The sequence below is a fragment of the Nocardioides sp. DN36 genome (assembly GCF_055380375.1).
In genome coordinates this window covers 393,949-447,226 of sequence record NZ_AP043823.1, presented here as the reverse complement: position 1 = coordinate 447,226, position 53,278 = coordinate 393,949, and the positions used below count along the sequence as shown (strand labels likewise).

The 53,278-nt window shown below is 72.5% G+C and carries 57 protein-coding genes (2 of these 57 running past the window's edge); 26 read left to right on the top strand and 31 right to left on the bottom strand.

Annotated elements, in window-relative coordinates; all coding sequences use genetic code 11:
• The 9 genes from ACZ43H_RS03075 to ACZ43H_RS03035 form a co-directional block, all read right to left on the bottom strand.
• Positions 1 to 288 carry the 5' portion of a hydrogenase maturation protease gene (locus ACZ43H_RS03075; RefSeq protein WP_464587659.1) on the bottom strand. It extends 171 nt beyond the left edge of the window, so only the first 288 of its 459 coding nucleotides appear in the window; the start codon lies at positions 286 to 288; its stop codon lies beyond the left edge, outside the window.
• Positions 285 to 1,607 (bottom strand): Ni/Fe hydrogenase subunit alpha, encoded by a 1,323-nt coding sequence (locus tag ACZ43H_RS03070; protein WP_464587658.1) that lies wholly within the window; start codon positions 1,605 to 1,607, stop codon positions 285 to 287. Before ACZ43H_RS03070 ends, ACZ43H_RS03075 begins: the two co-directional genes overlap by 4 nt.
• Positions 1,604 to 2,407: an NADH-quinone oxidoreductase subunit B family protein gene (locus ACZ43H_RS03065; protein ID WP_464587656.1), complete on the bottom strand. Its 804-nt coding sequence runs from the start codon at positions 2,405 to 2,407 to the stop codon at positions 1,604 to 1,606. The genes ACZ43H_RS03070 and ACZ43H_RS03065 overlap by 4 nt, the downstream gene beginning before the upstream one ends.
• Positions 2,407 to 3,255, bottom strand: a complete 849-nt coding sequence (locus tag ACZ43H_RS03060; RefSeq protein WP_464587655.1) for an FAD/NAD(P)-binding protein — start codon at positions 3,253 to 3,255, stop codon at positions 2,407 to 2,409. The genes ACZ43H_RS03065 and ACZ43H_RS03060 overlap by 1 nt, the downstream gene beginning before the upstream one ends.
• Positions 3,245 to 3,712: a cyclic nucleotide-binding domain-containing protein gene (locus tag ACZ43H_RS03055; RefSeq protein ID WP_464587654.1), complete on the bottom strand. Its 468-nt coding sequence runs from the start codon at positions 3,710 to 3,712 to the stop codon at positions 3,245 to 3,247. Before ACZ43H_RS03055 ends, ACZ43H_RS03060 begins: the two co-directional genes overlap by 11 nt.
• Before the next feature lies 1 nt (position 3,713).
• The gene (locus ACZ43H_RS03050; RefSeq protein ID WP_464587652.1) at positions 3,714 to 4,892 is read right to left on the bottom strand and encodes a 4Fe-4S dicluster domain-containing protein; all 1,179 of its coding nucleotides are present in this window, start codon (positions 4,890 to 4,892) and stop codon (positions 3,714 to 3,716) included.
• A gap of 79 nt (positions 4,893 to 4,971) precedes the next feature.
• The gene (locus tag ACZ43H_RS03045) at positions 4,972 to 5,307 is read right to left on the bottom strand and encodes a TraR/DksA family transcriptional regulator (RefSeq protein ID WP_464587651.1); all 336 of its coding nucleotides are present in this window, start codon (positions 5,305 to 5,307) and stop codon (positions 4,972 to 4,974) included.
• Positions 5,308 to 5,393: 86 nt separating this feature from the next.
• Positions 5,394 to 5,951: a GNAT family N-acetyltransferase gene (locus tag ACZ43H_RS03040; protein WP_464587649.1), complete on the bottom strand. Its 558-nt coding sequence runs from the start codon at positions 5,949 to 5,951 to the stop codon at positions 5,394 to 5,396.
• 21 nt (positions 5,952 to 5,972) lie between these two features.
• Entirely contained in the window at positions 5,973 to 6,509 is a 537-nt protein-coding gene (locus tag ACZ43H_RS03035; protein WP_464587647.1) for an RNase H family protein, read from the bottom strand.
• Positions 6,510 to 6,697: 188 nt separating this feature from the next.
• Here ACZ43H_RS03035 and ACZ43H_RS03030 point away from each other — a divergent pair, with 188 nt between their 5' ends.
• Positions 6,698 to 8,401 carry an alpha/beta hydrolase gene (locus ACZ43H_RS03030; protein WP_464587645.1) on the top strand — a complete coding sequence of 568 codons (1,704 nt, stop codon included), beginning with the start codon at positions 6,698 to 6,700 and terminating at the stop codon, positions 8,399 to 8,401.
• 2 nt (positions 8,402 to 8,403) lie between these two features.
• Here the strand turns inward: ACZ43H_RS03030 and ACZ43H_RS03025 are convergent, their stop codons facing one another.
• On the bottom strand, positions 8,404 to 9,942 hold the full coding sequence (locus ACZ43H_RS03025) for a WS/DGAT domain-containing protein (RefSeq protein ID WP_464587643.1): 1,539 nt from the start codon (positions 9,940 to 9,942) through the stop codon (positions 8,404 to 8,406).
• 71 nt (positions 9,943 to 10,013) lie between these two features.
• Positions 10,014 to 11,858 (bottom strand): phosphoenolpyruvate carboxykinase (GTP), encoded by a 1,845-nt coding sequence (locus tag ACZ43H_RS03020; protein WP_464587642.1) that lies wholly within the window; start codon positions 11,856 to 11,858, stop codon positions 10,014 to 10,016.
• Between the two features lie 139 nt (positions 11,859 to 11,997).
• Here ACZ43H_RS03020 and ACZ43H_RS03015 point away from each other — a divergent pair, with 139 nt between their 5' ends.
• The 3 genes from ACZ43H_RS03015 (at position 11,998) to ACZ43H_RS03005 (ending at position 14,398) form a co-directional block, all read left to right on the top strand.
• Positions 11,998 to 12,333 (top strand): ArsR/SmtB family transcription factor, encoded by a 336-nt coding sequence (locus ACZ43H_RS03015; protein ID WP_464587640.1) that lies wholly within the window; start codon positions 11,998 to 12,000, stop codon positions 12,331 to 12,333.
• Between the two features lie 245 nt (positions 12,334 to 12,578).
• Positions 12,579 to 13,754, top strand: coding sequence for a globin domain-containing protein (locus tag ACZ43H_RS03010; RefSeq protein WP_464587639.1), 1,176 nt, complete (start codon positions 12,579 to 12,581; stop codon positions 13,752 to 13,754).
• Entirely contained in the window at positions 13,751 to 14,398 is a 648-nt protein-coding gene (locus ACZ43H_RS03005) for a DivIVA domain-containing protein (protein WP_464587637.1), read from the top strand. The genes ACZ43H_RS03010 and ACZ43H_RS03005 overlap by 4 nt, the downstream gene beginning before the upstream one ends.
• A gap of 13 nt (positions 14,399 to 14,411) precedes the next feature.
• On the opposite strand, the gene ACZ43H_RS03000 is transcribed toward ACZ43H_RS03005, so the two are convergent.
• From ACZ43H_RS03000 to ACZ43H_RS02970, 7 genes are all read right to left on the bottom strand, one after another.
• Entirely contained in the window at positions 14,412 to 15,539 is a 1,128-nt protein-coding gene (locus ACZ43H_RS03000) for a hypothetical protein (RefSeq protein ID WP_464587635.1), read from the bottom strand.
• Position 15,540: 1 nt separating this feature from the next.
• Positions 15,541 to 16,059 carry a SigE family RNA polymerase sigma factor gene (locus ACZ43H_RS02995; protein ID WP_464587633.1) on the bottom strand — a complete coding sequence of 173 codons (519 nt, stop codon included), beginning with the start codon at positions 16,057 to 16,059 and terminating at the stop codon, positions 15,541 to 15,543.
• Between the two features lie 75 nt (positions 16,060 to 16,134).
• Positions 16,135 to 17,598, bottom strand: coding sequence for a hypothetical protein (locus tag ACZ43H_RS02990; RefSeq protein WP_464587632.1), 1,464 nt, complete (start codon positions 17,596 to 17,598; stop codon positions 16,135 to 16,137).
• Between the two features lie 55 nt (positions 17,599 to 17,653).
• Complete coding sequence (locus ACZ43H_RS02985) at positions 17,654 to 20,857, bottom strand: AfsR/SARP family transcriptional regulator (RefSeq protein ID WP_464587630.1); 3,204 nt, start codon at positions 20,855 to 20,857, stop codon at positions 17,654 to 17,656.
• A gap of 118 nt (positions 20,858 to 20,975) precedes the next feature.
• Positions 20,976 to 21,185 carry a hypothetical protein gene (locus ACZ43H_RS02980; protein WP_464587628.1) on the bottom strand — a complete coding sequence of 70 codons (210 nt, stop codon included), beginning with the start codon at positions 21,183 to 21,185 and terminating at the stop codon, positions 20,976 to 20,978.
• Positions 21,186 to 21,262: 77 nt separating this feature from the next.
• Positions 21,263 to 22,714: an MFS transporter gene (locus ACZ43H_RS02975; protein ID WP_464587626.1), complete on the bottom strand. Its 1,452-nt coding sequence runs from the start codon at positions 22,712 to 22,714 to the stop codon at positions 21,263 to 21,265.
• Between the two features lie 106 nt (positions 22,715 to 22,820).
• The gene (locus ACZ43H_RS02970) at positions 22,821 to 23,051 is read right to left on the bottom strand and encodes a heavy-metal-associated domain-containing protein (protein ID WP_464587624.1); all 231 of its coding nucleotides are present in this window, start codon (positions 23,049 to 23,051) and stop codon (positions 22,821 to 22,823) included.
• Positions 23,052 to 23,213: 162 nt separating this feature from the next.
• Here ACZ43H_RS02970 and ACZ43H_RS02965 point away from each other — a divergent pair, with 162 nt between their 5' ends.
• Together ACZ43H_RS02965 and ACZ43H_RS02960 are read left to right on the top strand one after the other, a co-directional pair.
• On the top strand, positions 23,214 to 23,366 hold the full coding sequence (locus ACZ43H_RS02965) for a hypothetical protein (protein WP_464587623.1): 153 nt from the start codon (positions 23,214 to 23,216) through the stop codon (positions 23,364 to 23,366).
• A gap of 34 nt (positions 23,367 to 23,400) precedes the next feature.
• Positions 23,401 to 23,829 (top strand): VOC family protein, encoded by a 429-nt coding sequence (locus ACZ43H_RS02960; RefSeq protein ID WP_464587621.1) that lies wholly within the window; start codon positions 23,401 to 23,403, stop codon positions 23,827 to 23,829.
• Here the strand turns inward: ACZ43H_RS02960 and ACZ43H_RS02955 are convergent.
• Entirely contained in the window at positions 23,784 to 24,035 is a 252-nt protein-coding gene (locus ACZ43H_RS02955) for an SHOCT domain-containing protein (RefSeq protein WP_464587620.1), read from the bottom strand. The two genes, ACZ43H_RS02960 and ACZ43H_RS02955, sit on opposite strands and share 46 nt — an antisense overlap.
• Positions 24,036 to 24,136: 101 nt before the next feature.
• Between ACZ43H_RS02955 and ACZ43H_RS02950 the strand changes: the two genes are divergently transcribed.
• The gene (locus ACZ43H_RS02950) at positions 24,137 to 24,745 is read left to right on the top strand and encodes a hypothetical protein (protein ID WP_464587618.1); all 609 of its coding nucleotides are present in this window, start codon (positions 24,137 to 24,139) and stop codon (positions 24,743 to 24,745) included.
• Between the two features lie 107 nt (positions 24,746 to 24,852).
• On the opposite strand, the gene ACZ43H_RS02945 is transcribed toward ACZ43H_RS02950, so the two are convergent.
• Together ACZ43H_RS02945 and ACZ43H_RS02940 are read right to left on the bottom strand one after the other, a co-directional pair.
• Entirely contained in the window at positions 24,853 to 25,110 is a 258-nt protein-coding gene (locus ACZ43H_RS02945) for a putative antibiotic biosynthesis monooxygenase (protein WP_464587616.1), read from the bottom strand.
• 59 nt (positions 25,111 to 25,169) lie between these two features.
• A complete protein-coding gene (locus tag ACZ43H_RS02940; protein WP_464587614.1) occupies positions 25,170 to 26,123 on the bottom strand; it encodes an NAD(P)/FAD-dependent oxidoreductase in 954 nt (317 codons plus the stop codon).
• A 77-nt stretch (positions 26,124 to 26,200) separates the two neighbouring features.
• Between ACZ43H_RS02940 and ACZ43H_RS02935 the strand changes: the two genes are divergently transcribed.
• Positions 26,201 to 26,770: a helix-turn-helix domain-containing protein gene (locus ACZ43H_RS02935; RefSeq protein WP_464587612.1), complete on the top strand. Its 570-nt coding sequence runs from the start codon at positions 26,201 to 26,203 to the stop codon at positions 26,768 to 26,770.
• Positions 26,771 to 26,822: 52 nt separating this feature from the next.
• On the opposite strand, the gene ACZ43H_RS02930 is transcribed toward ACZ43H_RS02935, so the two are convergent.
• Positions 26,823 to 29,051: an MMPL family transporter gene (locus ACZ43H_RS02930; protein ID WP_464587610.1), complete on the bottom strand. Its 2,229-nt coding sequence runs from the start codon at positions 29,049 to 29,051 to the stop codon at positions 26,823 to 26,825.
• A gap of 149 nt (positions 29,052 to 29,200) precedes the next feature.
• Here ACZ43H_RS02930 and ACZ43H_RS02925 point away from each other — a divergent pair, with 149 nt between their 5' ends.
• From ACZ43H_RS02925 to ACZ43H_RS02905, 5 genes are all read left to right on the top strand, one after another.
• Complete coding sequence (locus ACZ43H_RS02925; RefSeq protein WP_464587609.1) at positions 29,201 to 31,915, top strand: LuxR C-terminal-related transcriptional regulator; 2,715 nt, start codon at positions 29,201 to 29,203, stop codon at positions 31,913 to 31,915.
• 82 nt (positions 31,916 to 31,997) lie between these two features.
• Positions 31,998 to 32,243 (top strand): hypothetical protein, encoded by a 246-nt coding sequence (locus ACZ43H_RS02920; protein ID WP_464587607.1) that lies wholly within the window; start codon positions 31,998 to 32,000, stop codon positions 32,241 to 32,243.
• Positions 32,240 to 32,794 carry a GNAT family N-acetyltransferase gene (locus tag ACZ43H_RS02915; RefSeq protein WP_464587606.1) on the top strand — a complete coding sequence of 185 codons (555 nt, stop codon included), beginning with the start codon at positions 32,240 to 32,242 and terminating at the stop codon, positions 32,792 to 32,794. The genes ACZ43H_RS02920 and ACZ43H_RS02915 overlap by 4 nt, the downstream gene beginning before the upstream one ends.
• Before the next feature lie 134 nt (positions 32,795 to 32,928).
• Positions 32,929 to 33,789 carry a polyphosphate kinase 2 gene (ppk2, locus tag ACZ43H_RS02910; RefSeq protein WP_464587604.1) on the top strand — a complete coding sequence of 287 codons (861 nt, stop codon included), beginning with the start codon at positions 32,929 to 32,931 and terminating at the stop codon, positions 33,787 to 33,789.
• 64 nt (positions 33,790 to 33,853) lie between these two features.
• Positions 33,854 to 36,637 carry a cation-translocating P-type ATPase gene (locus ACZ43H_RS02905; protein WP_464587602.1) on the top strand — a complete coding sequence of 928 codons (2,784 nt, stop codon included), beginning with the start codon at positions 33,854 to 33,856 and terminating at the stop codon, positions 36,635 to 36,637.
• Between the two features lie 50 nt (positions 36,638 to 36,687).
• On the opposite strand, the gene ACZ43H_RS02900 is transcribed toward ACZ43H_RS02905, so the two are convergent.
• Positions 36,688 to 38,826, bottom strand: a complete 2,139-nt coding sequence (locus ACZ43H_RS02900; RefSeq protein ID WP_464587600.1) for an MMPL family transporter — start codon at positions 38,824 to 38,826, stop codon at positions 36,688 to 36,690.
• A gap of 90 nt (positions 38,827 to 38,916) precedes the next feature.
• Positions 38,917 to 39,297, bottom strand: a complete 381-nt coding sequence (locus ACZ43H_RS02895) for a VOC family protein (RefSeq protein ID WP_464587598.1) — start codon at positions 39,295 to 39,297, stop codon at positions 38,917 to 38,919.
• Between the two features lie 132 nt (positions 39,298 to 39,429).
• Between ACZ43H_RS02895 and ACZ43H_RS02890 the strand changes: the two genes are divergently transcribed.
• Both ACZ43H_RS02890 and ACZ43H_RS02885 read left to right on the top strand, forming a co-directional pair.
• Positions 39,430 to 40,035: a TetR/AcrR family transcriptional regulator gene (locus ACZ43H_RS02890; protein WP_464587596.1), complete on the top strand. Its 606-nt coding sequence runs from the start codon at positions 39,430 to 39,432 to the stop codon at positions 40,033 to 40,035.
• A gap of 38 nt (positions 40,036 to 40,073) precedes the next feature.
• On the top strand, positions 40,074 to 40,565 hold the full coding sequence (locus ACZ43H_RS02885) for a nitroreductase/quinone reductase family protein (RefSeq protein ID WP_464587594.1): 492 nt from the start codon (positions 40,074 to 40,076) through the stop codon (positions 40,563 to 40,565).
• A 19-nt stretch (positions 40,566 to 40,584) separates the two neighbouring features.
• On the opposite strand, the gene ACZ43H_RS02880 is transcribed toward ACZ43H_RS02885, so the two are convergent.
• Positions 40,585 to 40,860 (bottom strand): hypothetical protein, encoded by a 276-nt coding sequence (locus ACZ43H_RS02880; protein ID WP_464587593.1) that lies wholly within the window; start codon positions 40,858 to 40,860, stop codon positions 40,585 to 40,587.
• Positions 40,861 to 40,899: 39 nt separating this feature from the next.
• Here ACZ43H_RS02880 and ACZ43H_RS02875 point away from each other — a divergent pair, with 39 nt between their 5' ends.
• Entirely contained in the window at positions 40,900 to 41,241 is a 342-nt protein-coding gene (locus ACZ43H_RS02875; RefSeq protein ID WP_464587592.1) for a DUF1801 domain-containing protein, read from the top strand.
• Between the two features lie 320 nt (positions 41,242 to 41,561).
• Positions 41,562 to 42,011, top strand: coding sequence for a hypothetical protein (locus ACZ43H_RS02870; protein WP_464587590.1), 450 nt, complete (start codon positions 41,562 to 41,564; stop codon positions 42,009 to 42,011).
• Here the strand turns inward: ACZ43H_RS02870 and ACZ43H_RS02865 are convergent.
• Entirely contained in the window at positions 41,999 to 42,241 is a 243-nt protein-coding gene (locus ACZ43H_RS02865) for a hypothetical protein (RefSeq protein WP_464587589.1), read from the bottom strand. The genes ACZ43H_RS02870 and ACZ43H_RS02865 overlap by 13 nt on opposite strands.
• A 7-nt stretch (positions 42,242 to 42,248) precedes the next feature.
• Between ACZ43H_RS02865 and ACZ43H_RS02860 the strand changes: the two genes are divergently transcribed.
• Positions 42,249 to 42,800, top strand: coding sequence for an STAS domain-containing protein (locus tag ACZ43H_RS02860; protein ID WP_464587587.1), 552 nt, complete (start codon positions 42,249 to 42,251; stop codon positions 42,798 to 42,800).
• 33 nt (positions 42,801 to 42,833) lie between these two features.
• On the opposite strand, the gene ACZ43H_RS02855 is transcribed toward ACZ43H_RS02860, so the two are convergent.
• The 4 genes from ACZ43H_RS02855 to ACZ43H_RS02840 all read right to left on the bottom strand — a co-directional run bounded on the left by ACZ43H_RS02855 (position 42,834) and on the right by ACZ43H_RS02840 (position 45,673).
• Positions 42,834 to 43,187 (bottom strand): MmcQ/YjbR family DNA-binding protein, encoded by a 354-nt coding sequence (locus ACZ43H_RS02855; RefSeq protein WP_464587585.1) that lies wholly within the window; start codon positions 43,185 to 43,187, stop codon positions 42,834 to 42,836.
• A gap of 97 nt (positions 43,188 to 43,284) precedes the next feature.
• Positions 43,285 to 44,325 (bottom strand): NAD(P)-dependent alcohol dehydrogenase, encoded by a 1,041-nt coding sequence (locus ACZ43H_RS02850; RefSeq protein WP_464587583.1) that lies wholly within the window; start codon positions 44,323 to 44,325, stop codon positions 43,285 to 43,287.
• A gap of 51 nt (positions 44,326 to 44,376) precedes the next feature.
• Entirely contained in the window at positions 44,377 to 44,787 is a 411-nt protein-coding gene (locus tag ACZ43H_RS02845) for a (R)-mandelonitrile lyase (RefSeq protein ID WP_464587582.1), read from the bottom strand.
• Entirely contained in the window at positions 44,771 to 45,673 is a 903-nt protein-coding gene (locus ACZ43H_RS02840) for a helix-turn-helix transcriptional regulator (protein WP_464587580.1), read from the bottom strand. Before ACZ43H_RS02840 ends, ACZ43H_RS02845 begins: the two co-directional genes overlap by 17 nt.
• Positions 45,674 to 45,837: 164 nt before the next feature.
• Here ACZ43H_RS02840 and ACZ43H_RS02835 point away from each other — a divergent pair, with 164 nt between their 5' ends.
• Complete coding sequence (locus ACZ43H_RS02835; RefSeq protein ID WP_464587579.1) at positions 45,838 to 47,085, top strand: multidrug effflux MFS transporter; 1,248 nt, start codon at positions 45,838 to 45,840, stop codon at positions 47,083 to 47,085.
• Here the strand turns inward: ACZ43H_RS02835 and ACZ43H_RS02830 are convergent.
• Entirely contained in the window at positions 47,050 to 47,961 is a 912-nt protein-coding gene (locus ACZ43H_RS02830) for a cupin domain-containing protein (RefSeq protein ID WP_464587577.1), read from the bottom strand. The two genes, ACZ43H_RS02835 and ACZ43H_RS02830, sit on opposite strands and share 36 nt — an antisense overlap.
• A gap of 73 nt (positions 47,962 to 48,034) precedes the next feature.
• Between ACZ43H_RS02830 and ACZ43H_RS02825 the strand changes: the two genes are divergently transcribed.
• The 7 genes from ACZ43H_RS02825 to ACZ43H_RS02795 form a co-directional block, all read left to right on the top strand.
• Positions 48,035 to 48,850, top strand: a complete 816-nt coding sequence (locus ACZ43H_RS02825; protein WP_464587576.1) for a Rossmann-fold NAD(P)-binding domain-containing protein — start codon at positions 48,035 to 48,037, stop codon at positions 48,848 to 48,850.
• The gene (locus ACZ43H_RS02820; protein ID WP_464587575.1) at positions 48,843 to 49,262 is read left to right on the top strand and encodes an anthrone oxygenase family protein; all 420 of its coding nucleotides are present in this window, start codon (positions 48,843 to 48,845) and stop codon (positions 49,260 to 49,262) included. Before ACZ43H_RS02825 ends, ACZ43H_RS02820 begins: the two co-directional genes overlap by 8 nt.
• A gap of 104 nt (positions 49,263 to 49,366) precedes the next feature.
• Positions 49,367 to 50,233, top strand: a complete 867-nt coding sequence (locus ACZ43H_RS02815) for a MurR/RpiR family transcriptional regulator (RefSeq protein ID WP_464587573.1) — start codon at positions 49,367 to 49,369, stop codon at positions 50,231 to 50,233.
• Between the two features lie 102 nt (positions 50,234 to 50,335).
• Positions 50,336 to 51,331, top strand: a complete 996-nt coding sequence (locus ACZ43H_RS02810; protein WP_464587571.1) for a transporter substrate-binding domain-containing protein — start codon at positions 50,336 to 50,338, stop codon at positions 51,329 to 51,331.
• Between the two features lie 26 nt (positions 51,332 to 51,357).
• A complete protein-coding gene (locus tag ACZ43H_RS02805; protein WP_464587570.1) occupies positions 51,358 to 52,287 on the top strand; it encodes an amino acid ABC transporter permease in 930 nt (309 codons plus the stop codon).
• Complete coding sequence (locus ACZ43H_RS02800) at positions 52,287 to 53,093, top strand: amino acid ABC transporter ATP-binding protein (protein WP_464587568.1); 807 nt, start codon at positions 52,287 to 52,289, stop codon at positions 53,091 to 53,093. The genes ACZ43H_RS02805 and ACZ43H_RS02800 overlap by 1 nt, the downstream gene beginning before the upstream one ends.
• Positions 53,093 to 53,278 carry the beginning of a M20 family metallopeptidase gene (locus ACZ43H_RS02795; RefSeq protein WP_464587567.1) on the top strand. The gene runs 987 nt beyond the window's last position, so the window shows 186 of its 1,173 coding nt (coding positions 1-186); the start codon lies at positions 53,093 to 53,095; the stop codon falls past the right edge of the window. Before ACZ43H_RS02800 ends, ACZ43H_RS02795 begins: the two co-directional genes overlap by 1 nt.

Sequence of the window (53,278 nt, the reverse complement as noted above, 5' to 3'; positions counted from 1 at the left end):
GACGACCCCGAGCCCGTGGGAGCTCGAGACCCGGGCGCGGTCGGCCACGGGGGCGGACCCGACGCGGACGACGTGCAGCGCGCCCGGCACCCCGTCCCGGCTGCGCGCCGCGTCCACGACCACCACGTCGTCGTGACCGTCGAGGAGCTCGACCAGGGCGAGCGGCTCGTCGTGCACGACCACCTCGACGCCCGGCAGCCGGAGCTGCGCCACCCGGTCGGCCACCAGCGGCCCGATCCCGTCGTCGCCGCACGACGCGTTGCCGATGCCGACGACCAGCGGGCTCACCTCCCCTCCAGGGTGAGGTCGAGGAAGTGCGTGGCGCACGAGATGCACGGGTCGTAGTTGCGGATCGCCTGCTCGCACTGCCGGGTCAGCTCCTCGGTGTCGAGGTGGAGCCGGTCCTGCACGAAGCCGCGCAGGTCGGACTCGATGCTCACCTGGTTCTGCGACGTGGGCGGCACGATCTGCGCGTCGAGCACCGTGCCGTCGGCGGCCAGCTCGTAGCGGTGGTAGAGCGTGCCGCGGGGCGCCTCGGTGGCGCCGTGGCCCACCCCGGCTCGCGCCGGCACGGGCACCGAGGCGGCGGCCCGGTCGTCGGGGCCCGGGTCGGACCAGCCGTCGATGATCCGCAGCGCCTCCTCGCAGGCCACCACGATCTCCACGGCCCGCACCACGATCGACCGGAACGGGTTGCGGCAGGTCACCCCGAGGCCCGCCTCGTCGGCCGCCCGTCGCGCCACCGGTGGGAGCCGGTCGTGGTTGAGGGAGTAGCGCGCCAGCGGGCCGACGACGTACGGGCCGCTGCCGCGCAGGTGTGCGTGCAAGGCGTTGGAGTGCGCCACGTGCTCCTCGCTGACCCAGTCGCCGAACTCGGCGACCGCGAAGGCCCGCCCGCTGCTGGTGACGAACGAGCCGGCCTCGATCGGGTAGTCGCGGTCGGTGCGCAGGGAGACGTAGTCGTGGTCCTGCTCGAAGTCCGGGAAGTCGAAGCCGGCCGCCATGGTGACGGTGGCCAGGGCGTCCTCGAGCGCACCCTCGAGCTGGGGGCGGAGGGCCAGGAGGTCGGCGCGGATGGGGAACCGGTAGAAGCCACCGACCCGGACGTTGACCGGGTGCACGGCGCGGCCGCCGACCAGGGTCATCAGCGCGTTGCCGGCCTTCTTCAGCCGCAGCCCGCGCTCGACGACGTCGCGGTGGTCGGCGGCCATCTCGATGGCGCCCGGGTAGCCGAGGAAGTCAGGGGCGTGCAGCAGGTAGACGTGCAGGGTGTGGCTCTCGATCCACTCGCCGCAGTAGAGCAGCCGCCGCATCAGCGCGATGTCCTCGGTGACGGTGACGCCGCACGCGTCCTCGATCGCCAGGCACGCGCTCATCTCGTAGGCGACCGGGCAGATGCCGCAGATCCGGGAGGTGATGTCCGGCGGCTCGGTGTGCCCGCGCCCGCGCAGCATCGCCTCGAAGAACCGCGGCGGCTCGTAGATCTGGAGCTGGACGTCGGTGACCCGCCCCTCCCGGACGACCACGTGCATGGCGCCCTCGCCCTCGACGCGGGCCAGCGTCTCGGCGGTGATCTCGCCGTCCTCACCCGTCCCCTTGTGCGTCACGGCGCCACTCCCCCTTCGGTCCCCTGGTCGTCGTGCCGCGCGCTCTCCTCGGCGAAGGCGGGCGCTGTGGCGTTGAAGGTCCGGAAGACCCGGTGCAGGTCCCGGCCGGGCATCCCGAGCTCGACCAGCCGCCCGCTCAGCGAGCCGGTGTTCGTGGTGTCCGCCGGCCCGAAGCAGCCGTAGCAGCCGCGGTCGTACGACGGGCACAGCGCGCCGCACCCGGCGTGGGTGACCGGGCCCAGGCACGGGGTCCCGTGGGCCACCGTGACGCACACGTTGCCCCGGCGCTTGCACTCGACGCAGACGCTCTCCGCGGTGACCCGCGGCCGGCGGTGCTGGAGGAACGCGGTCACCACCTCGAGCAGCTGGCCGCGGTCGATCGGGCAGCCGTGCAGCTCGAGGTCGACCGGGACGTGGGCGGAGATCGGCGTGGAGGTGGCCAGGGTGTCGACGTACTCCGGCTGGGCGTAGACGACGGCGCGGAACTCGTCCACGTCGGCGAAGTTGCGCAGCGCCTGGATGCCGCCGGCGGTGGCGCACGCCCCGATGGTGACGAGCGTCCGCGAGGCCTGCCGCACCTGCAGGATCCGCTCCGCGTCACCGGGCGTGGTCACCGACCCCTCGACCAGGGAGAGGTCGTAGGGCCCCTCGACGACCGCGCGCGTCGCCTCGGGGAAGTAGGCGACCTCGACCGCACCGGCGAGGTCGAGCAGCTCGTCCTCGCAGTTGAGCACGGTGAGCTGGCAGCCGTCGCAGCTGGCGAACTTCCATACGGCCAGCGTCGGCCGGGGCGCGGCCATCACAGCTCCCGGACCGTGAGGTGCGGCAGCACCCGGTCGAGGGAGAGGACCGGCCCGTCCACGCAGAGCAGGTGCTCGCGCAGCTGGCAGTGGCCGCACAGGCCGACACCGCAGCGCATGTTGCGCTCCAGGGAGAGCCGGACCCGGTCGGCAGGCACGCCGCGCGCGGTGAGCTCCGCGGCGACGTACCGCATCATCACCTCAGGGCCGCACACCAGTGCCAGCGTCCGGCCCGCGTCGAACTCGGCGTCCCGGACCAGCTCGGTGACCAGGCCGACGCGACCGGTCCAGGTGGTCGCCGCCCGGTCGACGATCACGTCGACGTCGACCGCGGCCGCCCACGCCTCGAGGTCGTCGGGGAACAGCACGTCCTCCTCGGTCCGCGCGCCGAGGAGCACGTGGATCCTGCCGAACCGGGGCCGACCCGCGAGCGCCTCCAGCACCGCCGGCCGCAACGGCGCCAGCCCGATCCCACCCGCCACGACCACCAGGTCGCCGTCGGCGCCGTCGACCACTCCCCAGCCCCGGCCGAAGGGGCCGCGCACGCCCAGCACGTCGCCCTCGCGCGCCTCGCAGAGCGCCCGGGTGACCCCGCCGACGTCGCGGATGGTGTGCACGAGGCGGTCCGGCCGGCCGGGGTCGCCGCTGATCGAGATGGGCACCTCGCCGGAGCCGAGCACCTGCAGCATCGTGAACTGGCCGGCGGCGAAGGGCAGGCCGTCCGTGCCGGGCGGCTCGAGCTCGAGCGTCACCGTGTCCCCGGTGTCGCGCCGGCTCGCGACGACGCGGAACGGCCGCGGGAGCAGGGCGTCCGGCGCGGCGACGGGGGCGGGGGCCTCAACCGGCACGACCGGCCCCGTAGAGGTCGAGCAGCCGCACGCGCGCCGACTGGAGCCGGTGGTACATCACGCCGGCGACCCGCTGCATCAGCGCGTAGCCGACGGCCGGGTCCTCCTCGCACTTCGCGCGCAGGCACGCGGCGTCCATCGCGACCGCGGAGACCTCCTGCACCGCCCGGGCGTCGAAGAACCACCGGTACGGCGGGACCAGCCACGACCAGCCGACCACGCCGCCCTCGTCCACGGTGTCGACCACGCGCCCGGGCTGGCCGGGTGCGTGGACGTCGAGGGCAACCCGGCCGCGGCGTACGACGAAGAGCCGGTCGGCCGGCTCGCCCTCGTGGAAGAGGTGCTCGCCCGCCCGGAAGTGGACGTTGGTGGCGCACCCGACCAGCAGGCCCAGCGTGTCGTCGTCGAGCCCCTCGAAGAAGGGGTGCTCGGACAGGAGGTCCTGGATCGATCGCACGTCAGCTGCTCCCTTCGGGATCGCTGGTCTGGTCGGTCGTCTGGGGGGCGGTCGTCTGGGGGGCGGCGCGGATCGCGGCCACCTCCTCGGTGATGTCGATGCCGACGGGGCACCAGGTCAGGCAGCGGCCGCAGCCGACGCAGCCGGACGTCCCGAACTGGTCGATCCACGAGGCGAGCTTGTGGGTCATCCACTGCCGGTAGCGCGACCTCGGGGTGGCGCGGACGCTGCCGCCGTGGAGGTAGGAGAAGTCGGAGGTGAAGCAGGAGTCCCAGATCCGCCAGTGCTCGGTGGTGTCGCCCGCCAGCGAGGTGTGCTCCTCGGCCGACGTGCAGAAGCAGGTGGGGCAGACCATCGTGCAGTTCCCGCACGACAGGCACCGGTCGGCGACGTCGTCCCAGCGCGGATGGTCGGCGTTGTCGTAGAGCAAGGACTTGATGTCGGTGGTGTCCATCGTCCGGCCCATCCGCTGCACCGCCTGCTCGACGACCTCGTCGGCGGCCCGCACCTCGGCCTCGTCGGCGGCCCGCGACCGCAGCCGGGCCAGGACCTCGGCGCCGCGGTCGGTGCCGGCGCGAGCGACGAACGTGTGCTGCTCGCCCAGCAGCTCGGTGAGGGCGAGGTCGTAGCCCGCGTCCGCGCGCGGTCCGGTGCCCATGGAGACGCAGAAGCAGGTCCCGCTGGGGTCGCCGCACGACACCGTGACCAGGAAGGCACCCGCGCGACGGGCCGCGTAGCGCGGGTCGGCGTGGTCGCGCTCGCGCAGCACCCGGTCGTGGACGGCGATCGCGTGCAGGTCGCAGGCCCGGATGCCGAGGACGGCGTACGGCGGGTCGCCCAGCCGCCCGGGTCCGTCGCCGGGCGCGATGGAGAACCCGTCCGCCGTGCGGCTGCCCGACCACATCAGCTCGCGGGCGGGGAAGAGCACCGACTTCCAGCTGACCGCGTCCGCGGCGTACCCGAAGAGCGCGTCGTCGTCGCGTGCCCGCAGCCGGTAGGCGCCGGGCTCCTGGGCGTCGCCCCAGCCGCGGGGCAGGTCGTCGAGCGTGCCGATCCGGCCCGGCACCACGGCGCCCTGGCGCACGGTCGGGCCGAGGACGGTGAAGCCCTCCTCGCCCAGCAGGTCGACGAGGCCCTGCAGGGCGCTCAGGTCGAGGGTGACGGGCTCCGTGTCAACCATGCCCCGCTCCCCTCTCGCGCCTCCTCGCCAGTCTCGGGAGGCGTCGGGGTGATGACAAGGGACCTCTGGCCGGAGCCGGTCAGTGCGATCGGCTCTCCTCCACGGTGAGCTCCGCGGCCGGGTCGGCCTCCAGACGCTCGTCGGGGATCGGCTGGCCGCTGCGCACCGACCGGCCGTAGGTGCCCTCCTCGATCCGGCGCTCGGCCCGGTCGAGGGCCTCGAGCCGGGACTGCAGCGAGGCCGTCACGGCGTTCTCCACGCCCTCGGCGGCCAGGGGCTCGGCCACGTCCGCGGTGTCCCCGCCCTCGCGCTCGGCCGCGCGGTCCAGCCTGCCGGCAGACACGCTCTGCGCCAGCAGGCTCTCCACCCGCTCGCGCTCCGCGCGGACGAGGGCCCTCGCGCGTTCTTCGTCCATGGTCACTCCCGTGCTCGTCGTGCCCGAGGTCTCGGGTTCGAGTATGCGCCGCGCGAGCGCCGGCGGCAGGGACCGGACGACTCTGGTCAGGGACCGCTGGTCGCTGTCTCGGCGATGTCGGTCCTGAGGCAGCCGAACATGAGCCGGTCCCGGTGTCGACCGCGGACGAAGTACAGACCACGGAGGAGTCCCTCGCGTCGGAGGCCCGCCTTCTCCAGGACCCGCACGGACGCCGCATTGGCCGGGTCGCACGTGGCAGACAATCGCCCGAGGTCCAGGTGGGCGAACCCGAGCTCGACGAGGAGCCGCGCCACTTCCGTCGCGAAGCCCTGGCCCCAACAGTCCTGTCGGATCGTGTATCCCAGCTCGCCCACCCGGTGGACAGGACTCGTCGTCCAGACCGATGCGGACCCGATGACCTCGTCTCCGCGCACGACCGCGAGGTCGTACCTGTCGTTGCTGCGCCGGACCGCGTCGGTGAGGAAGGCGCGCGTCTCGTCGAGCGTGTTCGGGCCCCATCCCGTGAAGCGACACACCACGGGGTCCGAAGCGAACGCGTGCACGGCATCGATGTCGCTCTCGCGGAACCTGGCGAGGGCCACTCGCGATCCGCGGATCACGACTTCGCGTGGGATGTCGGACATGGGACGGGAGGTCGCCGTGGATCAGAGACCGCTGAACAGGTCCGCGTCGTCGTACGCGGGGGCGGCGGGCCGCTCCTCGGGGTGGCTGGTGACCGCGCCGGCGAAGCCGGGTCCGGGCTCAGGCGCGACGCGCCCCTTCCAGGACGCGGCCGCGCCGTTGGCCAGCCGGTCCGCCGCCTCGTTGAGCGGGTGGCCGGAGTGGCCCTTGACCCAGGCGAACCGGACCTGGCGGCCGGCCATCGCCTCGTCGAGGGCCATCATGATCTCGACGTTGAGGACGGGCTTGCCGTCGCCCTTCTTCCACCCGCGCCGCTTCCAGCCGGCCATCCACTTGGTGACCGAGTTGATGACGTAGGTGCTGTCGCAGTAGACCAGCAGGTCCTCGGCGAGGTGGGCGGTCTGCTGCAGCAGGTCGAGGACGGCGGTCAGCTCGGCCTTGTTGTTCGTGCCGTGGGCCCAGCCGCCGGCCGCCCAGCACGAGTCGTCGACGTACCACGCCCAGCCCGCCGGCCCGGGGTTGCCGAGTGCTGAACCGTCCGCTGCCGCAATGATCGTCACGGCCCGCATCCTGCCACCGGGTCGCGCCTGAGGTGGAGGCGGGACGGGATGCGGTCCCGCCCCGGAGCCGTGCGCAGGACGACCCGCGCCACCTCCCACATGTTGGGGGAAAAGGAGCCCGCCGGACGCCCGACGGGCCGCTCCGACCTACGGTCGCAGGGACCGTGCGCTTCTTGGGAGGTCTCCTCATGACCGTCAACGGTTCTCCCGCCAGCCGGGTGCGAGCGTTCGCGGCGGCCGGGCTCATCGTCCCGGTGATCGCGGTCGCCGGCGCCACCGCGGAAGCCGCGTCCACGCACCCGCCGGGCGCGGTCGCGCCGACGACGGCGGATCACTCCAGCGCCTCGCAGCGGTCGGCCCAAGCGATGCGGACGGGTCCGCACTGGGTCTCGTGCGGGGCAGGGCACCGGGGCTACGACTGCGCGACGGTGACGGTCCCCCTCGACTACGACCGGCCGGGGCGGGGCATCACGCACCTCGCGCTCGCCCGGCGCCCCGCCGCAGACCGGCAGCATCGGATCGGCACCGTCTTCGTCAACCCCGGTGGTCCCGGGGGCTCCGGGGTGGGCATGGTGCTGAGCGGGTTCGGCAAGTTCCTCGGGAACCGGCTCGACAACAGGTTCGACGTCGTCGGCTTCGACCCCCGAGGCGTCGCGGGCTCCGACCCGCTGCACTGCTTCGGCTCCGAGGACGAGCTGGACGCCTTCCTCTCCAGCCAACCCGTCTTCCCCTACCGCCCGGGCCAGTACCGCGAGTACTTCGACACCTTCGCCGGTCTCGGCGCCCGGTGCCACGACGACCGTCAGCGGATCGTGCAGCACATGAGCACCGCCGACGTGGCCCGCGACCTGGACAGGCTGCGGCGCGCGGTCGGCGACGAGAAGCTGACCTACCTGGGCTTCTCCTACGGCACCTACATCGGCAACACCTACGCCAACCTGTTCCCGCACCGCGTGCGTGCGCTCGCGATCGACGGCGTGCTCGACCCGCGCCTGTGGTCCAGCGGCCGGCAGGTCAGGTCCGACCGGGTGGCGACGCAGCGGGAGTTCGACGAGTTCCTCCGCCTGTGCGACGCCGCCGGCCCGGAGTGCGCCTTCTCGACCCCTCAGGGGTCGGCACGGCGCTGGGAACGGCTCGCGCGCAGCATCCGGTCCCACCCGCTCGAGCTGCCTGACGGCACCCTGTACACCTACGACTTCCTGATCACCGACGCGACGAGCGCCATGTACTCCCCCGAGGTGTGGGACGGCACCGACGGTGCAGCGGCGCTCTTCGATGCCCTTGCGGACGCAGCTCTTGCCCGGGACCCCGGTGCCGCCGCGAGGGCAGCGCGGCTGCACGCGAGACTGGTCGAGCAGCTGGCACCGCCGGTCCACGAGGCCGACTACCCGAACGGACTGGACTCGTACTACGGCAACCAGTGCGCCGACACCCAGTACCCCCGCGTCTTCTCCACCTGGCGCGCGATCGACAGGTACGCACGGGCCGGCTCCCGGTTCGGACCGTTCTGGTGGTGGGGAAACACCGGGTGCGCGCACTGGCCGGTGAGTCCCGACCGCTACGTCGGCCCGTGGACGGCGCGTACCTCCTCGCCGGTGCTCGTGGTGGGCAACTACTTCGACGGCGTGACCGACTACGCCGGCGCTACAGCCAGTGACCGGCTGCTGCGCAACAGCCGCCTGCTCAGCTACGCAGGCTGGGGCCACACGGCCTACGGACGCAGCGAGTGCGTCACCGACCACGTGGATGCCTACCTGCTCACGCGCTCGCTGCCACCCCGCGGCACGGTGTGCCCGGCCAACCCGAACCCCTTCCTGGCCGTCGCCGCCCGCACGGCCCCGCTGAAGACCCCGCTCGTGGGGCTGCCCTCTCCGTGGGGACCCCAGCGCTGATCTCAGCCGCTCAGCAGCGCGAGCCTGCGGAACGCGTCGGCGAAGCCGTCGACGACCTGGCCGTGGTCGGGCACGAGCCCCTCGTCGGCGGCGATGCCGACGAACACCTTGCCGTCGTAGCTGAAGATCGTGACGCTCATGACCTGGTCGGCGGTGAGCGGCGCCCAGCCCATCATCCCCTCGACCTTCCGCCCGGCGACGTAGAGCGGCACCTGGGGCCCGGGCACGTTGGTCAGGACCCCCACCGCCCGGTTGGCGAGCAGGTCGATCGTGACGCGGTACAACCGCTTGCTCATCCGCGAGATGGCGGCCTGCACGCCGAAGTCCACCACCGCCTCGTGACCGTTCTTGATCCGGCCCATCCGGTGCCGCACCACCTCGAGCGTGCGCACCGGGTCGTCGATGTGGGTGGGGAGCTCGAGCTGCACCAGCGCGAAGGCGTTGCCGAGCACCACGGGCAGGTCCGGGTCGAAGGGCTTCAGGTTGACCGGCACGTCCCAGGTGACGCTGTGGCAGACCGCGTCGTGGGCCTGCAGGTAGGCCCGCAGGGACTCCGCCACACAGGTCACGAGCACGTCGTTGACGGTGGCGTCGTGGGCGTGCGCCACCGCCTTCACGTCCTCGAGGGGCAGCGGTGGCGACCAGGCCACCGCCTTGTGGTCGCCGACCTTGCCGGTCCAGCGGGTGGTGTCGTTGCGGGTACCGAGCACGAGCTTGCGGACGGTGTCGACGTCGCCCGGCACGGCGGAGAGGAAGGAGGGCACCCCGCGCACCCCCTGCCCACCGGAGCTGACCACCGAGCGGGCCCGGGACGCCGCGGTGCCGACCAGCGACTGGGACATCGTGATCGCGCTGCTCGCGGCACCCACGGGGTTCGTCACCGTGCTCCGGGCCAGCCGCAGCGAGGTGCCGACCGTGCTCGTGGCGAGCGACCGCGCCTGGGTGGGCAGCGAGACGTGACCGTCGACCGGATCCGGGTCGACACGCGTCGCGCTCCGGGCCGCTGCGTGCCGCCGCAGCGTGCGGACGGGCACGAGCGCGCCGTCCGGGCTGACGTCGAAGATGCTGAGGGCCAGCTGGACCATCCGGATCCCGTCGGCGATGGCGTGGTGGCCCCGGAACAGCACGGCGCTCCCGCCCTGGTAGCCGTCGACGAGGACGGCACGCCACAGCGGCTCGCTGCGGTCCAGCGGCACGGTGCGCTGGGAGGCGATCAGCTCCGCCAGCTCGGCGTCGCCGCCGGGCTCGGGCAGCAGCACCCGCTCGTAGCGGTCCTCGAGGACGGCGTCGGGCTGCTCCTCCCACCACCACGCCCCGTCCTCGCCGCGGACGACCACGCTGCGGAAGACCGGGAAGCGCTCCCAGAGCCGGTGCCTGAGGGCGTCGCGGTAGCGGTCCCAGTCGAGGGGTGTCGCCGTCCAGAACAGGCTGTCGACCACCATCAGGTTGCCGGGCTTGTCCATCTCCAGCCAGAGGGCGTCCTGCACGCCCAACCGCTGCCGCTCACCCATGGCCAGCCCACCCAGTCGCTCGACGTCCACCCCCGGTACGCCGCCATCGTCGACCGGCGCCCGGCGCCCCGACAGGGGCGAACGTCACGGGGCGGGCGTCGTCAGTCCGCCGCGAGCTCGTCGAGCGCCTTCGTGACCCGGCGGTGCGCCTCCCAGATCTCGTCGGGCAGGCCCGCGAACTGCTCGAGGTGCTCCTCGCGGTTGGCCATCTCCTGGCGCCAGCGCGGGACGTCGATGGTCAGCACCCGCTCGAGGTCCTCGGGGGTGATGTCGACGCCGCGGAGATCGAGCTCCTCCTCGGTGGGGACGATGCCGACCGGAGTCTGCCGGCCGGTGACCTCGCCGTTCCTCAGCTGCAGCAGCCACAGCAGCGGGCGGAGGTTCTCTCGGTAGCCGGGCCACAGGAAGTGCCCGTCCTCCGGGTCGCGCTGGAACCAGTTGACGTGCGCGAAGATCGGCTGGTCCTTGGCCGCGCCGACGACCTTCAGGTAGTGCGCGGCGTAGGGCCCCTCGGCGTACGCCATGAACGGGCGGTTGGACATGGGGTCGTAGCGCAGCTGCCCGTCGACGCCCTCCGCGGCGAAGGTCGCCTCGGCGCCGAGGGTCAGCCCGTCGTACACCCCCTCGGCGAGGTCGTGGATCGCCCGGACCAGCGGCTCGCGGTCACGGGTGCGGCCGCCGAAGATGATCGCGTCGATCGGCACGCCGGCCGCCGCGTCGTAGTCGGGCGCGATGTTCGGGACGTTGTCGAGCGTCGTGGTGAACCGGCTGTTCGGGTGCGCCCACGGCTCGGTGCTGCCCGGCTCGCGTGCGGCGATCGGCTCGCCCTTCCAGTCCAGCCAGCCGGCGAGCTCGGTGGGCGGCTCGGGGGTCCGCCCCTCCCACCAGACCTCCTGGGTGAGCTCGTTGTAGGCGACGTTGGTGAAGATGACGCCCGTCCCCTCGCCGACCGAGGCCAGGGCGGTCGGGTTGGTCCGCTCGTTGGTGTCCTTGGCGACGCCGAAGACGCCGTACTCCGGGTTCATCCCGTAGAGCCGGCCGTCCTCCTCGTTCACCCACAACCAGGCGATGTCGTCGCCGTAGAAGGAGACGTGGTAGCGGTCGCCCAGCGCGTCGGGCGGCAGCATCATCGCGAGGTTGGTCTTGCCGGAGGCGCTCGGGAAGCCCCCGCAGATGTGGAAGTCCTTGCCGGTCTCCTTGTCGTGGATCCCGATCAGCATGTACTGCTCGGCGAGGAACAGGCGCGAGGCCCAGCCGTCGTAGGCCGCCTGCCGCAGGCCGTGGGCGATCTTGCCGAGCAGCGCGTTGCCGCCGTACGACGACCCGAAGTGCAGGATCGTGCGCTCGTCGGCGACGGTCACGAAGTAGCGCTGGTCCTCGGGGGTGCCGTGGCCGAGGTTCTCCAGGTCGCCGGTCACGTGCACGGCGCGGACGAAGCTGTTCGGGTCCTCGAGGTCCTCGACGTGCTCCACGCCCACCCGCGACATCCGGATCATGTGCAGCACGACGGTGCGGGTGTCGGTCAGCTGCACGCCGGTGGCCCAGGGGGCGAGCGCGTTGCCGGGCGGCGCCATCAGGTAGGGGATGACGTACATCGTCCGTCCGGCCGAGGCGCCCCGCATCCGGTCCTCGAGGAGCGGCTTCATCTCCTCGGCCGGACGCCAGTTGTTGTAGACGCCCTTGTCGCCGGGGTTGCTGGTCGCAACGACCGTGCGCTCCTCGGAACGCGCCGTGTCCTTGGCGTAGCTGCGCGAGTAGTAGCGCCCCTCCCCCGCGGGCAGCAGCTCGCCGGCCTCGAGCGCCTCCCGGACCAGGCGCTCGTCGTCGGCCGCGCTCACGACCTCGACGCGCGCGGCGCCGGTCAGCTCCGCCCAGTACTCCACGTACTCGCGCACCCGCGGGTTGGTCAGCCCCGCCTCGTCCAGCACCGCGGCCACGTCCACCATCGTTCGCTCTTCTCTGTCGAGGTCCGTCTGCTGCGAGGCTACCTGACTTGAAGACTTTTGCAACTGATGGATCGGGCGTGCAAGACTGGCGGAGCCCGGTGCGACCCCGGGCACGACGAGCGCGGATGGTGGTGACCCGGTGAGCGTTCCGCTCTACCAAGCGAAGGCCGAGTTCTTCAAGACCCTCGGACACCCGGCCCGGATCCGCATCCTCGAGCTGCTGTCCGAGCGCGACCACGCCGTGCACGAGCTGCTCGAGGAGATCGCGATCGAGCCGAGCAACCTCTCCCAGCAGCTCGCCGTCCTCCGGCGTACGTCCCTCGTGGTCTCGCACCGCAACGGCGGCGAGGTCGTCTACTCGGTGAGCGTGCCGGAGGTGCGCGACCTGCTGCTGGCGGCGCGCAACATCCTCTCCCGGGTCATCGCGACCCGGGGCGAGCTCGAGGCGGAGCTGGCGCCCGAGCCGCGCACCTGACGAACCGCCCGACCCGACCCGCATCCCGGCCACCTGGAAAAAAGGGGGTTTCGGGTCCGGCCTGTCGGGTAAGAGCGTCGCGGGAGAAGACGGGGGCAGCAGAGTTGGAGGGACTCTTTGTCAACGTTTCGTACGTCGGTGTGCTGCACCGACCACCGCACGCATCCCGGTGAACGCGACCGGTCCGGGGACGGACCACGCGCCCGTGTCGAGAGGCGGTCCGGTCGACTCGGATAGCCAGCCCCATGGATTCAGCTGCCCTGCAGAACAGCTGGGACAAGGTGACGAGGCACGGGCACGACGTGCCCCTGTACTTCTACTCGCACCTCTTCGTGTCCCACCCCGAGGTCCGCTCGATGTTCCCGCTCTCCATGTCGGGGCAGCGGGACAAGTTCGTCAGCGTGCTCGGCCGGGTCGTCAGCCACGTCGACCGGCTCGAGCACGACGCGTCGTTCCTCGAGCACCTCGGCCGTGACCACCGCAAGTACGAGGTCGTCACCGAGCACTACAACGCGGTCGGAGCCTCCCTGTTCGCCACCCTGAGGCACTTCCTCGGGGACGACTGGGACGAGGACCTGGCCGCGGACTGGGCGGCGGCCTACCAGGTGATCGCCCGGATCATGGTCGAGGCGGCGGACACGTCCTCCGAGACCAGCCCGGACTGGTGGGACGCCGACGTGGTCTCGGTCGAGCGGAAGATGATGGACCTCTCGCTGGTCCGGGTCCAGCCCCGGCGCGAGCTGCGCTTCCTCCCCGGCCAGTCGTTGTCGATGGAGATCCCGCAGCGCCCGCGCACCTGGCGCTACTTCAGCCCGGCCAACGCCCCGCGTGAGGACGGCTCGATCGACCTGCACGTCCAGAAGGTCGACGGCGGCCAGGTGAGCTCGGCCCTGGTCCGTTCGCTGAAGGTCGGCGACACGGTGAAGCTCGGGGCCCCGGTCGGGGACCGGCTCACCCGCAAGGACCACGACCCCACCGACCTGCTGATGGTGGCCGGTGGCACCGGGCTCGCACCCCTGCGCGCGGTCCTCGAGCAGATCGACCGAGAGTGGCAGCGGTCCGGGTCCGCCCCGCGGGTGCAGCTGCTGCACGGCGTACGGATGCCGTGGCACCTGTACGAGCGGGCGCTGCTGCGCGACCTGGCGGACAAGCGCCCCTGGTTCGACTACACCGAGGTCGTCTCCGACGACACCTCCTACCCCGGGACCCGCGGCCAGGTCGGCACCGTCGCCGCCCGGCAGCAGCTGACCGGCCGCACGGCCATGGTCTGCGGCGGACCGCAGATGGTCGCGCACACCCTGGAGCAGCTGACGGCGGCCGGAATGGCCCCCGAGAGCATCAAGTACGAGCACTTCTACTACGCGGCCGCGAGCGAGCACGACGCCGAGGCCACCCTGAGCACGTCGGGAGACAAGCAGTGACCAGCAACGCCATGCAGAGCACGCCGCACCACCGGTCGTCCGAGGCGATCCGCAACGAGTCCTTCCCCCGGCGGCTGCGGGGTCTGGACGAGGAGAAGGTCTACGCCTACCTCGAGCGGGTGGCCGACCAGGTGCAGGCCGCCGACGACGAGCTCCGGGAGGTGAGCGCCGAGAACGAGCGCCTCCGGGCGGACCTCCGGCGCGCGCGGGCCGAGCTGGCCGAGCTCGAGGCGGCGGGTGACCGCGTCAACGACCAGGTCGTCGAGCTGTTCAGCCAGGCCCAGCTGGTGGCCGAGGAGATGGTGGAGGACGTCAGTCGCGACGCGCGCGAGCGGCTGGGCCAGGCCCGCGAGCGGGAGCGCCAGATCCTCCAGGACGCCATGGAGACCGCCGAGCGCACCCGCCGGGACGCGGAGGCCCTGATCAGGTGGACGCTGCCGGGCGCCGTCCAGGAGTCCGGCGGCTCCTCCGTCGAGGTCGATCGGGTCCGATCCTTCGCCCATGCCGCGGAGGCGCAGATGCAGTCGATCGTGGACTCGCTCGCCGACGAGGTGGAGCGGCTCGGGGACGCCCCCGAGGTCACCGGGCCCAGCTCGCCCGGGCGGCACCGGAACCTCGCGGCCCCCACCGAGGACACGGCCTGAGGGCGTTCTGCCCTCACCGGCCGTCGATGAGCACGCACCGGGCGGAGGCGACGCTGCAGCTCACCATCCGCTCGGCGCCGTCGCCGCTGTCGCGGACGACCGGGGAGACCAGGTGCTGCTCGTCCTCCCAGGCGTACGCCATGACGTGGAAGCCCCAGCCGTCAGGGGCCTTCAGCGTGACGCGCTGGACGCCGTCCACGGACTGCGCCTGGAGGGTGGTCACCGAGGTGACCTCGCCGCCCATCATCCCGACCTGGGTGCCGGCCAGCCAGGTGCCGCCCGGGCTGCCCACGATCGCGTCGAGCACCGGGGCCGGCCCGGTCCTGGTGAGCACGCCGGCGTCGGAGATCTCCGCGAGGTAGGGCTCGCCGTTCTCGCCGTCGGTCACGACCAGGCCGGCCGGGGTGTTGCCCACGACCACCTGGCCGGGTGCGGTCCGGGTGAGGTCGACGGTGCTGTTGTCGACCAGCGGCAGCCACAGAACGGCGGTGCTCGTGCCCTGCGCGAGGACCCGGCCGTCGTCAGTGACGGCGCGCACGGTGACGGTGCTGCCGTCCTGGTTGCTGCCCGGGTCGATCGGCACCCCGCCCAGACCCTCACCGCTGGAGCTGGTGTCGAAGCCGCTCAGCGTGCCCCGACCGTTGTCGTCGAGGACCTCGCCGACGTACTTCCCCGCGGGCGAGAGCACCGGCGGGACGTCGAACTGGGCCGCGATGGGGGTCGGGTCGGCGCCCCGTCCCCACCACCATGTGTTGTCCGCGCGGAGGGCCAGCCAGCCGGACCCGCCGGCCTGCAGCGACCACCACGTGCCGGGCACCTGCTCACCGTCGACGTACAGCCTCTGGTCCAGGAGGTACGGCACGGTCGGCGCGGTCCTCGGGATCGGGTCGGCCGAGTCCGTGCGGCTCGGCGACGGGGGGGCGGGTGCCGGCTGCACGTCCCGGCCGCCGCGGGTGGTGGCCACCAGGGTGACCACGCCCGCGAGGACCAGCACGACCGCGGCGGCCACCAGCAGCGGCTGCCAGCTCCGGTGCCGTTGACCGGCCGGCTCATCCGGCAGCGACGGCAGCGCGGGGACCTGCAGCCCGTCGGCCACCCGGCGCAGCTCGCGGCCCAGGGTCTCCTCGACGTCGACGTGCATGTCAGCTCTCCTCTCCGGTGGTGCCGTCCGAGCCGATCGCGGCTCGCAGTGACTTGAGTGCGTGGTGCGCGGTGGACTTCACGTTGCCGCGCGAGCACCCGAGCGCGTCCGCGATCTCCTGCTCGCTGAGGTCCTCGTAGTAGCGGAGCACGATCACGGCCCGCTGGCGTGGCGGCAGCGACTTCACGTGCGGCCACAGGACCATCCGATCCTCGGGTCCACCGGCGGGCGCGTGGAGCTCCTCGGGCGGCGCGTCGGTGAGCAGCTCGAGCCGCCGCCCGCGGGGCCGTCGGAAGGACAGGTAGGTGTTGGTGAGCATCCGGCGCAGGTACGCCGTCGGCGAGTCCGAGGCCTGCACCCGCGACCAGGACCGGTAGGCCTTCATCAGCGTCTGCTGCGCGATGTCCTCGGCGTCGGCGTGGTTGCCGGCCAGCAGGTAGGCGTACCGGTACAACGACGGCCAGGCCGACGCGGCGTACTCCTCGAACGTGGGCGCCGCCGAGCTCGTCACGGTGTTCATCATCTGGCACCTCCCCCTTCTGCCCCCTCTGACTCCTCGGGGCGGCGGGAGGTTGCGTCTGCCAGGGAGACGGACTCAGCCCCGCGCGCTCGCGTAGCCGAGCACCGCGGCCAGGCCCAGGGCGCTGCGCGGCTCGTACGGCGCGCACCAGAGCCCGCCGTGCACGGCGGCGTACGCCTCGTCCTGCCAGGGGTGGTCGTGGTGCGGGGTGCCCTGCACGAGGTCGTGGACGAGCAGGGCGGCCATCAGGGTGTTCGACGTGGCCGGCTCGAAGATCTCGACGCCGAAGCGGTGCGCGCCGGCGAACGCAGCCGCCAGCGCCCGGTTCTTGACGACCGAGTGCGTGCGGGTGGACGGCGCGACGTGGAACGACACCAGCCGCCCGTCCCGACGGGCCGCGGCGGCCCGCCAGCGCTGGATCCGCTTGGCCAGCGCGTAGCTCGGGCCCTGCACCGGCACCAGGCTGTCGCCGATCCCGGGGTCGGCGTCCGGCGGGTAGGCGCGGTGCAGCAGGCGGCCGCGGCTCGCCCAGCGCAGGGGGCGACCGAGGGTCCGGGCCGTCGCGGAGCGGCCGCGGTAGCTGCGGGTCGCCTGCTCGACGGCGTCCCGCGGCACGACGAACACGTCGGTCGGCGTGGCCAGGAAGGCCAGCGCGCTGTCCGGCCGCGCCCGGTCGACCCGGCTCGCCAGCGCGTCGGCGGCGACCGACACCCGCACGTGCGTGCCCCCGTCGGCGTACAGGTAGTTGCCCAGCACCAGCCGCCCGTCGAGCCCCTTCAGCCAGTCCGCTGCCTCCGGCACCTCGTCGAGCAGGTCGAGCCCGGCGGCCTCACCGACCCGGTCCGGGCCGGGGACGTCGGGGCGCACCGGCACGAGCAGACGACCCGCTGCCCCACCGGCCGACCTGAGCACGCGGTCCCAGACGGCCGGCCGCGGGAGGTCGACCGCGGCGACGGTCGCCCCCCAGCCGAGCAGCGGCCGCAACGGACCCATCTCCGACCCGGCCCCGAGCACCACCACGGTCTGCCCGTCGAGGCGCAGCCAGTCGGGGTGCCCGGCGACCTCGGCCACCGCGTCGGCCGCCGAGGGCTCCATCACGCCGCGCCGGCTCCAGTCCGCGAGCTGCTCGCGCAGCTCGGCCCCGCGCAGCTCGCGGCCACGGTAGGGCACCATCAGCTCGTCGGCCGGTGTCCCCGTCCCCACGACCTCGAACGTCTCGAGCCGGCGAGCCGCGGGCGCCTCGGCCAGCGAGTCCAGCGGCGCCTCCTCGTCGTCCGGCCCGACCACCACCATGCGCCGGTGCACGGAGTCCAGCCCCGCGTCCGCGATCGCCAGCCAGTCGGCGGGCGCGGCGAGCCCGGCCTCGACGAGGCGGCGGAAGTGCAGCGGGTAGCGGCTGTGCCACGACGTCTCGTGCTCCACCGCCCTCGCGCCCACGGGGTCGACCGCCCGCAGTGCGTCCGCCACGACCCCTCGCCCCACAGCGGTGGTGCTCCTGCGGCCGTCCGGCTGGGCGGGAAAGGCGACTCCGTGCGTCATGCGACCCATCATCAGGCACCGGGGCCAGTGCCGGCCCAGTCCTGGCCCCGTCGCGTCAGGTCACCGAGGCCGTGGCCAGCGCGGCCCGGGCGGCCTCGAGGTCACGCCGCTCGTGCGGTGGCGCCGGGCGAGCCGACCGCTCGCGCACCCGGGTGGCCTCCTCCAGCAGGGCGGCGGCGTCGGCGAGGTCCCCCCGGGCAAGGGCCAGTCGGCCCAGGCCCTCGAGCGCCGTGCCGGCCAGGGCGGGTTCGCCGGCTGCCCGGCCGGTCGCCAGCACTCCCTCGTAGCGCGTCTGCGCCGAGGACGTGTCCCCCGCCGCCTCGTCGCAGCGCGCCAAGCCGGCCAGCGCCAGTCCCTGGGGCACCGGGGTGCCGAGCGCCCCGAAGCCGAGATGCGCCTCCGTGAGCTCGCGGCGTGCCTCGTCCCAGTCCTCCCGGACCAGGGCGAGCAGGCCGTACCCGTACCCGGCGAGCACCGCCCCGGCGCCGTCCCCGATGTGCTCGGACGCCTCGCGGGCGCGATCGAGGAGCCGACGCGACGACTCGACGTGCCCGAGGTGGAGCTGGGTCACGGCGAGGTCGGCCAGGGCCCACTGCACGGTGTTGTAGAGCCCGGCGCCGGTAGCGACGTCGATCGCCTCCTCGAGCACCCGGGCGGACTCCTCGTAGCGTCCGAACTGACGCAGCCCCCAGCCGAGGTGGTAGAGGACCGCCGACAGGCCCCAGGGGTCGTCGAGCTCCCGGAAGGCCGCAGCCGTCGCCCGACCTGTCGGTACGGCAGTCTGCTGGTCGCCGGTCTTGAGCGCCGTCTCCATCCGCACGAACCCGATCACCGCCTGGCCCCAGCGGTCCGCGTCACGCACGAACTGCTCGTGCGCGCGGTGCAGCAGGGAGTCGGAACGCTCCACCTCGGCGCCGGTGACCCCCTCCACCGCCAGCAGCACGCGGGAGAGCGCCGCTCGCCACTCGTCACCGAGCTGCTCGAAGACCGTCAGGCTCTGCTCCGCCGCCTCCGCGCACCGCGGGCTGGGGTGCACCAGGCAGGCGCGCGGGCGCTCGACCAGGGAGACCGCCTGCAGTGCACGCGCCCTCGGCGCCGGGGCACCGGTGCCCGACGCCAGCAGCCGGCCGAGCACCTCGCGACCCTCCAGGTGGCGACCGAGGTGCCAGAACAGGCCGAGCGACCCGGCCATCGTGAGCGCCGAGTCGAGGTCTCCGTCGGGTCCCCCGAGCCAGGCGAGCGCGGTGCGGATGTTCGGTTGCTCCTCCCGGAGAAGCCGCAGCGCCTCGCGCTGTCCGTGTCCCCGCAGCTCGAGCTCCGCCTCCTCGGCGAGGGAACGGAAGTGGGCGGCATGACGGGCACCCAGCGTGCCCAGCTCCCCCGCGTCGGCCAACCGTTCGTGGGCGTACTGGCGCAGGGTCTCCAGCATCCGGTAGCGCGTGTGCCGACCGCGCTCGACCACCACCATCGACCGCTCGACCAACCGCCCGACTACGTCGAGCACCTGCCCCTCCGCACGTCCCTCGTCGCCGACCACCGCCTCGGCAGCGGTGAGCGTCCAGCCGCCCTGGAAGACGGCGAGCCGGTTGAAGACCCGACGTTCGTCGTCGTCGAGCAACGCGTAGCTCCAGTCAACGGTGGCGCGCAGGGTCTGCTGCCGCGCCTCGGCCGTGCGTGCACCAGTCGTCAGGAGAGCGAACCGCTGCTCGAGGCGCTCGGAGATCTCCACCGGCGACAGCGACGTGACGCGGGCGGCCGCGAGCTCGAGCGCCAGGGGCATGCCGTCGAGCGCCCGACCGATCCGGCCCACGGCCAGCAGGTCGTCGTGGTCCAGGACAGCTCCCGGCCGCACCGCGCGCATGCGCTCGACGAACAGCTGCGATGCCGGGAACTCCAGGACGCGCGGGGCCGGCGTACCTTCCGGGGCCGCATCCAGCGGACCCACGGTCACCTGCACCTCGTCGGGGACGGCCAGCGCCTCGCGGCTCGTGGCGAGCACCCTCACCTCCGGACACCGGCCCAGCACCTCGTCGACGAGGGAGGCCACCGCGTCGATGACGTGCTCGCAGTTGTCGACCAGCAGCAGGACCTGCCGGCGGGCGAGGTAGCTGATCAACCGCTCCCGGACGTCGCGGTCCGCGGCCGCGCCGTCCAGCGGTACGCCGAGCGCCTCGGACACGGCCAGCGGGACCTGCCCGGGGTCCTCGACCGGCGCCAGGCGAGCGACGAACGCGCCGTCGACGAAGCCCGGCGCCGCGCGGAGCGCGGTCGCCACGGCCAGCGAGGTCTTCCCCGCGCCTCCGGGACCGATCAGGGACAGCAGCCGAGTCCCGCCGACGAGCTCGGTCAGGGAGTCCAGCTGCACGTCCCGGCCGATCAGGGGTCGCACGACGCGGGGCAGGTTGGTCGGCGCGATCCTCCCCGCCTCGGCATCCCGGCGGTGCGCCGCCGGGACGTTGGGCGGCGCGGGAGGCAACAGATCGGGCTGTGCGCCCAGCGACGGGTCCTGGCGGAGCACGCGTTCGTGCAGGGAGCGGAGGGAGACCGACGGCTCGAGCCCCAGCGAGTCGTCGAGGACCTCGCGCGTCCGCGAGTAGACCTCGAGGGCGTCCGCCTGCCGACCGCTCCGGTAGAGCGCGACCATCAGCAGGCCGACCAGCGACTCGAGCGTGGGGTCCCGGGCGACCTGCGGCTCGAGGTCCCCGACGACGTCGAGGTGTCGACCGAGGGAGAGGGCGATCCTGGCCCGCTCGGTCAGCGCGGCCAGCCGCAGCTCGGTGAGCCGGACCGCCTCCACGGTCGCCCACTCGTCGTCGGCGAAGTCCGCCAGGGGCTCGCCGCGCCACAACGCCAGCGCCTCGTCGTACGCCGCCAGGTGGTCGGGGTCGTGCTCCTCGCCCGCAGCCGCGGCACGCGACCGTGCCTGCCGGATGCGGTCCACGAACTCGACGGCGTCGACGCTGGCCGGGTCGACGTCGGCGCGGTACCCGACTCCCTCCCGGCTCACCGCGTCCGGGGCGCCGATCGAGGCGAGGCTGCGCCGGAGCTTCGACACCCGGATCTGGAGGGCGTTCATCGGATCCACGGGCAGCGACGACTCCGACCACAGGCGGTCCACCAGCATCGTGGCGGGGATGGTGCGACCCGGTGACAGGAGCAGCTGCACGAGCAGTGCACGCTCCGCCGCGCCGGGCAGCGGCACGGACTCCGCACCCACGATGATCTCCATCGGCCCGAGCAGCCGGAAACGCACGTCCATCCGGCCTCTCCCCTCCCCACGTCCCGACCCGTTCATCGTGCCGGACTCCGTGGGGGCGGGCAACGGGCGCAGGAGGCGCGGCGTACGGCGGCGAGCGTGAGCGCGACCGCGACGCCGGTCACCGGCCAACCGAGGAGGAGCTGCCGAGCGCTGGTCGGGCCACGAGGACCGACCCGGCGGACGCGTCCACCACGAGACCGGTGTTGGCGTGGGCAGCGACGAAGACGACGGGCGGCAACGCACCGTCGACGATGCCGCGCCGACCGCCCCAGACGGCGAGAAGGGTCGGCGGCCCGGCATCGGGGCGGGTGCGTACGGGGTCGGACATGAGATCTCCGGGACGGGTCGGGACGTGGCCACCGGCCCGCGCCCAGGAGCGCAGGCCGGTGGCGGCAGGAGCAAGGTCTACGCGGCGGCGGTGCTGGGCTCCTGATCTGCTGCCGGCGCCTGCGTCGAGGGAGACCGCAACCACGCGGCGGCGAGCACCGCACCCACGGCCGCGATGGCCGCGGCGCCGAGCAGACCGGCCGTGAAGCCGTCGGTCAGGGCGACGAGGTCGCCCGCCCGGTCGGCGCCGAACGCCGCTGCGAGCGCCGTCATCGCCGCGAGACCGAGCGCGGAGCCGACCTGGTAGCTGGTGTTGACGATGCCGGCGGCCAGACCGCCCTCCTCGGGAGCTGCGGACGACAGCGCCAGGCCCAGCGACGGGATGAACGCCATCGCCATCCCGGCCGCGGTCACCAGCGTCGCGGGGAGCACGTCGACGGCGAAGCTGCCGTCCGGGCGGACGAAGGACAGCCAGACCAGCCCCGCGGCCAGCGTGGTCAGACCGGTCACCGTCATCGCCTTGGGACCGAACCTGCCGATGAGCCTCGGCGCGACCGCGACCATCCCGACCATGATGGTCACGGTGAGCGGGAGGAGTGCCGCCCCGCTGGCGAAGGCGCCGAGCCCGAGGACCTGCTGAAGGTAGAGGTTGAGGAAGAAGAACATCGGGATCCAGGCCGCACCGAGCAGGAACTGAGCGGAGTTGGCCGCGGCCAGGTTCGGGGCCCGGAAGATGCCCAGGCGCACGAGCGGCTGTCGCAGGCTGGCCTGGAGGACGACGAAGACCCCCAGCAGGAGAAGCCCACCTGCGCCGAAGACGAGCGTCGAGGCCGAGGCCCAGCCGGCCTGCGGAGCGCGCACGACGGCGAAGACGACCATCGCCAGGCCGGCTGTGACGGTCGTGGCCCCCGCGAGGTCGAGCGAACCTCGTCGGGTCATGCCCCGGGGCATCACCCGGGGTGTCAGCGCCAGCACCGCGGCGGCGAGCGGAAGGTTGATGAAGAAGACCCACGGCCAGCTGGCGTACTCCGTGAGCACGCCACCGAGGAACACGCCGGCGGTGCCGCCCGCGGGCGCGGCCGCGCCGTACAGCGCGAGCGCCTTGGTCAGCTCCTTCGGCGAGGCGCCGAAGATCGTGAACAGCAGCGTGAGTGCTGCCGGCGCGATCAGCGCGGCCCCGGCGCCCTGGACGGCGCGGCCGGCGAGCTCGACGGGGACGTTCTCGGCGAGGCCGGCAGCCAGGGAACCGATCGCGAGCGTCAGCCAGCCGAGCCCGAAGACCCGACGTGCACCGAAGAGGTCGGCCAGCCGGCCCCCCAGCAGCAGGAGGCCGCCGAACGCGACCACGTAGGCGTTGAAGACCCAGCTCAGGCCCTCCGGGGTGAACCCGAGGTCCGACTGCATCCGTGGCAGGGCGACGCCGATGATCGAGGTGTCCATGATGACCATGAACTGGGCCGCGGCGATGAGCCCGAGCGCCAGCCAGCGCCGGTTGCTGGGGCTCCCCGCGGCAGGTGGGGTGGCAGACATGGTGTGCCTTTCTCTCGTGGTGGTCAGCCGACGACGGCTGCGAGAAGGAGCCTCACGACCGGGGCTGTCCCCGCGCTGTCCCGGCTCTGTCGCCCGTGCTCGGACGTCACTGCTCGCGCTCGGCGACCGGCCTGTCGAGCACCCGCGCGACGTACGTCGTCCCCCTGAACGCGCCGAGCACGTCCACCACTGTCATCGTGCCGCTGAGCCGGACCTGGGACAGGGCGGCATCGGCCGTCACCGTCTGGACGCCCGGGACGTCACGCAGCCGCCGCGTGACCTCCCGGACGCAACGGCGACAGGCCATGCCGCCGACGAACAAGTTCATGTGTCGCATGTCTGCCGCCTCTACTCCTTGTCGCGCGATTGCTCCCCGGGCGCCAGCGTGCGAGCACCGGCTGTCCGGTCTCTGTCCGGTCGGGACAGTCGGCCGCAAGGGCCGTGGTCGAGGGTCGAGGCATCGAACCGCTCGGGACCTGATCACCCAGACACGAAGGACGTGGACGACATGGCGGCATCGCGGATCATCGAGCAGGAGTCGGGCACCTGGACCGGGCGCATCCACCCGCACAACGGCTACTACGCAGGTGACTTCTGGGGTCCTCGGCAGGACGATCGGGGCGACGACCAGCAGCAGGGCTCGTGGCGCTGAGCACCGGCCCTGTCCGACCGACGGGAGCACCCCGATGAACGACCGACCCGAGCACCGCCGCGTCCTGCAGATGCGCCTCGTGGTGGAGGCCGAGGACTATGACGAGGCGGTCGCGTTCTACCGCGACCTGCTGGGCGCTGGCGAGGAGCTGCAGGTGCACGGGGACGACGGGGAGAAGGTCACGATCCTCGACGTCGGCCGGGCGACGCTCGAGATCTCCAACCCCGCCCAGGTCGAGATGATCGACCGCGTCGAGGTCGGGCGTCGGGTGAGTCCACGACTGCGTGTGGCCTTCGAGGTCGCCGACGCGGAGGCGGTCACCCGGCAGCTGGTCGGCGGCGGCGCCGAGCTCGTCGCCGGGCCCACGCGGACACCGTGGGACTCGCTCAACGCGAGGCTGGAGGCGCCGGCGGGACTTCAGCTCACGATCTTCGAGGAGCTGTCGGTCGGTTCGGGCGGCTGAGGCTGGGACAGCACGTCACGACGGCTGCGGTACTCGACCTCGTCGATCTCACCGCGGGCGAACCGCTCGTCCAGGATCTCCGTCGCCGACCCGCGTCGTGGGGCACGAAGCGGGGCCGCACCGACACCGCGGAACCTCGCACCGCCTCGGTTCCGAGCCGGGCCCGCTGACCTGTCGACGGCGTCCGCGGACCGCGGGTATGGCACGTACTCCAGGAACGTGCGCGATCCCCGTTAGGACCCCTCCACAACGGGCACGGGGCGAGGGTCGGCAGCAGCGAAGCAGTCGACAGGAGAGGGAGAACATCATGAAGCAATCACGCATTTCTCGGGGCGGGTTGGTCACCCTGCTGGCAGGCCTCCTCACGATGGCGATGATCGCCGTCGGACCGGTGGGCCAGGCGAGCGCGGAGGGCGCGCGCACCAGCAGCAGCTCGGCGAAGCCGGTGCTGAGCTCGGACTACGGCAAGGCCGTCTCGCGCGTGGCAGGCACCTTCGGCAAGCACGGGACGGTGACGGGCACGTTCACCCCGAAGCGGTTCAAGGTCGGCAACGCCGGCAACCTCCGGGTGATCGGCAAGCTGCGGGCCACCATGACGCGCGGCAACGGACACGTCGTCGGGACGACGACGCAGAAGGTCAACCTCCCGGTGAAGAAGGCGGAGGGACAGTCCCTCCGCTCTGCTGCCGCGGGCAGCTGCGACATCCTGAACCTGGTGCTCGGCCCCCTGGACCTCGACCTGCTGGGGCTCCAGGTGCACCTGGACAAGGTGGTCCTGAACATCATCGTGGCGTCGGGCGCGGGGAACCTGCTCGGCAACCTCCTGTGCGCGGTGGCGGGGCTGCTGGACCAGAACGGGGTGCTGACCCAGGTCTCGCAGATCCTCAACTCGATCCTCGCGATCCTGAGGCTGTGACCCGGCTCCTGACCCGAGCCTGACCGGCACCATGACGGCCCCTCCACCCGATCGGGCGGAGGGGCCGTCCTCTGTCGTCACACGCGGCGACCGATCTCGACCGCCGGTCAGGGTGCCCGACTGGTGAGGATCCGCGCCCGGAGCCGGTGCAGCCGCGGCATCAGGCCGTAGATCACGATCGGCACCGCGACGGTCGCGAGGACGAACGTGCGCAGCACCGCGCCGGCGTCGGCCAGCCACGGCCCGATCGTCAGGTTGAGGACGGTGAGGGTCGGGAAGACCGCGATCCAGATCATCAGCGCCAGCTGGTGCTTGGTCGGCGGAGGGACGGGGTTCGCGCGCAGGGCGGCGTGGTTCTCGGGCATGACGGGACTCCTGGGGGTGGGGCGGACGGGATGAGGGATCGGGAGGTGGGTCGGGCTGGTCAGAGCGGCAGGCCCGAGCGGAAGTCGTCGACGGCGGTCGACGCGTCCTCCTCGACGAGGTCGTTGTTGACGGCGATGGCCGCGGCGGACCCCTCGCCGGCAGCGGTGACGACCTGGGCGCGGGGGTTGACCGCGTTGCCGGCGGCCCAGACGCCCGGGACGCTGGTGCGGCCCGTGCCGTCGACCACGACCCAGCCCTGGTCGTCGACGGCGCAGCCCACCCCGGTCAGCAGGGCGTCGTTGGGCACGAAGCGGGGCCGCACGAACACCGCGGCCCGGGGCACGACCTGGCCCGACTCGAGCTCGACGCCGGTGAGCCGGTCGCCCTCGACGACGAGGCGGGCCACGGGGCCGTCGACGACCCCCACGGCGCGGGCGACGAGCCCCTCGCGCTCCTCGGCCGTCACGGGCAGCCCGTTGGTGAAGAGGACGACGTCGTGGGACCACTGCCGGACGAGGTGGGCGTGGGCGAGGGACTCGGGGGTTCCTCCGAGGACGCCGAGCGGCTGGTCGCGGACCTCGTAGCCGTGGCAGTAGGGGCAGTGCAGCAGGTCGCGGCCCCAGCGCTCGCGCACCCCGGGGACGGCGGGCAGGTCGTCGCGCAGCCCCGTGGTGACGAGGACCCGGCGGGTGCGCAGCGACAGCCCGTCCTCGAGGGCGACGTCGAAGCGCGGGCGGCCCCCGGCCGCGGACGCCGCGCAGGCGGTGACGCCCGCGACCGTGCCGGTGACCAGGTGGCCGCCGTACCCGCGGACCTCCTCCCGGCCGGCGGCCAGCAGCTCGGAGGGCGGGAGGCCGTCGGAGCCGAGGAAGCCCTGCATGTGCGCGGCGGGGGCGTTGCGCGGCTGTCCAGCGTCGACCACGGCGACCCGGCGGCGGGCGCGGGTCAGGACCAGGGCGGCGGACAGGCCGGCGGCGCCCCCGCCGATGACCACGACGTCGTACTCGTTCATGTCGTCCAGCCTCCTCGTCGCCGGACCCGGCGACAACGTCTGTTGCTGTTTCCGGGAATCCCGGGTGCAATGGCCCGGTGACGATCGCGGCGGCCCTGGACCTGGTCGGCCCGCGGCTGCGGCGGGTGCGCGAGCAGCGGGGACTGACCCTGACCGAGGCGGCCGAGCGGACGGGCATCTCGAAGAGCACGCTGTCGCGGCTGGAGACCGGGCAGCGGCGACCCAGCCTGGAGCTGCTGCTGCCCTTGTCGCAGGTCTACCGGGTGCCGATCGACGACCTGGTCGGGGCCCCGGAGGTGGGCGACCCCCGGATCCGGCTCAAGCCACGCCGGGTCAACGGCCGCACGGTGCTGCCACTGACCCGGCCGGGCGGCGTGCAGGCGTGGAAGATCGTCATCCCGGCGTCGCAGACGACGCCGAGCCCGCGCACGCACGACGGGTTCGAGTGGCTCTACGTCCTGGCCGGGCGGATGCGGCTCGTCCTCGGAGAGCAGGACCTGGTCCTGGGCGTGGGCGAGGCGGCGGAGTTCGACACCCAGGTGCCGCACTGGTTCGGCAGCACCGGCGACGGCCCCGCTGAGGTGCTGAGCATCTTCGGACGCCCCGGCGAGCGCATGCACGTGCTGGCGCAGCCGCCGCACGGCTGATCGTGCCGACGGCCCCCGGGCACAGGTGCCGGGGGCCGTCGGTGGTCGGAGCTCAGCGACCGACAAGTCCTTCGGTCCCGGGGAGGACCGGCACTGCGTCGTACGACGGCTCCGGCGCCGGCGCCTCGCTGCCCGAACCCTCGACGCTGAGGTGGGGAAGGACCCGGTCCAGCCATGCGGGCAGCCACCAGTTCGCCTTGCCCAGCAGGGCCATGGTCGCGGGCACCAGCACCATCCGGACGACGGTGGCGTCGATCAGGATCGCGGTGGCGAGCCCGAGCCCGAGCATCTTCAGCGACGGCACCGGGCTGGCGACGAAGCTCAGGAAGACGACGACCATGATCAGCGCGGCCGAGGTGATGACGCGTCCCGTCCCGGCCAGCCCCCGGGCGACCGACTCGGCGTTGTCACCGGTCCGTGCGAACTCCTCGCGGATCCTGGACAGCAGGAACACCTCGTAGTCCATGGAGAGCCCGAACAGGATCGGGAACATGATCACGATGATCAGCGAGGTGATCGGCGTCGGCCCCTCGAGCCCGATCAGGCTGCTCCCCCAGCCCCACTGGAAGACGGCGACCAGGACGCCGTAGGCGCCACCGATGGAGAGCAGGTTCATCACGGCCGCCTTCAGCGGGACCACCACGGACCGGAAGACCAGCATCAGGAGCAGGAACGACACGGCGATCACGGTGCCCACGAACAGCGGCAGGGTGCTGGTGAGCTGGTTGTTCAGGTCGTCGGTGACCGCCGTGATCCCGGTGACGTAGACGTTGCCGGGGATCCGGTCCCGGACCTGGTCGATGGTCGCCGAGGTCTCGGGGTCTGCCGGGCCGGTGGTCGGGACGGCGCTGAACACCGCGGTGTCGCCGTCCGCGGAGAGCCGCGGCTCGCTCACGGAGACGATGCCGGGGGTCGCGGCGACGTCCCCGGTGAGCGCGGGCAGCTCGGGCGCGTCGACTCCGGGGGCGGAGAGGTCGACGACCACCGTCAGCGGCCCGTTGAACCCGGTGCCGAAGCCCTTCGCGAGCAGGTCGTAGGCCTGCCGGTGGGTCGTCGACCTCGGGGCGTCGCCCGCGGCCGGGAAGGCGGTCTGGATCCACAGGGACGGGGTCGCGACCGCGACCAGCACGACGACCGCGCCCAGCAAGTAGGGCCACGGGCGGCCGGCGACGCGGTGGGCGTGACGCCACCAGGCGCTGTCCTGGCTGCGTCGTGCGGCGCCTGCCGGGCGGTGGCGACGCACCAGCCGGCCGCTGTCGATCCGGTCGCCGAGGAGCCCGAGCAGGGCCGGCAGCAGGGTGACGGCCGCGGCGACCGCGAACAGCACCATCAGCGCGGTCGACAGCCCGATCGAGGTCAGGATCCCGAGCCCGGTGATGGCGAGCGCGGCGGTCGCGACCACGACGGTGCCGCCCGCGAAGACGACGGCAGCTCCCGACGTGCCCATCGCGCCGGCCAGGGCCCGGTCGTTGTCCTGACCCGCGGCCCGGTTCTCCCGGTAGCGGGCCACGACGAACAGGGCGTAGTCGATGCCGACCCCGAGGCCGACCAGGCCGGCGACCGGCACGGCGGACACCGACACGTCCATCGACCCGGCCAGCAGGGTGATGCCGCCGATCCCGGCACCGACCGCGACGATCGAGAGGCCGATCGGGACGAGCGCGGAGACGAGCGTGCCGAAGACGACGAGCAGCACGAGCAGCGCGACCAGCAGCCCGACGCCCACGTGGCCCGAGCTGTCGTCCTCGGCGTTGAGGAAGACGGCGTCGCCACCGAGCTCGACCCGGACCCCGTCGACGTGCGACCCCGAGACGGCCCGGGAGAGGACAGTGAAGGCGGGCTTGCCCATCTGCCGCTCGGGCTCGTCGAGCGTGAGCTCGGCGTACGCGATCCGGCCGTCCTGCGAGACCGTGCCGGCGGCGAACGGGTCGGCCACCGACCCGACGTGCTCGAACGTGCCGACCTCGGTCAGCAGCTTCTCGATGTCGGCCCGGTGGCTGGCGAGGCCGTCGTCGGCCTCCAGGACGACCAGCGCCTTGCCCTTCGCCGCGTCGGGGAAGTTCTTGTCGAGCAGCTGCATGGCGCGCTCGCTCTGGCTGCCGGGAGTGGCGAAGTCGTCGACGAACGTGCCGCCTCCGCTGCCGGCCACGAAGACGACCGCCACCAGGATGAGGGACCAGCTCGCGATCGTGCGCCACGGGCGCCTCGCGCTGGCCATTGCGATGCCACGGGTGAACCTGTCCATGATCGTGCCTCTCGGGAGTCCGGGGGTGGTGCTCATGGACGGAAGCTAGGAACCGATGTGGTGAGCGGGTATCACCACACGTGGTGAATCACGTGGTGATCCTGCTCCCGCACGTCCGGACGGACTAGCGTTGGTGGCCCGTGGCCCGGCGCCGGGCCTCTGTTGACGCGCCACAGGAGTCGGGGATGCCCACCCCACTGCTCGAGACCAAGCTGTTCCTCCCCCGGCCACGGCGAGGTCTCGTGCCCCGCCCGCGGCTGCTCGGGCGACTGCAGCAGGGGCTCGCCGCGAGGCTGGTGCTGGTGTCCGCGCCGGCCGGGTTCGGCAAGACGACGCTGCTCGTCGACTGGGTGGCCGGCGTCCCCGCGCCCGCCGGCCGGAAGACCTCCAGCGCCTGGCTCTCGCTCGACGCGGGCGACAACGACCCGGCGACCTTCTGGACCTACCTCATCGCCGCGCTGCGCACCGTGGAGCCCGACGTCGGCGCGGACGCACTGGGGCTGCTGCAGGGACCGCAGCCGCCGGCGGCCCGGCTCGTGCTCACCGCGCTGCTCAACGACCTCGGCCCCGCGGGGGCGGACGTCGTGCTGGTGCTCGACGACTACCACGTCATCGACTCCCCCGAGGTGCAGGAGGGCATGCAGTTCCTGCTCGAGCACCTCCCCGACCGCCTGCACCTCGTCATCGCCAGCCGCACCGACCCGGCCCTGCCGCTCCCCCGGCTGCGGGCGCGTGGCGACCTGGTCGAGATCCGCGCCGCCGACCTGCGGTTCACCGCTGACGAGGCGGCCTCCTACCTCAACGACGCCATGGGCCTGCGGCTGACGTCGTACGACGTGGACGCGCTGGAGGAGCGCACCGAGGGCTGGATCGCCGCCCTGCAGCTCGCCGCGCTCTCGATGGCCGGACGGGACGACGTCGCCTCCTTCATCGCCGGGTTCGCGGGCGATGACCGCTACGTCGTGGACTACCTCGTCGAGGAGGTCCTGCAGCGGCTGCCGGAGGACGTCCGCTCGTTCCTGCTGCAGACCTCCGTCCTCGACCGGATGAACGGCTCGCTGTGCGACGCGGTCACCGGACGTGACGGAGGCCGGGCCGTGCTGGAGGCACTCGACCGGGACAACCTGTTCCTCGTCCCGCTCGACGACCGGCGCCAGTGGTACCGCTACCACCACCTGTTCGCCGACGTCCTGCGCGCGCGGCTCCTCGACGAGCAGCCCGAGCGCGTCGGCGCGCTGCACCGGCTGGCCGGCGACTGGTTCGAGCGGCACGGCGACCGCACCGCAGCGATCCGGCACGCGATGGCCGGCCACGACTTCGAGCGTGCCGCCGCCCTGATCGAGCTGGAGATCCCCGCGATGCGCCGGGACCGCCGGGAGGCGACGATGCGCAGCTGGCTCGAGGCGCTGCCCGGCGAGGTGCTGCGCAGCCGGCCGGTCCTGTGCAACAGCCTGGGCGGTGCGCGGATGTCGACCGGCTCCTTCGAGGGGGTCGAGGAGCTGCTCGACGCGGCCGAGCGGTGGCTCACCGACGACCCGGACGACCCGCTGCCCGGCGCGGTCGTCGTGGACCGCGACGAGCTCCGCCGCCTGCCCGCCGAGATCGCCTTCCACCGGGCCGGGCTGGCCCTGGTGCGTGGCGACGTCGACGCAACGGTGGAGCACGCCCGGCGCGCGCTCGACCTCGCCCTGGAGGACGACCACCTGGCCCGGGGCGCCGCCTCGGCCCTGATCGGGCTGGCGGCGTGGTCCGTCGGCGACCTGGCGGTGGCCCACGACTCGTACGCCGTCTCCCTCGTCGAGCTCGAGGCGGCCGACCACGTCTCCGACGTGCTCGGCGCCTCCATCGCGCTCGCCGACATCCGGCTGGCCCAGGGGCGGTTGCGCGCCGCGCTCCGCACCTACGAGGAGGGGCTGGAGCTGGCCTCCCGTCCCGGCGACCGCGTCCTGCGTGGGACCGCGGACATGCACGTGGGACTGGCCGCCCTCCACCGCGAGCTCGGTGACCTGTCCGCCGCCCGGCGCGAGCTGAGCCGGAGCCGCGAGCTGGGCGAGCAGGCGGCGCTGCCGCAGAACGCCTACCGCTGGCGCGTGGTCATGGCCCAGGTCTGCGAGGCGGAGGGCGACCCGGAGGCCGCCAGCGGGCTCCTCGACGAGGCGGAGCGCGTCTACGTCGGCGACTTCTCCCCCGAGGTGCGGCCCGTCGCCGCCGTGCGAGCACGGCTCTGGGTGCGTCGGGGACGCGTGGACGCCGCACGAGCGTGGGTCGACCGCCGGGGCCTGTCGGTGACCGACGACCTCGGCTACCTGCGCGAGCTGGAGCACCTCACCCTGGCGCGGGTGCTCGTGGCCGAGCACCCGCTGACGGGGAACGACGGGACCCTCGACCAGGCGCTCGACCTGCTCGCCCGCCTGCTGCGGGCGGCGCAGGACGGGGGCCGGAACGGCTCGGTGATCGAGATCCGCGTGGTGCAGGCGCTGGCCCACCAGCGGCGCGGCGAGACGGCCAGGGCGCTGGCGGCGCTCGAGGCCGCCCTGGTGCTGGCCGGGCCGGAGGGACACACCCGGACGTTCCTCGACGAGGGCGAGCCCATGACGGTCCTGCTGGCCGCGGCGGCCGACCGTGGGATCGCGGCGGCGTACGTCGGCAGGCTGCGAGCCGCCCTCGGGGTGGCTCCGAGCCACGCGGCCGTCGCGCCGGGGCTGGTCGAGCCGCTCAGCAGCCGGGAGCGGGACGTGCTCAGGCTCCTTGGCACCGACCTCAACGGCCCCGAGATCGCGCGTGAGCTCGTGGTGTCGCTGAACACGGTGCGCACACACACCCGCAACGTGTACCTGAAGCTGGGCGTCAACAATCGCCGGGCCGCGCTGCGCCGGGCCCGCGAGCTCGACCTGCTGTAGCGGCACCGGTCGCCGGTCTCACCACCTCGTTCACCACCTGTGGTGACGTCAGCTCACCACATCGCCTCCTAGCGTGCGGGGCATGAGCAGAAGCCACGCGACTCCCCCGGACGACGACTGGTACACGATCCGCGTCCAGGGCCGCCTCGACCCGAGGTGGAGCCCGTGGTTCGACGGGCTGGCGCTCAGCGACGGCGAGGACGGCACCACCCTGATCCAGGGGTGGGTGGCCGACCAGGCCGCGCTGCACGGGCTGTTGACGCGGGTCCGCGACACGGGCCTGCCGCTGGTGTCCGTCGCCCGCGGAGCCGGAGGATCGTCCCGATGACCTCCACGACCTTCTTCGAGACCCCGCGGCTGCGGGCCCGCCCGTTCGCCAGCGCGGACGTCGAGGCGTTCGTGGCCTACCGCGCGGATCCCGACGTCGCCCGCTACCAGAGCTGGAGCGAATTCACGCGCGAGCGCGGGGAGGCATTCGTCGAGTCCCTGCGTGGAGCCGAGCCGGGCGTGCCCGGCGAGTGGTTCCAGATCGCGCTCGAGGCACGGTCCGACGGCGTGCTCGTCGGCGACCTCGCGTTCCGGGTGGACGCCGACGAGCCGCGGCAGGCCGAGGTGGGCTTCACGCTCGCGCCGGCCCAGCAGGGGAAGGGCTACGCCACCGAGGCCCTCGAGGCGTTCCTCGGTTACGCGTTCGACACGTTCGGCCTGCACCGGGTCGTCGCCGTCACCGACGCCCTGAACGCGCCCGCCGCCGCCCTGCTCGAGCGGGTGGGCATGCGCCGCGAGGCGCACTTCGTCGAGAACGTCTTCTTCAAGGGCGCGTGGGGCAGCGAGCTGCTCTTCGCGGTCCTCGATCGCGAGTGGTCGGCCCGGGCGTGACCGGCCCCCCTGCCCGACTACGCGGGCCATCCCTGAGGGATGAGTCGCGCCCTGCCACCGAGACCTACGCTGACGGTGACCGAGTGCGGGCGTGGTTCGAGGTCGGAGACACCTCCGCAGAGGGGATGGGTCCGATGAGCAAGAAGTCCAAGCAGTCCAAGAAGAAGAAGACCGGGTCGACGGGCTCGGTGATGGCCGCGGGGGACGCACCCGCCAAGAGGCCGAAGATGAAGAGGAAGGCCTACGAGAAGGAGATGCGCCGCCTGCAGGGCGAGCTCGTGGCCATGCAGGAGTGGGTCAAGTCCTCCGGCGCCAAGCTCTGCATCGTCTTCGAGGGGCTGGACTCGGCGGGCAAGGGGGGCACGATCCGGCGGATCACCGAGCGGACCAGCCCACGGGTGTTCAAGCACATCGCGCTGCCCACCCCGACCGAGCGCGAGAAGTCACAGCTGTACATCCAGCGCTACATCGCCCACTTCCCCGCGGGCGGTGAGGTCGCCATCTTCGACCGCAGCTGGTACAACCGCAGCGGCGTCGAGCCGGTCATGGGCTACTGCACCCAGGAGGAGTGCGACAAGTTCCTCGAGCAGGCGCCCGCGGTCGAGAAGGCGATGGTCGAGCACGGCATCATCCTGATCAAGTACTGGCTCAACGTCAGCGTCGACGAGCAGACCCGGCGCCTCGAGAGCCGGATCGAGGACCCTCGCAAGGTCTGGAAGCTCTCCCCCACCGACCTGAAGTCCTACCGGCGGCACTACGACTACTGCCGGGCCCGGGACGCGATGCTGGCCGCCACCGACACGGCCTGGGCGCCGTGGTTCGTCGTGGACAACAACGACAAGCGACGTGGCCGCCTCAACATCATCACCCACCTGCTGAGCCAGGTCCCCTACGAGCCGATGCCGCCCCTGGACGCCACGATGCCCAGGAAGCCGAGCCCCCGCGGGTACGTGCCGCGCGACCTGTCCCTGCACCGCATCCCCACCCCCTTCTAGGCACGGCGCCCTGCCAGGGACGGCACTGCCGGAAGCACGCGGACGACGACCGAGAGGAGTCGCGATGACGGACGGGAGCACGCTGTCCACCACGGGTGAGGCGCCGGCCGGCGGCGAGAGCACCACCGAGAGGTGGTACGCGCTCCCCCCGGACGAGGTCACCCGGAAGCTCGGTGTCGACCCGGCCGTCGGCGTCTCCGCGGCCAGGGCCGCCGAGCTGCTGGAGACGGACGGGCCGAACGCACTTCCCGCCGAGGAGCCGCCGCCGGGGTGGAAGCTCTTCCTGGCCCAGTACCGCTCCTACATGCAGATCATCCTCGTCGGGGCGGCGATCGCCTCGATCCTGATCGGCGAGCTCGCCACGGGCGTCGCCGTGCTGCTGATCACGGCGCTCAACGCGCTGGGAGGCCTGCGCCAGCAGGGCAAGGCGGAGAGCGCCATGAACGCCCTGCAGTCGATGCTCAAGACCTCCGCGCGCGTCCGTCGGGACGGGACCGAGGTCAAGGTCGACGCCGACCAGGTGGTCGTGGGCGACGTCGTCCTGCTCACGGCAGGTGACGACGTCTGCGCGGACGGCCGACTCCTGGAGGCAACCTCCCTGCAGATCGACGAGTCCGCGCTGACCGGCGAGAGCGTCCCCGCCTCGAAGAGCACCGAGGTGATCACCGACCCGGACCCGGTGCTCGGAGACCAGTCGAACATGGCCTTCATGAACACCCCGGTGACGCACGGCAGCGGCGTCATGGTCGTCACCGGGACGGGCGCCGACACCGCCGTCGGCACCATCTCCGGGATGCTCAAGTCGGCGCCCAACCTCAAGACGCCGCTCACCAGGCAGCTGGACACCCTGACGTTGTGGATCGCCGCGGCCGCCGGGCTGACCATCGCGATCATGTTCGCCCTCGGGATCGCCCGCGGGGACTCGACCGAGGACATCTTCACGACGGCCATCGCCCTCGCGCTGGCAGCGGTGCCCATGGCCATGCCGACCGTGCTGCAGGTGATCCTGTCCAGCGGGTCCAGGGACCTCGCTGACCACGGTGCGGTCGTGAAGAGCCTCGACTCGGTGGAGACGCTGGGCTCGACCTCGGCCATCAACTCGGACAAGACCGGCACGCTGACCATGAACCAGGTCACGGTCGTCGAGGTGATCGACCCGACCGACCGGTACAAGATCACGGGAACGGGCTACGGGCTCGACGGCGAGGTCAAGCACACCGCCGGCAACACCAACACGATCGAGGCGGCGATCCTGCCGTTCGTGATCACCAACGACGCCACGCTCGTCGACGGCAAGGTCGTGGGCGACCCCACCGAGGGAGCGCTCCTGGTCCTCGGCCACAAGGTGAAGCTCGACATCGACGGCACCCAGGAGGCCTACCCCCGGCTCGCCACCCTGCCGTTCGACCCCACCTACAAGCTGATGGCCGCCTTCTGCGACGCCAGGGACGAGGCCGGCGACCGCGTCGTACGGGTCTTCGTCAAGGGGGCCGCGCCCGCGGTGATCGGGCGGGCCACCTCGGCCCTGGCCAGGGGCGGGAGCGTCCCCTGGGACGAGGAGCTGAACCAGCGCGCCGACCGGGAGATGGCGCGGCTCGGCAGCGACGGGCTGCGGATCATGGCCGCGGCGACCAAGGACATCGACCCCGCGGGCTTCGACCCCGAGGGGGACCTGCTGTCCCTGGTCCAGGGCCTGCAGCTGACCGCGCTGGTCGGGATGATCGACCCACCCCGACAGGAGTCCCTGGACGCGGTCCGATCTGCCCAGGAGGCCAACATCCGGGTGCGCATGGTGACCGGGGACGACGTGGTCACCGGTGCGGCGGTCGCCAAACAGCTGGGCATCCCCGGGGAAGCAATCCTCGGCACCGACCTGGCGGCGATGTCCGACGAGGAGCGCCTCGCCCGCATCGACGACATCGGCGTGGTCGGGCGCGTGGCACCTGAGCACAAGGTGCTGATGGTCGAGACCCTCCGCAAGAAGGACGAGGTCGTGGCCATGACCGGCGACGGGGTGAACGACGCCCCCGCGATCAAGGCCGCGGACATCGGCATCGCGATGGGCAGCGGCACCCAGGTCGCGAAGAACGCCGGTCGCATGATCCTGACCGACGACAACTTCGCGACGATCGTGCGGGCCGTCTCCGAGGGGCGCAAGCTCTACGACAACATGCTGAAGTACATCCGCTTCATGCTCGTCGCCCTGGTGACCTACGTGGTGACCTTCCTGCTGGCGAGCCTCCTCGACATCGCCGGCGGGCAGCCGTTCTCCGCGGTCCAGATCCTGTGGATCAACTTCCTGATCACCGCTCCGGTCGGCATCGCGCTGGGCCTGGACAAGGAGACCCCGGGCCTCATGAGACGCCGGCCGCGACCGCGCGAGGCATCGATCATGAGCCCGGCCGTCCTGACGACCGTGGGCCTCACCGGCCTGTTCATGTCACTCGCCATCGACCTGGTGATCGTCGCCGCGAAGAGCCACTACGACAGCACCGTGGTCGCCAGCACCATGGGCCTGGTCGCCTTCTCGCTGATGCTCGTGGTCGCGGCCTTCGAGACCCGCGACGAGAAGGCGACGGCCCTCGCCGTGGAGACGTTCGACAACAAGACGCTCAACATCACCGCTGCGGTCGAGGTCGCCCTCGCGATCCTGATCGCCCGCGGGGGCGTGCTGTCGTCCCTGCTCGGCGCTGCGGACCTCACCAGCAGGCAGTGGCTGCTCGGGGCCCTGCCCGCGGTGGTGCTGTTCCTCGCCTGGGAGGCGGGGAAGGCGCTGGCCCGCCGCCGCACGAGCAGCGCCCCCGAGCCGATGCGCGCGGACGCCCTGCCCGAGGCGGCCGCTGCATGACCGCTCGACATTCCCCATGACGACAGGCCGACGGCTCCGGTGTGCCGCGTTCAGTCGGGATCGAGCACCGGCTCCGACGTCTCGGCGTGCGGGTGCGACGGCCGGACCCGCAGCAGCCGGGCGACGCGGTCCGGCAGGTACCAGTTCCACCGCCCGAAGAGCGAGACCAGCGACGGCACCAGCAGCGACCGGACCACGGTCGCGTCGAGGAGGATGCCGAAGCCCAGCGCGGTCGCCATCACCTTCAGGTCCGTGCCGGGGCCGGACGCCAGCGCCGCGAACGCCAGGAAGAGGATCAGCGCCGCACTGGTGACCAGCCGACCGGTGCGGCCGATCCCCTCGACGACCGCGTCGTCGGTCGACCGGCCGTCGTCGTACTCCTCACGGATCCGGGCCAGGATGAAGACCTCGTAGTCCATCGACAGGCCGAACAGGAACGCGAAGACCATCAGCGGGACCCAGAAGGTGACGGCGCCGGTCGCGGGGATCCCGAACAGCGCGTCGGACCCGTGCCCCTCCTGCCAGAAGAGCACCATCGCGCCGTACACCGCGGTGAGCGAGACCAGGTTGAGCACCACGGCCTTGAGCGGCAGCAGCAGCGACCGGAACGCACGCGCCAGGAGCACGAACGTGAGCAGGGCGATGATGGTGAGCATCGCCGGGAAGTTCCCGTAGACCGCGTGCAGGAAGTCGACCTGGGCGGTGCCGAGCCCGGCGACGCCGATCACGCCGGGCGTCTGGTCCGCGACGTCCTTGACCCGGTTGACGACGTCGACGCTGCGGGAGTTGACGGTCTCGGCGTCCGGGACGAGCACCACGACGGTCCGGCCGTCCGCCGAGCTCGAGGCCCCGGTCGAGACCAGCGCGGCCTCCACACCCTCGACCTGGCCGAGCCGGTCGGCGACGTCCTGCGCCCGGTCGCTCTCGGCGAGGACCTCGATGGGCGTCAGCGCTCCCGTCGTGACGCCACCCCGCTCGAGCCGGTGCAGGGCCGTGACGGCCGGTCCGCTCTGCGCGAGCGAGTCCGAGGAGGCGGCGCCGATCTTGATGCCGAGGAAGGCGGCGATGAGCAGGCCGAGGACCAGGGAGGCAACGACGACGGCGGCCACCCGGTGGCGTACGACGAGCCGCGCCCAGCGGGTCCACCCGGGGCTGGCACTGCTCTCGTGACGGATCTTGGGCCAGTCCACCCGCGGGCCGATGCCACCCAGGATCGCCGGCGTGAGCGAGAGCGTGACCGCCACGCTGGCGACCGGGATCAGCGCGCCGCCGTACCCGATGCTGCGCATGAACGGCACCGGCAGCACGACCAGCGCCAGCAGGCCGATCGCGACCGTGATGCCGCTGAAGAGGACCGCATGGCCGGCGGTCTCCATCGCCGCCACGACCGCCTCGTGGTTCTCCTTGCCGTGGTCGCGCTCCTCGCGCCACCGGGTGACGAGGAGCAGCGAGTAGTCGATGGCGACGCCGAGGCCGACCAGCGCCACCAGGAACTGCACGATGAACGAGACGTCGGTCAGGTAGGTCAGCGGGTAGAGCATCAGGAACGTCGCCAGGATCGACACCGCCGCGACGGCCAGCGGCAGCAGAGCCAGCGCCGAGGCGAAGACGAAGAGGAGCACGATCAGGGCGCCGGCTGCGCCGAGCAGCGTCTCGGCGAGCACGCCCGGGCCGCCGGTCTCGTCGCCCACCGCGAGCGCGTCCATCCCGGTGACGCCCACCACGGCCCCGTCCGGCGCCGCGCCCTTCACGGCGGTCCGGATCGCCTCGGTGGGCAGTGCCTGGTCGAAGGTCTGCGGGAACGGGTAGAACACCATGGCGTACGCCGTGCGGTCGTCATCGGTGCGGAACGCGCGGTCCCCCGTGTTGGCCTCGTCGATCACCCGCACGTCCGGCACACCCTGCTGGACGGCCTCGAACGCCTGCGCCACCTCGTCCTCGTGGCCGGTGATCGTCTGGCCGGGCGGCATCGTCACCGTCGCCAGCATCGGCGTCGTGTTCCCGCCGTTGTGGACGGCCGCGACGATCTGCTCGGTCGCCGCGGTGCCGGGCTGGCCCGGGAGCGAGAAGTCGACGGTCAGCCTGTCGCTCGTCCTGCTCGCCGCCATGGCACCCGCCACGAGCACGCACAGCCAGAACACCACCACCCATCGGCGGTGCCGCAGCACGACCTCGGCCCAGCTCCCCATCAGCGGCTCCCTCCTGACGGTGGCCCCCCGACGACGCTAACCGCCGGGCGCCGATCACGCGTCCTGCAGGTCAGGGATCTTCGACGGTCGTCAACGGGCGGCGGGCTCGAACAGCTCGACCGGGTTGCCGGACGGGTCCTCCACCAGGACCTGCCGCCCGCCCCGCCCGGACACGACCTCGCCGCGGAAGCCGACGCCCGCCGCAGCCAGGCGCGCCACCTCGACGTCCAGGTCGTCGACGGTAAGCTGGAAGCGGCACCAGCCGCCCGGTTGCGGGGACGTCCCGTCGGGCTGCGAGGCCCCGGCCCCTCCGGCTCCGGGCTGGTTCAGGAAGAGCCTGAGCCCGTCGCGACGCAGTGCCACGAATCCCGGCCCCGGCCCCATCTCGACCTCGAAGCCCAGGTCGCGGCAGTAGAACTCCGTCGCCACGTCCACGTCATCCACGATGTAGCGCACCGCGAAGGCCGACATCGCTCCTCCTCTCCCCGGCGGTCCGAGTGCGATTTACGCTACGCTCGTGTAGCGAAGTGTCAAGACCCGCGGCATGCCCGGCGACCGCCCGGCCGACGCACGAGCGGTACGACGGCAGGAGGTGGCGGCGACATGGACACCCGCGTGCAGCGCACCAGGGAGCGGGTGCACCGGGCAGCGCTCCACCAGCTGGCCGAGCACGGCTTCGCCGGACTGACGATCGACGCGGTCGCCCGTCGCGCGGGCGTGGCCCGCACGACGGTCTACCGCCACTGGGACTCCCCCGTGGCCATCGCGGTCGACGCGATGGACAGCCTGAACCGCCAGCCCGCACCGGCGGCTCCCCAGGAGCCGCCGGCTGCCCGGGTCGCCACGCTGCTGCACCACCTGGCCGACGCGCTGGCCGACCCGGTGCTCGGCGGGTGCCTCAGCGCCCTCGTCGACGCGGCGCGGCGGGACCCGGCCCTGCGGGCCCTGCTGGCGGACTACTCCACTCGGCGGGGTGGAGCACTGACCTCAGCGGTTGCCGCCGGGGTCGCCGACGGCAGCTTCGCCCAGGTCGATCCGGAGGTGGCCGCGCACGTCCTCGCCGGCGCGATCTTCTACCGCGCCCTGCTGATGCCCGGGGCGCCGACGTCGACCGGCATCGAGCCGCTCATCCAGACGGTCCTGACACCCCGTCGCCGCGAGCCCCGGTGGGCGAGCCTGCGGTCGGACCCTGGGCAGGCGGACCTCTGACCCTGCCCCCGCCCACCTCCAGCGCTCACGCTGGGACCGTGTGGAGGGATCGTGGGTCGGGTGGAGCGGCATCGCGTGGTCGCGCCGCCCGGCTCCCTCCGCGCTGGTTCGTGGTGGCCTTCTGGCACGTCCACCGCACGCTGGTGCGCGCGAGCGGCGGCCGGTGGGGGCTGTGGCGACCGAAGCCGGGCGGATGGGGGACGCTGCGGCTCACCACGACGGGCCGTCGCACGGGGAGGAGACGCGAGGTCGTCGTCGGCTACTTCGAGGACGGTCCCAACCTGGTCACGATGGCGATGAACGGGTGGGGTCCAGCCGAGCCCGCGTGGTGGCTGAACCTGCAGGACCATCCCGACACGATCGCCCAGACCCGGGACGGCGTACGACCGGTCCACGCGCGCCGCGCCCGCGGCCAGGAGCGTGAGCGGCTGTGGGCCCGCTGGGCCGCGATCGACGACGACCTCGAGGCCTACGCCGCGCGGCGTCCGAACGAGACCGCCGTGGTGGTCCTCGAGCCACGTGACAGGTGATGGGCCGCTGCGGCCGGCGCTACCAGCCGGGAGAGCCGCCCGCGTAGAAGCCCACCCACAGCGCCGACACGGCGACGACCGCGCCGACGAGCATGCCCACGCCGAACCGGTGCCACTCCGGGACCGCCCACACCATGCACGCGACCAGGGCGGCGGCGATGCCGCCCACCGCGATCCCGAGCAGCAGGTCGTTGACCCAGGCGGCGAAGGCCAGCGTCCCGGCCACGGCCCCGGCCAGTACGCCGCCGGCCGGCCCCGCCGGCCGGCTCCCGACGATCCGTCGTGTCTGCGTCACGACTCGATCATGCCTCGGCGCGGAGCGTAGGGTCACCGCGTGAGCGATGACTGGCGGACGGAGACGGTCGAGCGGCTGCGGTCCCTGATCCTGGCGGCCGAGCCCGACATGGTCGAGGAGGCCAAGTGGCGCAAGGCCTCCAACCCTGACGGCGTCCCGACGTTCTCCTGCGCGGGCCTCGTCTGCACGGTCGAGACCTACAAGGACAAGGTGAAGCTCACCTTCGCCAAGGGGGCGTCCCTCGACGACCCGTCCGGTCTCTTCAACGCCAGCCTCGACGCGGGGACGCGCCGGGCCATCGACCTGCGCGAGGGCGACGTGCTCGACGAGGACGGCTTCGTGCGCCTGGTCCGGGAGGCCGTCGCGCACAACCGGGCCTAGGTCCGTCAGCAGAGCGGGGTTTCATGTGTGGCACCCAGTTCGCAGCTCGTCGACTGTCGTGGGTGCAGGGGCGCGGGGCAGTTGGTGCCAGGGCGCTCGTCGGTCAGGCGGCGGGCGGGCTGCAGAGGGACGAACTGCCTCCGCTCAGGCACACGGCCTCACGATGACCGACAGACTCCAGCCACGTCCACGTGATCGTCCTGTGCTCTGGTGACTGGTGACGGTCGCGGCGGCCAACCCCATCGCGATCTGCCACGCGAGCACCGACAATCCGACGAAGCAGACGATCGGGGGTCGCGCCACGAGGCGTACCGTCGAGCATGGACACATTCAGCAGATCCATCATCGCCTCAGTTGCTGCCGTGACTGCGCTGGCGGTCGTTCCCGGCGGCGGACCGGTTGTGGGCTCAGCAGCCGGAGACAGCTCGACGCTGACCAAGCGCCTGGTCGCTCGATCCACCGGGGAGCACGACGTCGGCAGGACATTCCTGGGGACCGACAAGGTGCGTTCCCGCTCCACCGGACGGGTCGTCGGGTTCGATTCCTTCACCGGGCGACTGTTCCCGGCCAAGGAGCGGGCCGTGGTCCAGGTCGCCGTCGCCCTCAAGGGCGGCGTCGTCGTCTTCCGCGCCTCGGTGACTGGCTCGAGCCTGCGGTTCGACGGCCCGATCCTTCGTGGAACGGGGAAGTACAGCGGCATCGAGGGCACCGTCACCGGGCGCGCGACCGAGGGGCAACGCACCTTCTACACGCTGCACTACCGGCTCTGACCGGGGCCGCCGTCGTGCCGGGCCTCGCGAGCGAGAAGCCCGATGAACTCGTCGGCCATCTCCAGCTGCCGCACGAGCTTGTGCCGGCGGACGCCGGCCTCGGCCTGGACGGCCCCGAGTCGTTCGCGAGCCTCGACCTCGTCGGCTCTCGACGTCTGCGGCTCGCGGAGCAGCTCGATGTCGGCCAGGACGGCCTTCATCTCGTTGAGCGTGAAGCCGAGCGGTTTCATGCGCCGGATGACGAGGATCTTCTCCGCCCGCATCCCCATGGCTGCCCTGGTCGCGGTCATGATCATGGTCTCGGTCGGCACCTTCGACTGGCACTCCGTCCGGCCCGGGACCCTGCGCCGGATGCCCAGGTCCGAGACCGCCGTCATGATCGCCACCATCGTGGTCACCGTGCTTTCCCACAACCTGGCCATCGGCGTGGTCGTGGGCGTGCTCGTCGCGACGACGCTCTTCACCCGTCGCGTCGCCCACCTCACCGACACCCACCGCCAGCTCGTCGAGGACGAGCACGGCGACGCCACCGCGGTCTACCGGGTCACCGGCGAGCTCTTCTTCGCTTCGTCCAACGACCTCTACACGCAGTTCGAGTACGTCGACGACCCTGACCGGGTCGTCATCGACCTGACCGACTCACACATCTCGGACGCCTCGACGGTCGCCGCCCTCGACGCGATCACCGGCAAGTACGCCCGCAAGGGCAAGACGGTCACCATCGTCGGCCTCAATGCCCCCAGCGCCGAGCGGCACGACCGCCTCACCGGACAGCTCACCGTCCACTGACGTCGGCTGTCCCGACCCGGGGACCCGACCGGGTCAGCGGGGCAGCCGGTCCGCCCGCAGGTCGACCAGCTCGGCCGACGCGGTCAGCCGCCATGCCTCGAAGGTGAGCTCCGCCAGCTCGTCGCGCTCCACGCCCTCCAGCCGGACCACGACCCAGCCGAAGGCGCCCGCGGTGAACTGGACCTCGAACGTCTCGGGGCGCTCCGCCACGAGCGCGAGCTGCTCGGCGAGCATCTGCTTGAGGCCGACCGTGCGCGTCGGCTCCCAGAGGTAGCCGAACGTCTGCCCGCTGACCGCGACCCGCCAGTAGCGGCCGTTGTCGGCCCGGGTCACCTCCGGGAGCTGGTCGGCCAGCTCGAAGAAGTCGGCGATGCCGCATCCGGTCACCGGGTCATCCTGACAGGGGCCCCCGACACCTCCGCCAGGGAGGAGACAGCAGCAGCCCGCCGGCACCTGCAGGTGCCGGCGGGCTGCTCCGGATGCGTCAGGCGAGGGTGGCGGCGTCGATGACGAACCGGTAGCGGACGTCGGAGGCGAGCACCCGCTCGTAGGCCTCGTTGACCTTGTCGGCGGCGATGACCTCGACCTCGGCGCCGATGTGGTGCTCGGCGCAGAAGTCGAGCATCTCCTGGGTCAGCGCGATGCCGCCGATCATGGAGCCGGCGAAGGACCGGCGGGCGCCGATCAGCGAGAACACGTTGACGCTGAGCGGCTCTGCGGGAGCGCCGACGTTGACCAGCGTGCCGTCGACGGCGAGCAGGCCGAGGTACGCGTCGAGGTCGATGCTGGCGCTGACCGTGTTCACGATCAGGTCGAAGCGGCCGGCGAGCTGCTCGAACGTGCCCGGGTCGGAGGTGGCGTGGTAGTGGTCGGCGCCGAGCCGCAGGCCGTCCTCCTGCTTCTTCAGCGACTGCGACAGCACGGTGACCTCGGCGCCGAGGGCGTGGGCGATCTTGACGGCCATGTGGCCGAGGCCGCCGAGCCCGACGACCGCGACCTGCTTCCCGGGGCCGGCACCCCAGTGGCGCAGCGGCGCGTAGGTGGTGATGCCGGCGCACAGCAGCGGTGCGGCTGCGGCCGCGTCGATGCCCTCGGGGACGGTCAGGACGTAGTCGGCGTCGACCACGACGTGGGTCGAGTAGCCGCCCTGGGTGGTGGTGCCGTCGCGGTCGGAGCCGGCGTACGTCGGGACCATGCCGTCCAGGCAGTACTGCTCGTCGCCGTTGCGGCAGTTGGTGCACTCGCCACACGAGTTGACCATGCAGCCCACGCCGACGCGGTCACCGACCTGGTGGCGGCTGACGTCGGCGCCCACCTCGGTGACGACGCCGACGATCTCGTGGCCCGGTACGACGGGGAACGGCTGCGGCCCCCAGTCGCCGTTGACGGTGTGGATGTCGGAGTGGCAGATGCCGGCGTACTGGATCTCGATCAGGACGTCGTTGGCGCCGACGTCACGACGCTCGATCGTGGTCGGGGCCAGCGGCTGGCCGGCGGCGGGTGCTGCGTATGCGTTGACGCGCATGCGGAGGTTGCTCCTTCTGGTGGTGCGGTCGGGGTCGGTGGTCAGCCGGGTTCAGCTGACGGGCGGTGCGGCGGCGTACTCCTCGTCGGTGACGGGGGTGAGCCAGTGGACGACGTCGTGATCGGCGTCGGCCTCGTTGATGGCCATGTGGACCATGAGCCGGTTCGGGGCGGCGCCGTGCCAGTGCTCCTCGTCGGCCTCGAACAGGACGCGGTCGCCGGGGCGGATCACCTCGACGGGTCCGCCGCGGCGCTGGCAGAGGCCGACGCCCTCGGTGACGAAGACGGTCTGGCTCAGCGGGTGGCGGTGCCAGTGGGTGCGGGCGCCGGGCATGAAGTGCACCAGGTTGGCCGTCATCCGGGAGGGCGGCGGGGCGGCGGCGACGGAGTCGATGTAGACGCCGCCGGTGAACCAGTCGCCCGGTCCCTTGACGGTGTCGATCGAGCTACGCGTGATCTGCATCGGTCTCCTTCTGGGTCTCGGGGGTGGGGATCTCCGTCGGTGCTGCCCAGGAGGCGAGCAGCCGGAGTCGTTCTGCGGACGGTGAGCCGGGCTCGGCGGTGTAGACGAGGAGCACGAGCCCGGGCTCGGCGGTGATGGCGAGCTCCTCGTAGGCGAGGACGAGCTCGCCGACGACGGGGTGGTGGAAGCGCTTGGTGCCGGCACCGTGGGTGCGGACGTCGTGGTCGGCCCACAGCCGCCGGAAGGTCTCGCTGCGGGTGGAGAGCTCGCCGACCAGGTCCTGGAGGCCGCGGTCGTGCGGGTCCCGACCGGCTTCGGCACGCATCACGCCGACGCACATCTCGGCGAACAGGTCCCAGTCGGGGTAGAAGTCGCGAGAGGTCGGGTCGAGGAACTGGAAGCGCGCGAGGTTGGGCATCCGGCCGCCGTCCCCGATCACGGGCGAGTAGAACGCGCGGCCCAGGGCGTTGGTGGCGAGCAGGTTCTGGTGCGGGTCCCGCACGAAGGCGACACCGTCGGTGATCGCCTCCAGCGCCCACTGCAGGCTCACCCTCGAGGCGGCCCTGCCCGGCGTACGACGCCGACGACGGCCCGAGGTCGGGACGCCGTCCGCGGCCCGGGCGAGGTCGAAGAGGTGGGCGCGCTCGGCCTCATCGAGCTGCAGTGCCCGGGCCAGCGCCTCCAGCACCCCCGAGGACGCCCCGGCGATCTGGCCCCGCTCGAGCCGGGCGTAGTACTCGACGCTCAGGCCGGCGAGGCCCGCGACCTCGCTGCGCCGCAGTCCGGGCACGCGTCGGCTCCCGGTGGTCGGCAGTCCGACCTGGTCCGGGGTGATGCGTGCACGGCGAGTGGTGAGGAACTCGCGTACTTCCTGGCGGTTGTCCACGGCTTCGAGACTAGGTGGCTCCGAGGCCCGACCGGAGCCACGAGGGATGCCCTGTCAGTACACCCATCGGCAGTGACTTCCAGCCGGATCGCCCAGTCGGTTGACTCGACGAGGCGCTCCCCCGCGTCCCTCCGTCCGTCGCCTCGTCCGAGAGGACCTGTCTCATGTCCGTCCGCACGACGACCGAGCCGCAGCCCGAACGGGCGCTGGGCGTGGTCCTCTGCCTGCTGACCGTCTTCGGCCCCATCTCGATGGACCTCTACCTGCCGGTCCTGCCCGCGCTGACGACCGACCTGGGCACGACCACGTCCGGCGCCCAGCTGACCGTGACCGCCTGCCTGCTGGGGCTGGCGTTCGGGCAGGTGGTCGCCGGTCCCGTGTCGGACCGGTTCGGGCGGCGCCGGCCGCTGCTGGTCGGGGTGACGGCGTACGTCGCCGCCTCGGCGCTGTGCGCGATCGCCCCTACGATCGAGACCCTCGTGGCCGCCCGCCTGGTCCAGGGGCTGGCCGGCGCGGTGGGCATCGTCATCGCCCAGGCCGCCGGTCGCGACCTCTTCACCGGCGCCCGCCTGCTGCGCTACTACGGCAGCCTCACGGTGCTGGCCGGGCTCGCCGCCATCGTCGGCCCCGTGGTCGGCGGCCAGCTGGCGAAGATCACCGACTGGCGCGGGACGTTCGTGTTCCTCGCCCTCCTCGGGGTGATCATCCTCGCGGCCGGCGCGGGGGCACTGCGCGAGACGCTGCCGCCCCAGCGTCGACACACGGGAGGACTCGCCGAGAGCCTCCGCGGCTTCCGCATGCTCCTCGCCGACCCGGTCTTCCTCGGCGCGACGCTCGTGACCGGCTTCGCCAACGCCGCAGTCTTCGCCTACCTCAGCGGCGCCACGTTCGTCCTGCAGGGCGGCTACGGGCTCTCCCCGCAGGGCTACTCCTTCGCGTTCGGGCTGAACTCCCTGGGGTTCATGGTGTGCGGGTTCGTCGCCGGCCGGACCTCCGCGCGCTGGTCCGCGCACCGGACCCTGGCCGTCGGCCTGGCGATGGTCGTGGCGGGGGCCACCGGCGTGCTCGCCACGGGCGCGCTCCACCTGCCGCTTCCCGCGATCGTGGTCTCCCTGCTCGTCATGGTCAGCGGGGTGGCCGTCACCACGCCCCCGTCCACGTCGCTGGCGCTGGAGCACCACGCCGACGCCGCCGGGACCGCCTCGTCCCTCCTGGGTCTGGCCCGTTTCGGCCTCGGAGCCGTCGCGGCGCCGCTGGTGGGCGTCGCCGGCTCTGCCACGGCCGCCTCCCTGGGCGCCGTCGCCCTGGCCGCTGCCGCCGGTGCCGTCGGCGGCCACGCCCTGACCCGCCGTCCGGCGCGCCGGGCGGATGGTCGGTCAGGCGACGTGACGCCGGCGGTAGTCCCGCGGTGACTCACCGTGGACCCGCTTGAAGGCTGCGCTGAGGGCGAACGCGTTCGCGTACCCGACACGCGAGGCGATCGCGGCGAGGGTCTGGTCGGTGCCCACGAGCAGGTCGGCGGCGAGCGCCAGTCGCCACCGGGTCAGGTAGGTGAGCGGCGGCTCGCCCATCCGCAGGGTGAAGCGCCGAGCCAGCGCCGCCCGCGACAGGCCGACCTGCGCGGCCAGCGACTCGACCGTCCACGGGTGCTCCGGGTGCTCCTCGATCGCACGCAGCGCGTGCTCGACCAGCGCGTCCGCCCGCCCCTCCGACGACTCGGCGAGGTGGCTGCGGGCACACCGCACCACGAGCAGGTCGACGAGCCGGTCGAGGACCGCCGCCTGCCCGGGCTCCTCCCCCACGACCTCTGCCGCGAAGAGGCCGATGAACCTCGGGTCGAGGTCGCGGATCACCAGCTCCTCCGGAAGCCGGGACAGCAGCAGGGAGCCGACCGAGGTCTCCTGCTCGTAGGTGCCGATCAGCATCACGGTCGCGTCCGCGGAGCGGCTGTTCCCCCAGGTCCGCACCCCGAGTGCCATCTCGTCCGCCAGGAGCCGGCCGTGCGGGTCGACGCAGACCTGGCCGGGCAGGATGCGGATGTCGGCGGCGGTCGAAGCCGAGTCGGCGAAGGTGTACGGAGCCGGGCCGCGGACCACGACCACGTCACCGACGCCGACCTCGGTGGCCCCACGGCGGCCCGTGAACGTCGCGCGTCCCCGGGCCATCACCACCACCGTCAGCGGCGCGCGGTCCTCGACGGTCAGCGACCAGGTGCCGTCGAAGACGGCCTTCAGGACGAAGGCGCGTTGGGCGCGCGGCCCGTCGACGAGGGCACTCACCACATCCATGGACAGACGTTTGCATATGTCCGTGAGCGTGACAAGCATTCTGATCGTCGTTCTCGACCACCACCATCGAGTCATGACCATTCTCATCACCGGCGGCACCGGCAAGACCGGCGGCCGCGTCGTACACCGCCTGACCACACGGGGCCTGCCCGTCCGCGCCGTCAACCGGCACAGCGAACCGCGGTTCGACTGGCACGACGAGTCGACCTGGGAGGGCGCCCTCACGGGTTGCACCTCCGCCTACCTCGCCTTCCAGCCCGACCTCGGGCTGCCGGGTGCCGATGCGATCATCGGCGCCTTCGCCCGACGCGCCGTCGACCTCGGCTGCACCCGCCTCGTGCTCCTGTCCGGGCGCGGCGAGGACGGCGCCCGTCGCGCCGAGGAGGCCTTCGTCGGGGCTGGCGCGAGCTGGACGATCCTGCGCTCCGCGTTCTTCTTCCAGAACTTCACCGAGTCGTTCTGGGCCGAGGAGATCGCCTCGGGGTCCCTCACCATGGTCGCGAGCGACGTCGGCGAGCCCTTCGTCGACGCCGACGACATCGCCGACGTCGCGGTCGCCACGCTCCTGGACCCGGCGCACGTCGGCCGCATCCACGAGCTGACCGGGCCGCGACTCATCACGTTCCAGGAGCTCACCGAGGAGATCAGCAGCGCGACCGGGCGGCACGTCACCCTGCGACAGCTCTCCGTGCAGGACTACGTCGCCGCCCTCGTCTCCGTCGGTCTCGACGAGGACGACGCCGCCGGGCTGGCCCACCTGTTCGCCGAGGTCCTCGACGGCCGCAACGCACGACTCGAGCCCGGCGTCGCGGACGTCCTCGGTCGGGAGCCCCGGGACTTCTCCACGTTCATCAGGGACGCGCTCGCCGGGACGGCCCGTCGTGGATAGCGTGCTGCTGGCCGGCGGGCGGGCCCTGAACGGCCTGCTCGCCGGCACCTACGTCGCGTTCGTCGTCGCCGTGATGCCGACCCTGCACGGCATGTCCGACGAGACGTTCGTGCGGGTGATGAACCGCATCAACGTCGTGATCGTGAACCCGTTGTTCCTGACCCTGCTGCTGGGGGCGCCGGCCCTGGCCGTGGCCCTGGCCGTCGCACGGCGGGACCCGCTGACGATCACCGCAGCAGTGGCGGCCGCGATCGCGCTCGTCATCACGATCGCCGCCAACGTGCCGCTCAACGACGCCCTGGCAGGCGGCGGATCCCGCGGGGACTTCGAGGTGCCCTGGGTCCTGTGGCACGACGTGCGTACGGCGGCCGCGGCGACGGCGTTCGTGCTGCTGTGCGTGCCGGCGAGGTGACCTCCTCCTCCGCAGCCGGCGGGCGACGGGCCTCGCACGCTCGAGGATTCCGAACGTCCAGGCCTGCTCGCATGCAGTAATGTCCGTTACACGGAGGTGCGTCGATGACCGTCGCTGAGCGAGTACGAGAAGGCCTGGGCCGGTGCAGCCCCGCGGAACGCCGGGTGGGCAGGGCCCTGCTCGCGGACTACCCCGCCGCCGGGCTCGACACCGTGGCCAGCCTCGCCGGGAAGGCCCAGACCAGTGGGCCGACGGTGCTGCGGTTCTCGGCGCGACTCGGCTTCGCGGGTTTCGCCGACATGCAGGAGGCGCTCCGCCGCGAGCTCGGGGAGCGTGAGACCTCACCCCTGACCGTCCTGATCAGCGAGCCCTCGGTGCACGAGGTGGACCCGGAGGCCTCCCCGGCGATGGTCGCGCTCGCCCGGGGGCGGCGTCTCCTGCCCGACATCACCCGGTCCACGCTCGACGCGCTCCCGCCCGACGAGCTGGAGACCGCCTGCTCCCTGCTGGCGAACACGAGGTTCCGGGTCATTGCCGAGGGTGGTCGATTCACCCGACTCCTGGCCGAGTACCTCGTCCTCCACCTGATGCAGGTCCGCGGCGACGCAACGGTCCTGCCCGTCCGGCCGGTCGAACGGACCGACGTGCTCATGGACGTCGGACGCCGCGACGTGGTGGTGCTGTTCGACTTCCGTCGCTACGAGGAGGCGACCCAGGAGCTGGCCGCGGCCTGCGTGGAAGCCGGCGCCCGGGTCATCCTCGTGACCGACCGGTGGCTCTCTCCCATCTCGTCCATCGCCCACGTCGTGCTGCCCGTCAGGGTCGAGGCGATCGCGGTCTACGACAGCCTCACCCCGGCGCTCGCCGTGGTCGAGCTGCTCGTCGCGGGCGTCATCGGCGCGGCGGGCGACCTGGCGGAACGGCGCCTGGCGCGCTTCGAGGACGTCTCCCACCGGCACGGGATCGTGTAGATCGTTTCGTTACGCATTCCCTTCTCGGCGTGTCGGATGTAACGTGTGTTCCAGAGCACTCATGGCCGTGAGTCGGTCACTTCCACACGAGGGAGCCTCGCGATGACCACTTCCACAATCCTGTCCACCGTCGGCCGCCGCACCCGCGTCCGCCGTCCGCTGGGTCTCGCCGGCGCCGCGCTGGTCGCCGCGTGCGCGCTCAGCGCGTGCGGCAGCGGGGCGGACGAGGGGGCCAGCGCGAGCGCCGCCGCCCGGGCCGGGGCGTCCAGCCTCGACATCCCCGAGGTCGGCACCGTCGAGATGGATCCCCACCTGGCCGACAAGCTGCCCCCCGAGGTCCGCTCGGCGAAGAAGGTCACCGTCGCGACGAACGCGCCGTACCCGCCCTTCGTCGACTTCCAGACCGAGGGCGACACCGACCACTTCGTCGGTCTCGACTACGACCTGCTGCAGGCCGTCGCCGCCCGTCTCGGTCTCGCCGCACCCTTCCAGCAGCAGCCCTTCGACGGTCTCGTGCCCGGCCTGCAGGCCGGCAAGTACGACGCCATCGTCGGCGGCATCACCGACAACAAGGAGCGCCAGGCGACCGCGACGTTCGTCGACTACACCGCCTCCGGGACCGGCATCCTGGTCAAGGACGGCAACCCCGAGGGGATCGCCGGCCTCGAGGACCTGTGTGGCCACGACGTGGCTGCCCAGAAGGCCTCGAAGCAGGTCAGCCTGCTCGCCTCGTTCAGCGACGCGAGCTGCGGCGCCTCTCCGATCGCCGTCACCGAGTACCCCCAGAACACCGACGCGGTCCAGGCGCTGATGGCGGGCAAGGCCGACGCCGTCGCCGCGACCAAGGTCAACCTCCTCGTCGATGCGGAGAAGCTCACGGGTCAGGCCGAGGTGGTCGATGACCCGGAGGCCCCCAACGGCTACGAGGCGTCCCCGAACGGGATCGGCTTCGACAAGTCCGATGCCGAGCTCGCTGCGGCGTTCCAGGCAGCGCTGCAGTCCCTGATCGACGACGGGACCTACGACAAGATCCTCGCCAAGCACGACCTGGACGGGATCGGGATCGACCGCGCCACCATCGACGCCGCTGTCGACTGACCGCCGACGCCCGAGGAGGCATCCGGATGTCCACCCAGCAAGACACCCGACCGACCGGTCCCCCGGAGGCCGCGGTCACCACTGACCTCGAAGCCGTGCCCCTGCGTCACTGGGGACGCTGGGTGGCGGCCGCCGTCGTCCTGGTCCTCGGCGGCTCGCTGCTGCTGTCCTTGGCCCGCAATCCCAATCTGCACTGGGACATCGTGGGCGACTACCTGTTCGCCGACTTCGTCCTCCGCGGCGTCGGCATCACGCTGGTGCTCACCGCGGTCGCGATGGCGATCGGCACGGCAGGCGGCGTCGTCGTTGCCGTGATGAGGCTGTCGGCGAACCCCGTGCTGCGCGTGACGGCCTGGCTCTTCGTGTGGTTCTTCCGCGGCACTCCGCTCTTGGTCCAGATCATCTTCTGGGGATTCCTCGCGGCTCTCTACGAGCGCATCCAGCTCGGTGTCCCGTTCACGGACTGGAACATCGTCGACCTCGACACCAACGCCGTGGTCGGACCGATGACCGCTGCGGTCCTGGCACTCAGCCTCAACGAGATCGCGTACGCCGCCGAGGTGGTGCGCGGTGGCATCGCCTCGATCGACGAGGGCCAACAGGATGCGGCCAGGGCGCTGGGCCTCACGGCCGGTCAGACGATGCGGACCATCACGCTTCCCCAAGCCATGCGGGTGATCGTGCCCCCGATGGGCAACGAGACCGTGACCATGCTCAAGTCCACCGCCCTGGTCTCCGTGATCGGGGGCAAGGACCTCCTCACCGCGGTGCAGAGCGTCTACGCACAGAACTTCCAGGTGATCCCGCTGCTCGTGGTGGCGGCGATCTGGTACCTGCTGATGACCAGCGTGCTGAGCCTCGGTCAGTACGCCCTCGAGCGGCGGTACGGCCGCGGCCACGGCACCCCCCACCGAGGTCTGGCAGCCCGTTGGCTCACGGGCGGAGAGGCACACTGATGACGAGCGCCAGCAATCACGACCAGCCCCGCTCCGCCTCAACCGCGGCCCCGATGGTGGAGGCCGTGGGGGTCCGCAAGTCGTTCGGCCGCACGGAGGTCCTGCGCGGCATCGACCTCACCGTCGATGCCGGCGACGTGACCTGCCTGATCGGCCCCTCCGGGTCCGGGAAGTCCACGTTCCTGCGGTGCATCAACCACCTGGAGAGCCTCGACGGCGGTCAGCTGCGCGTCAACGGCCACCTCGTCGGCTACCGCCAGCACGGCGGGCGGCTCCACGAGCTGCGCCCCAGGGAGGTCGCGGCCCAACGGCGCGACATCGGCATGGTCTTCCAGCGCTTCAACCTGTTTCCCCACCTCACCGCGACGCAGAACATCGCGCACGCCCCCGTGCTGGTGGGCGGCACCTCGCGCGCCCAGGCCCGGCGCACGGCCGGGGAGCTGCTGGAGCGCGTGGGACTGGCCGGCATGGGCGACCGCTACCCTGCCCAGCTCTCCGGCGGTCAGCAGCAGCGCGTCGCCATCGCCCGGGCACTCGCCCTGCGTCCCCCGCTGATGCTCTTCGACGAGCCGACCTCCGCACTCGACCCCGAGCTGGTGGGTGAGGTCCTGGAGGTCATGAAGGACCTGGCCGCCACCGGCATGACCATGGTGGTCGTGACCCACGAGATGGGGTTCGCGCGCGAGGTGGCCGACTCGGTCTACTTCATGGACGAGGGCGTGGTCGTCGAGCACGGCCCACCCGCTGCCGTCCTGGACGACCCGCAGCACCAGCGCACCCGGACCTTCCTCTCCAAGGTCCTCTGATGCCCGTCGCTCTGGACACGATCCGCGACCGGGTGGAGGGTCGGTACGACGCCTATCTGGACGCGCTGCGAGCGTTGGTCGCCATCGACTCCGGGTCCGGGGACGTCGAGGGCGTCGACCGCGTCGGCGACGTCGTGGCGGCCATGCTGGGCGGGGCAGGGTACGACGTGCAGCGGCCTCGTGGC

What these genes read in the sequence shown, in the direction of transcription:
- ACZ43H_RS03065 (WP_464587656.1), bottom strand. Translation starts at nt 2,407, where the DNA reads ATGGCCGCGCCCCGGCCGACGCTGGCCGTATGGAAGTTCGCCAGCTGC.
- ACZ43H_RS03050 (WP_464587652.1), bottom strand. Translation starts at nt 4,892, where the DNA reads ATGGTTGACACGGAGCCCGTCACCCTCGACCTGAGCGCCCTGCAGGGC.
- ACZ43H_RS03045 (WP_464587651.1), bottom strand. Translation starts at nt 5,307, where the DNA reads ATGGACGAAGAACGCGCGAGGGCCCTCGTCCGCGCGGAGCGCGAGCGG.
- ACZ43H_RS03040 (WP_464587649.1), bottom strand. Translation starts at nt 5,951, where the DNA reads ATGTCCGACATCCCACGCGAAGTCGTGATCCGCGGATCGCGAGTGGCC.
- ACZ43H_RS03030 (WP_464587645.1), top strand. Translation starts at nt 6,698, where the DNA reads ATGACCGTCAACGGTTCTCCCGCCAGCCGGGTGCGAGCGTTCGCGGCG.
- ACZ43H_RS03020 (WP_464587642.1), bottom strand. Translation starts at nt 11,858, where the DNA reads ATGGTGGACGTGGCCGCGGTGCTGGACGAGGCGGGGCTGACCAACCCG.
- ACZ43H_RS03010 (WP_464587639.1), top strand. Translation starts at nt 12,579, where the DNA reads ATGGATTCAGCTGCCCTGCAGAACAGCTGGGACAAGGTGACGAGGCAC.
- ACZ43H_RS03000 (WP_464587635.1), bottom strand. Translation starts at nt 15,539, where the DNA reads ATGCACGTCGACGTCGAGGAGACCCTGGGCCGCGAGCTGCGCCGGGTG.
- ACZ43H_RS02995 (WP_464587633.1), bottom strand. Translation starts at nt 16,059, where the DNA reads ATGAACACCGTGACGAGCTCGGCGGCGCCCACGTTCGAGGAGTACGCC.
- ACZ43H_RS02990 (WP_464587632.1), bottom strand. Translation starts at nt 17,598, where the DNA reads ATGACGCACGGAGTCGCCTTTCCCGCCCAGCCGGACGGCCGCAGGAGC.
- ACZ43H_RS02985 (WP_464587630.1), bottom strand. Translation starts at nt 20,857, where the DNA reads ATGGACGTGCGTTTCCGGCTGCTCGGGCCGATGGAGATCATCGTGGGT.
- ACZ43H_RS02980 (WP_464587628.1), bottom strand. Translation starts at nt 21,185, where the DNA reads ATGTCCGACCCCGTACGCACCCGCCCCGATGCCGGGCCGCCGACCCTT.
- ACZ43H_RS02975 (WP_464587626.1), bottom strand. Translation starts at nt 22,714, where the DNA reads ATGTCTGCCACCCCACCTGCCGCGGGGAGCCCCAGCAACCGGCGCTGG.
- ACZ43H_RS02970 (WP_464587624.1), bottom strand. Translation starts at nt 23,051, where the DNA reads ATGCGACACATGAACTTGTTCGTCGGCGGCATGGCCTGTCGCCGTTGC.
- ACZ43H_RS02960 (WP_464587621.1), top strand. Translation starts at nt 23,401, where the DNA reads ATGAACGACCGACCCGAGCACCGCCGCGTCCTGCAGATGCGCCTCGTG.
- ACZ43H_RS02950 (WP_464587618.1), top strand. Translation starts at nt 24,137, where the DNA reads ATGAAGCAATCACGCATTTCTCGGGGCGGGTTGGTCACCCTGCTGGCA.
- ACZ43H_RS02945 (WP_464587616.1), bottom strand. Translation starts at nt 25,110, where the DNA reads ATGCCCGAGAACCACGCCGCCCTGCGCGCGAACCCCGTCCCTCCGCCG.
- ACZ43H_RS02940 (WP_464587614.1), bottom strand. Translation starts at nt 26,123, where the DNA reads ATGAACGAGTACGACGTCGTGGTCATCGGCGGGGGCGCCGCCGGCCTG.
- ACZ43H_RS02930 (WP_464587610.1), bottom strand. Translation starts at nt 29,051, where the DNA reads ATGAGCACCACCCCCGGACTCCCGAGAGGCACGATCATGGACAGGTTC.
- ACZ43H_RS02925 (WP_464587609.1), top strand. Translation starts at nt 29,201, where the DNA reads ATGCCCACCCCACTGCTCGAGACCAAGCTGTTCCTCCCCCGGCCACGG.
- ACZ43H_RS02920 (WP_464587607.1), top strand. Translation starts at nt 31,998, where the DNA reads ATGAGCAGAAGCCACGCGACTCCCCCGGACGACGACTGGTACACGATC.
- ACZ43H_RS02915 (WP_464587606.1), top strand. Translation starts at nt 32,240, where the DNA reads ATGACCTCCACGACCTTCTTCGAGACCCCGCGGCTGCGGGCCCGCCCG.
- ppk2 (WP_464587604.1), top strand. Translation starts at nt 32,929, where the DNA reads ATGAGCAAGAAGTCCAAGCAGTCCAAGAAGAAGAAGACCGGGTCGACG.
- ACZ43H_RS02905 (WP_464587602.1), top strand. Translation starts at nt 33,854, where the DNA reads ATGACGGACGGGAGCACGCTGTCCACCACGGGTGAGGCGCCGGCCGGC.
- ACZ43H_RS02900 (WP_464587600.1), bottom strand. Translation starts at nt 38,826, where the DNA reads ATGGGGAGCTGGGCCGAGGTCGTGCTGCGGCACCGCCGATGGGTGGTG.
- ACZ43H_RS02895 (WP_464587598.1), bottom strand. Translation starts at nt 39,297, where the DNA reads ATGTCGGCCTTCGCGGTGCGCTACATCGTGGATGACGTGGACGTGGCG.
- ACZ43H_RS02890 (WP_464587596.1), top strand. Translation starts at nt 39,430, where the DNA reads ATGGACACCCGCGTGCAGCGCACCAGGGAGCGGGTGCACCGGGCAGCG.
- ACZ43H_RS02870 (WP_464587590.1), top strand. Translation starts at nt 41,562, where the DNA reads ATGGACACATTCAGCAGATCCATCATCGCCTCAGTTGCTGCCGTGACT.
- ACZ43H_RS02865 (WP_464587589.1), bottom strand. Translation starts at nt 42,241, where the DNA reads ATGAAACCGCTCGGCTTCACGCTCAACGAGATGAAGGCCGTCCTGGCC.
- ACZ43H_RS02860 (WP_464587587.1), top strand. Translation starts at nt 42,249, where the DNA reads ATGACGAGGATCTTCTCCGCCCGCATCCCCATGGCTGCCCTGGTCGCG.
- ACZ43H_RS02850 (WP_464587583.1), bottom strand. Translation starts at nt 44,325, where the DNA reads ATGCGCGTCAACGCATACGCAGCACCCGCCGCCGGCCAGCCGCTGGCC.
- ACZ43H_RS02845 (WP_464587582.1), bottom strand. Translation starts at nt 44,787, where the DNA reads ATGCAGATCACGCGTAGCTCGATCGACACCGTCAAGGGACCGGGCGAC.
- ACZ43H_RS02835 (WP_464587579.1), top strand. Translation starts at nt 45,838, where the DNA reads ATGTCCGTCCGCACGACGACCGAGCCGCAGCCCGAACGGGCGCTGGGC.
- ACZ43H_RS02830 (WP_464587577.1), bottom strand. Translation starts at nt 47,961, where the DNA reads ATGGATGTGGTGAGTGCCCTCGTCGACGGGCCGCGCGCCCAACGCGCC.
- ACZ43H_RS02825 (WP_464587576.1), top strand. Translation starts at nt 48,035, where the DNA reads ATGACCATTCTCATCACCGGCGGCACCGGCAAGACCGGCGGCCGCGTC.
- ACZ43H_RS02815 (WP_464587573.1), top strand. Translation starts at nt 49,367, where the DNA reads ATGACCGTCGCTGAGCGAGTACGAGAAGGCCTGGGCCGGTGCAGCCCC.
- ACZ43H_RS02810 (WP_464587571.1), top strand. Translation starts at nt 50,336, where the DNA reads ATGACCACTTCCACAATCCTGTCCACCGTCGGCCGCCGCACCCGCGTC.
- ACZ43H_RS02805 (WP_464587570.1), top strand. Translation starts at nt 51,358, where the DNA reads ATGTCCACCCAGCAAGACACCCGACCGACCGGTCCCCCGGAGGCCGCG.
- ACZ43H_RS02800 (WP_464587568.1), top strand. Translation starts at nt 52,287, where the DNA reads ATGACGAGCGCCAGCAATCACGACCAGCCCCGCTCCGCCTCAACCGCG.